Raw genomic sequence first — 56,878 nt, 5'->3', positions numbered from 1 at the left:
GTCGTCGCCTGCGAAAAGCGCGACCGAACAGGCTTCGGTCGCGCATTCGATCGCCAGGGTCCGCATGGCCGGCCGTCAGGCGATGGTGCAGAACGTCTCGAAATCGGGGCGCGGGCTGCGGTCGAAGATCGTCGACGCGTCGCCATAGCCGATTCCGCAGATGAAGTTGCTGCGAACGCGCGGGCCGAACTTGGGATCGTCGGCGAAGAAGGCCTTGTCCACCGCCGCGTTGTCGAACCCCGACATCGGCCCGCAATCGAGGCCCAGCGCCCGCGCGGCGAGCATCAGGTAGGCCCCCTGGAGCGAGGAATTGCGGAAGGCGTGGCTGCGCCGGCCGTCCTCGTCCCCTTCGAACCAGCTTTTCGCATCGGTATGCGGGAACAGCCAGGGCAGGTTCTCGTGGAAATCGATGTCGTAACCGACGATCGCGACGACCGGCGCGGTCTCGATCTTCTCGCGGTTGCCTTCCATCGCCAGCGCCGAAAGCTTCTCGCGCGCTTCGGCCGATCTGGCCCAGACGATCCGCGCGGGCTGCATGTTGGCCGAAGTCGGCCCCATCTTCATCAGCGCGTGGATCGCCTCGATCTGCTCGTCGGACACCGGCTTGTCGAGCCAGCCGTTGTAGCTGCGCGCTTCGCGAAAGAGCTGGTCCAGCGCCTCTTCGGACAGGGCGTGGCCGTGGAATTGCTTGGTCATCGTCATTCCCCGTGGTTGCGGTCAGGCCGCGCGAACCTCGGTCACTTCGGGCACGTAGTGCTTCAGCAGGCCCTCGATCCCGTGCTTGAGCGTCGCGGTCGAGCTGGGGCAGCCCGAACAGGCGCCCTGGAGCTGGAGATAGACGACCCCGTCGCGGAAGCCGCGATACTGGATGTCGCCCCCGTCGCCCGCGACCGCGGGGCGGACGCGGGTTTCGAGCAGCTCGTTGATCTGCGCGACGACGTCGGCGTCGGCCGGGTCTTCCTCCACCAGCATGTCCGCCTCGCCCGGCACGGCGATGCCGCTGGCGTCGCCGCCGGCGAACAGCGGCGCCTCGGACACGAAGTGGTCGAGCAGGATCGAGACGACCTGCGGCTTCAGCGTGCTCCATTCCACCCCGGGGGCGGCGGTCACGGCCACGAAGTCGCTGCCGAAGAAGACATTGGTCACTTCGCCGGTGTCGAAGATCGCCTGGGCCAGCGGGCTCGCCTCGGCCGCCTCGGGCGAGGCGAACTCGCGCGTGCCGGTGGGCATGACCTGCCGGCCGGGCATGAACTTCAGGCTGGCCGGGTTCGGCGTGGTTTCGGTCTCGATGAACATGGGGGCGATGTAGGGGCGGGGCCGGGCATGAACAAGGCCGCCGGGCCGCGCCGCGCGCATTCACTATCCCTTCAGGCCCCCGGCCCCTATAAGCCGGGCATGATTCATCTCCCGCGCGCCGTCCGGCCCCTCGCGCTCCTCCTCCCCCTGGCCCTGTTCGCGCCCGCTGCCTCGGCGCAGGCGCCGGTACCGGCATCGGTGCCGACAGGGGCCCCGCTGGAACGCGAGATCCCCGAATCGCTGCAGACCGGGGACGAGGTGCCGTGGATCTATCGCGGCAGCGACGTCCCGCGCGACGAGGAATGGCTGTTCGGCGAAATGGACAACGGCCTGCGCTACGCCGTGCGCCGCAACGGCGTGCCGCCGCGCCAGGTCTCGATCCGCATCCGCATCGACGCCGGATCGCTGCACGAGCGCGACGACGAGCGCGGCTTCGCCCACCTGATGGAGCACCTGAGCTTCCGCGAGAGCAAGTATCTCGGCCCGGCCATGGCGATCCCGACCTGGCAGCGGCTGGGCGCGACCTTCGGCAGCGACACCAATGCCGAGACGACGCCGACCCACACGGTCTACAAGCTCGACCTGCCCAACGCCACGCCGGAAGCGCTGGAGGAAAGCTTCAAGCTGCTTTCGGGCATGATGCGCGAGCCGGTGCTGACCGAGGCGAACCTCGCCGCCGAAGTGCCGATCGTCCTCGCCGAGAAGCGCGAGCGCGGCGGCGCGGCCGAGCGGGTGGTCGAGGGGACGCGCAAGACGCTGTTCGCCGGCCAGCCGCTGGCGGAACGGATGCCGATCGGGACCGAGGCGACGCTGACCGGCGCGACGGCCGAGGCGATGCAGGCCTTCCACGCGCGCTGGTACCGGCCCGAAAACACCGTGATCGTCGCCGCCGGCGACGTCGATCCGATCCGCCTGGCGCAGCTGGTGGAAGAATGGTTCGGCGACTGGCAGGGCGAGGGTCCGCACGTCGAGGCGCCGAGCTTCGGCGACCCGGTCCCGCCGCCCGGCGCGACGGGGAAGAACCCGGTCGGCGAAACCGCGGTCCTGGTCGAACCCGACATGCCGCGCACGCTGACCTACGCGATCATGCGCCCCTGGCGCCAGGTCGATGACACGATCGTCTACAACGAAGGGCTGCTGACCGACGCGCTGGCCCAGGCCCTGATCAACCGCCGGCTGGAGGCGCGGGCGCGCGCCGGCGGGTCCTATCTCTACGCCCAGGTCCAGCAGGACGACGTCAGCCGCTCGACCGACGCGACGTTCGTCACCGTCGCGCCGCTTTCGGGCGACTGGCAGGCGGCGGTGGCCGACGTTCGCGCGGTGATCGCCGACGCGCTCGCCACGCCGCCTTCGGAAGAGGAAATCGCGCGCGAAGTGGCCGAGTTCGACGTGGTCTTCGCCAGCATGGTGGAACAGCGCGCGGTCATGGCCGGTTCCAAGCTGGCCGACGACATCGTCAACGCGGTCGATATCCGCGAGACGGTGGCCGCGCCCGAAACCGTGCTGACCGTGTTTCGCGGGATGCGCGACAAGCTGACCCCGGCCGCGGTGCTCGAACACACCCGCGCGCTGTTCGACGGCGACGTCGTGCGCGCCGTCTATGTCACCCCGGCCCGGGGGGAAGCCGACGCCGCGGCCATCCGCGCCGCGCTGGCGCGCGATGTCGCGCCCGATTCCAGCGCGCGGCTCGACGCGACGCCGATCGCGTTCGAGGACATGCCCGCGATCGGCGATCCGGGGCAGGTTGCCAGCGTCGAGCCGCTCGGCCTGCTGGGGATCGAGCGGGTCGAGCTCGACAACGGCGTCACCGCGATCCTGTGGGCGAACGAGGCCGAACCGGGCCGCGTCGCCGTGCGCGTGCGCTTCGGCGCCGGGATGCGCGCCTTCGACGCAGGCGACGCGGTCTATCGCGAGCTGGGCGAGCGGGCGCTGGTCCAGTCGGGCCTCGCCGACCTGGGGCAGGAGGAGCTGGACCGCATTTCCACCGGGCGCAAGATGGCGTTCGATTTCGGGATCGAGGAATCGGTGTTCACCTTCGCCGCGCAGACGCGCAAGGCGGACCTCGACGACCAGCTCTATCTCTTCGCCGCCAAGCTGGCGATGCCGCGGTGGGACGAGAACCCGGTGATGCGGGCCAAGGCGGCCGCGCGGCTGGCCTATGAAAGCCTCGCCACCAGCCCGGGCTCCGTGCTCGGCCGCGACCTCGAGTATTACCTGCGCGACCGCGATCCGCGCTATGCCACGCCGGACCTCGCGACGCTCGAACAGGCGACGCCCGAAGGCTTCCGCGCGGTGTGGGAGCCGCTGCTGGCCCAGGGGCCGGTCGAAGTCGCGATCTTCGGCGAGTTCGACCGCGAGGCGACGCTGGAAGCGCTGCGGCGCACGTTCGGCGCGCTGCCGCCGCGCACCCCGATCCCGGCCGAGGTTGCCGCGCGCACGCCCGATTTCCCCGCCCCTTCGGCGGACACGGTCGTGCTGCACCATCGCGGCGATGCCAACCAGGCGGCGGCGGTGATCGCCTGGCCGACCGGCGGCGGGGTCGAGCGGCTGCCCGAATCGCGCCAGCTTGAAATCCTCGCCAACCTGTTCAGCAACCGCCTGATCGATGCGATGCGCGAACGCGCCGGGGCCAGCTATGCCCCGCAGGTGACCAATTCCTGGCCCACCGACCTTGCCGACGGCGGCCGCATCGCCGCGATCGCGCAGCTTCGGCCGGAAGACGTGCCCGCCTTCTTCGCCGCGGCGGACGAGATCGCGAGCGACCTCGTCGCCAACCCGCCGACCGCGGACGAGCTGGCCCGGGTGACCGAGCCGCTGCGCCAGCTGATCAACCGGGCATCGACCGGCAACACGTTCTGGATGTACCAGCTCGAAGGCGCGACCCGCGATCCGCGCCGGGTCGCGCTCGTGCGGTCGCTGCTCAACGATTACACGGTCACCACGCCCGAGGCGATGCAGGCGCTGGCGCGCAAGTATCTCGCCGTGCGGCCCGGTTTCCGCCTCGCGGTGATCCCCGAAGGGCAGGAACTGGTGCGCGGCCCGGCGGCCGCCCCGGCGCAGGCCCCGGCGGGCCGGTAGGGGCGCGCGCGGCGTAGCGCAGCCATCACCGCCCGAAAGTTATTTGCCCTTGCCGCGCGGCCCGCTGTCGCGTTCAATGGCGCTTTCCCTCGATTACGAAAGAGTACGATCACGTGGCGCGCAACTGGACACCCGACAGCTGGAAGTCGCACGAGGCCCGGCACCTGCCGGCCTATGACGACGGGCAGGCGCTCGAATCGGTCGAGGCCACGCTGCGCAGCTATCCCCCGCTCGTCTTCGCCGGGGAAGCGCGCGCGCTGAAGGCCGAGCTGGCCGAAGTTGCCCGGGGGCAGGGGTTCCTGATCCAGGGCGGCGACTGCGCGGAAAGCTTTGCCGAGTTCCACCCGAACAACATTCGCGACACCTTCCGCGTGCTGTTGCAGATGGCGGTCGTACTGACGTTCGCGGGCAAGCTGCCGGTGGTGAAAGTGGGCCGCATGGCGGGCCAGTTCGCCAAGCCGCGCAGCGCGCCGACCGAGACCAAGGACGGGCTGACCCTGCCGAGTTACTTCGGCGACAACGTCAACGGGATCGAGTTCACGCCCGAATCGCGGCGCAACGATCCGCAGCGCATGGTGCGCGCCTATTCGCAGGCGGCGGCGACGCTGAACCTGCTGCGCGCCTTCGCCGGCGGCGGCTATGCCAACTTGCGCCAGGTCCACCAGTGGACGCTCGATTTCATGGGCCGCAGCCCGTGGGCGGAAAAGTTCGCCGAAACCGCCGACCGGATCGGCGAGGCGCTCGATTTCATGGAAGCCTGCGGGGTCGATCCGGCCACCGTGCCGCAGCTGCAGGGCACCAGCTTCTACACCAGTCACGAGGCGCTGCTCCTGCCCTACGAGCAGGCGATGACGCGGCAGGATTCGCTGACCGGCGAATGGTACGACACCAGCGCGCACATGGTCTGGATCGGCGACCGGACGCGCTTCGAAGGCAGCGCCCACGTCGAGTTTGCGCGCGGGATCGGCAACCCGCTGGGCCTGAAATGCGGCCCCAGCCTCGAACCCGACGTGCTGCTGGGCCTGCTCGACACGCTCAACCCCGCGCGCGAGCCGGGGCGGATCACGCTGATCAGCCGCTTCGGACACGAGAAGGTCGAATCGGGCCTGCCGCGGCTGGTGCGCGCGGTGGCGCGCGAAGGGCACCCGGTGGTGTGGAGCTGCGACCCGATGCACGGCAACGTGATCAAGTCCGAAAGCGGGTTCAAGACGCGCCCGTTCGACCGGATTCTGAGCGAGGTGAGGGGCTTCTTCGCGGTCCACCGGGCCGAGGGCACCCATGCCGGCGGCATCCATATCGAGATGACCGGGCAGGACGTGACCGAGTGCACCGGCGGCGCGATCGCGATCACCGACGAGGCGCTGGGCGACCGCTACCACACCCATTGCGACCCGCGCCTCAACGCTGCGCAATCGCTCGAACTGGCCTTCCTCCTCGCCGACATGATCCGCATGGAAACCACCGACCGCCAGGCCGACGCCGCCTGAGAGCGATCGGTTCCACCTCCCCGGCAACGTGCGCTCCTGCGAAAAGCAGGAGCCCAGGCCGGCGGGCGCTGGGGCTGCCTCTGGGTTCCTGCTTTCGCAGGAACTCGGGAGGGTTGAGACATCGTCCCAGCAGGCAGGGGGGCGGCACCCTGTTCCCCTCTCCCCGCAACGCGAGCTCCTGCGAAAGCAGGAGCCCAGGATAGCGGGCGCTGTGGCTGGGGCTGGGTTCCTGCTTTCGCAGGAACTCGGGAGGGTTGAGCCATCGTCCCAGCGGGCAGGGAGCGGCATCCCGTTCCCCTCTCCCCGCAACGCGAGCTCCTGCGAAAGCAGGAGTCCAGGATGGCGGGCGCGGGGACTGTGTCTGGGTTCCTGCTTTCGCAGGAACTCGGGAGGGTCGAGCCATCGTCCTGGCAGGCAGGGGGCGGCACCCCGGCCCACTCTCCCCGCAACGCGAGCTCCTGCGAAAGCAGGAGCCCAGGACGGCGGGCGCGGGGGCTGGGGCTGGGTTCCTGCTTTCGCAGGAACTCACGGGTGGAGCATCGTCCCCTTTGGAGGTGCCCACGCCCGGTCATCCGCTGGCGCGTGCGGACGGTTACGCCGGGAGGGAAGGCAAGCGGACGGAACCGGCCGGTGCCGCCTGGGCATCACAGGATTGCCACCTGGGCGTCACAGGGTTGCCTTGGCAACATCCTTGCGAGTGGCGGGAGGGGTTGCCTTCAACCTCCCGCTCGGCCCTTCGAGGGGTGCGAGGCGCGGACAGGGCCAGGGCTCGCGCTTGCCCTGTCCGTTGGAACCAGCGTTCGTGTCGTTCGCGGCGTTGAGGGCCACCGCGAAGAGCGAACCTGGGTTCCCATGTCCTCGCATCCCGGCACAGGGGTGCTTTATCGAGCGGTCACTAGCCCCCCGAGGCACCGGCCGTATGGACGAAGCGGCCAGACGTGACGCGTACACGCTTTGCCCCCGTCGCTGTAGCCAGCCTGGACTGGCCCTCATCACATAACCAAAACGGTTATAAATGTCAAGGGGAATGTGCCGTATAGTTCCTGCGCGATGAACGGGCGCCCCGGCGCCGGCGGCGCGCGGCTTCGCGCCCGGGGGACGCAGGGGAATGGCGGGGCCGCCGGGCACGGGGGTCGGCGCGCCCCCTTTTCTTCGCAACCCAATTGCTCCATCATCGTTTCGGACTGGAAGCGAGAGGAGAGTCCCGTGCCCCAGCCCGAAGCCGTCCGCGCCCCGCAGGGGGCGGGCCTGGCCGACGAATATCGCCGCACGCGCCGGCTGACGGTCGCGCTGGCCGCGCCGCTTTCCGAAGCCGATGCGACGATCCAGTCGATGGAAGACGCCTCGCCCGCGAAGTGGCACCTCGCGCACACGACCTGGTTCTGGGAAACCTTCCTCCTGCGCGACCGGCTGCCCGGCTATCGCCTCCATCGCGAGGACTGGCCCTTCCTGTTCAATTCCTATTACGAGGCCGAGGGCGCGCGGATCGCGCGCGGCGACCGGGGGCTGCTGTCGCGCCCGACCGTGGCCGAGATCGGCCGCTGGCGCGACCATGTCGATGCCGCGATGGCCCCGCTGCTGGACGATCCGGACTGCGCCGCGCTGATCGCGCTGGGCATCGCGCACGAGCAGCAGCACCAGGAGCTGCTGCTGACCGACATCAAGCACGCGCTGTTCCAGAACCCGCTCGGCCCGGCGATGTGGGATCGTGCCGCGTCCAGGGGCGAGGGCCGGGGCGGGCGGCAGGACATGGATAGCGACGGCTGGCACAGCCACCCGGGCGGCATTGCCCTGATCGGGCACGACGGCCGGGGGTTCGCCTTCGACAACGAGGGGCCGCGCCACCGCGTCCTGCTCGAACCGTTCGCGCTCGCCCGCGCGCTGGTCACCAACGGGCAGTGGGACGCCTTCATCGCCGACGGCGGATACCGCGACGCGCGGCTTTGGCTTTCCGACGGGTGGGCCTGGGTGAACGAACACGGCATTCGCGCGCCGCTCTACTGGGGCGAGGGTGAAGCCGGGCGCGGGCGCGAGGGGCAGGCCTTCACCCATTGCGGGTGGCAGGAACGCGATCCGGCCGCGCCGGTCGCGCATATTTCCTATTACGAGGCCGATGCCTTCGCCACCTGGGCCGGCGCGCGCCTGCCGACCGAGTTCGAATGGGAAGCGGTCGCGCGCGGCCAGCATGTCGAGCGTGCGCCGGCGCACGATCCGGCAGGCGGCAACCAGCTCGATCATCCCGACGACTGGGAAGGGGGCGGCGATCGCGCAGGCCCGCCGATCCCGCGCGGGGGCGAGGGCCTGTTCGGCGATTGCTGGCAGTTCACGCGTTCGGCCTATCTCCCCTATCCCCGCTTCGCGCCGTGCGAAGGGGCCGTGGGCGAATACAACGGCAAGTTCATGTCGGGCCAGTTCGTGCTGAAAGGCGCGAGCTGCGCCACCGTGCGCGGCCATTCGCGCGCCAGTTACCGCAATTTCTTCTACCCGCACCAGCGCTGGCAGTTCACCGGCCTGCGGCTTGCAAAGGATATCTGATGGCTGCCGATCCGGGTTTGTCGCTGGTCGATTTCGATAGCGACGGGGTGGACCGCGCCTTTCGCGGCGACGTGCTCGACGGGCTGCGCCAGCCGCAGAAGGCGATCCCCGCGCGCTGGCTCTACGACGATGCCGGGTCCGAGCTGTTCGAGGACATTACCCGGCTGGACGAATACTACCCGACCCGCGCGGAGACCGAGATCCTGCGCCAGCGCGGGGCCGAGTTCGCGCAGGAGATCGGGCCGGGCCGCGCGGTGGTGGAATTCGGCAGCGGCAGCTCGGTCAAGACGCCCCTGCTGCTGGAGGCGATCGCGCCGGCGGCATACGTCCCGCTCGACATTGCCGGCGATTTCCTGCGCGCCGCGGCACGCGACCTGGCGGCCAAGTTTCCCGGCCTGCCGGTCCACCCGGTGGAGGCGGATTTCATGCGCAAGGTCGCGCTGCCCGACGCGGTGGAGGGGGACCCCAAGCTGGGCTTCTTCCCCGGTTCGACGATCGGCAACATGGTCCCGCGCACGGCGGTCAACCTGCTGCGCACGATGCGCGCGACGCTGGGGCCGGATTCGAAGCTGCTGATCGGGATGGACCTGATCAAGGACCCGGCCGTGCTCGAGGCGGCATACGACGATGCGGCGGGGGTCACCGCGCAGTTCAACCTCAACCTCGCTCGAAGAATAAATCGCGAGCTGGACGGCACGATTCCGGTCGACGGCCTGCGCCATGTCGCGCGCTGGAACGACGATTTCGCGCGGGTCGAAATGCACCTCGAGGCGCAGCGCGACCTGTCCTTCACCGTCGCTGGCGAGAGCTTCGCGCTCGCGCAGGGGGAGACGATCCATACCGAGAACAGCCACAAGTTCTCGCGCCGCAGCGCCAATGCCCTGCTGCTGGCGGGCGAATGGACGCCGGTGCGCCGCTGGAAGGATTCACAGGGGCGCTTCTCGCTGATCCTGGCCGAGGCGACGATCCCGCGCAGCGCGCCCTGACGCGCGGCCCATCCATGGAACCGGGCGCAGGCAATCCCTATATTGGCTGACGTGGACCTCCAATCCTTCCTCAACGGCGTTGCCGGCGTGATCGCGGACATCCCGCGTTCGGGCCTGCTGATGGCGACCGTCGCCGCGCTCCTGGCCGGCTGGGCCGGGTCGATCATGGCCCGGCGCAACCTCGCGCTCGGCGTCTTCGTGCGCCGCGTCAGCACGCTTGCGCTGATCGGCATTCTCGCGATGCTGGTGCTCCAGCTCTCGCGCTTCGACCCGCGGATAGAGCTGGCCGTTCCGCAGATGGGCCTGCCCCAACAGGTCGTCGAAGGGCAGGAAACGCGCATTCCCCTGGCGGCCGACGGGCATTTCTGGCTCCGCGCCGACGTCAACGGCCAGCCGGTCGCCTTCATGGTCGATACCGGCGCGACGCTGACCGCGGTATCGGCCACCGTGGCCGAGCGGATCGGGCTGGAGCCGCGGCCGGGCGGGATCCCGGTGCGGCTCAACACCGCCAACGGCACGATCTCGGCCCGGATCGCGACGATCGAGGAAATGCGTTTCGGCAATGTCGCGGCGCGCGGCCTCGATGCCGTGATCGCGCCCAACCTGGGCGAGACGAGCGTGGTCGGGATGAACCTGCTCTCGCGGCTCAAGTCGTGGCGGGTGGAGGACAACACGCTGATCCTCGTGCCCAACAACCCCCAGCCCGCGGTCGAGTTCGCTTCCTAGCGCGGCGACGCGCCGGTGCACGGCTGCGCGCCCTCAGGCGTGGCGGGCAAGCCGCCAGTTGAACGCGTGGCCGATCGCGAGCGCGATCGCGCCGGGCACGGTCAGCACGGTCTCCGCCGTCTCGCTCGGCGCGGCGAACGCGCCGAGCGCGAGCAGCGCGAGCCCGACGAGCGCCAGCCCGACCGGCCGCAGCCGGCGATGCCGGCGGTAGCCGCCGATGAGGGCGAAGGCGCTTGCCGGAACGGCGAAGGCGAGCGCGAGGACGTGGAAGCTCTCGGGAAAGGCCAGCCAGGCGCCCAGCGCCGGCAGGAGGACGATCAGCGCGGGGACGAGCAGGCAATGGACCAGGCACACGGCCGAAGCGCCGATGGCGAGCGAATCGAACAGGCGCTGGTGTCGGGGAATGGCGGGCATCCTTGATCGCTTTCGTTGGGGGGAAGGGGGACGGGAAATCATGATATACTGTATCATGTCGGATGTGCAAGATGTCCGGGCGTGCAAGGTGCCCGGCGCGCGCGATCCGCGGCGCGGATAGCTTTCGTCTATGGCCGGCGTAACGGTCACTCTTGGGCCTCGCTTCGCCCGCTCGCCTAGGGTCCGGGGCCCGGAAGCGAGTAGTGCCTTGATCGACCACGCCTTTACCCCCCGAACCCTCTGCGTCCTGCGCAAGACCGCCCTCGCGATGCTCTCGGCATCGGCGCTCGCCGCCTGTGCCGGCACCCCGCCGGCCGAACCCGCGACGGGCGCGGCGCCGGCGATAGCGCCCGCGCGCGAAGCGGTCGTGGTCGCCGCCCACCCGGAGGCAACGCGCGCCGGGATCGCGGTGATCGAGCGCGGCGGCAGCGCGATCGACGCCGCGGTCGCGGTCCAGGCGATGCTGGGGCTGGTCGAACCGCAAAGCTCGGGCATCGGCGGGGGCGCCTTCCTGCTCCATTACGATGCGAAGAGCGGCGACGTCACCGCCTACAACGGGCGCGAGAAAGCGCCTGCCGGCGCGCGGCCCGACATGCTGCTGGGCGAGGACGGCAAGCCCCTGCCGCGCCGCGAGGCGATGCTGGGCGGCCGCGCGAGCGGCGTTCCCGGCGTGCTGGCCATGCTCGAAATGGCCCATGCCGATCACGGCCGCCTGCCCTGGGCCGACGCCTTCCGCGAAACGATCGCCCTTGCGCGCGAAGGCTACCCGCTGACCGGGCGGACCGAGCGCTATGTCCACGGGGATTACCCGCAGTCCGCCGCGCCCGATGTGCGCGCGACGTTCAGCGATGCGCGCGGGCGCCTGCTGCGCGAAGGCGACCGCTTCGCCAACCCGGCCTATGCCGAGACGCTGGCGACGATCGCCGAGGGCGGGGCGGAGGCATTCTATCGCGGCGAGCGGACCGCGGGCGCGATCGTCGAGCGCACGCGCGAGGGTCCGCTGGCGGGCACGATGACCCGCGCCGACCTGGAAAGCTATCGCGCCGAGAAAGTCGAACCGGTCTGCCGGCCCTATCGCCTCTATCTCGTCTGCGTTCCGCCGCCGCCGTCGAGCGGGGTCGCGGTGCTGCAGATCCTCGGCCTGCTCGAAGGGACCGACATCGCCGCGCGCGGGCCGGACGATCCGCAGGCCTGGTTCCTCTTCGCCGAGGCCAGCCGGCTCGCCTATGCCGATCGCGACCGCTACGTCGGCGACCCGGCCTTCGTGCGCGTGCCGGTCGATGCCATGCTCGATCGCGAATACCTCGCCGCGCGCCGCACGCTGATCGGCGACAGGGCCATGCCCGCGCCGGAAGCGGGCACCCTGACGCAGCACGCCCGCGGGCGCGATTCCACCCGCGAGCCGGCGGGCACGTCCCACTTCGTGATTGCCGACGGCGATGGAAACATCGTGTCGATGACGACGACGGTCGAATCCTATTTCGGATCCGGCCGCGCGGTCGCCGGGTTCTTCCTCAACAACCAGTTGACCGACTTCTCCTTCGCACCGGTCGATGAAGAGGGGCGCCCGGCGGCCAACGCCGTCGCAGGGGGCAAGCGGCCGCGATCGTCGATGTCGCCGACGATCGTGCTCGACCGCGACGGGCGCGTCGTCGCCGCGCTCGGTTCGCCCGGGGGCAACGCGATCATCGCCTATGTCGCCAAGACGATCGTCGGCATGGTCGACTGGGGCCTGTCCCCGGCCGATGCGATCGCGCTGCCCAACCTCGTCGCGCGCGGCGATTCCTTCCGCGGGGAGGCGGACAAGTTCTCCCCCGCCGTGCGCGCCGCGCTGGCCGCGCGCGGGGTGACCGTGCGGCCCGGCAGCGGCGAGGAATCGGGGCTCCACGCGATCTTCGCCGATGGCGAGGGCGGCTTTGCCGGCGGGGCCGATCCGCGCCGCGACGGCACGGTCCGGCGGCTGGACGCGAAATCGCCGCGATGACGGTGCCACAATCCGCCATCGTGGTCGGCGCCGGCGTCGTCGGGGTTTCGACCGCCTATGCCCTGGCGCGCAGGGGCCTGGCCGTGACGCTGGTCGAGCGGCACGAGGAACCGGGGATGGAAACCTCGCACGCCAACGGCGCGCAGCTCAGCTATCTCTACACCGATGCGCTCGCCAGCCCGGCGTTGCTGAGCCAGATGCCCAAGCTGGCGCTGGGGCTGGTCCCCGCGTTCCGCATGCGCCGCCGGCTCGATCTCGACTACTTGCGCTGGATCGCCGCCTTCCTGCGCAACTGCACGCGCGAGAGGTTCCGCGCCAATACGCTGGCGACGCTGCACCTCGCGCTCGAATCGCGGGTCGCGATGGAGGAACTGGCCGGCGCCCACCCGCTCGACTTCGGCTATCGCACCGCGGGCAAGATGCACGTCTATCGTTCGCAGCGCGCGTTCGACGCGGCCCGCGCGGTGGCGGAGATGAAGGCCGGGCCGGGCGTGGTCCAGCATGCGCTGTCCCCGTCGGAGGCGTTCGTCATGGAACCGGCGCTGGAACGCGCCGCGCCGGGGATCAGGGGCGTGCTCCATTCGCCGGAGGAGGCGGTCGGCGACCCGCACCGTTTCGCCTGCGCGATGCGCGACCTGCTGGTCGATCGCTATGGCGCCGCGACCCGTTTCGCGCGCACCGTCACCCGCCTGCGGCTGGAAGACGACCGCGCGCTGGCCGTCTGCGCCGATGGAGAGGAGCTGTCGGCCGACATCGCGGTCGATTGCTCCGGCTCGGAAGGCGGGCGCCTGCTGCGCCCCTTCGGCATTCGCCTGCCGATCATGCCGATGAAAGGCTATTCCTTCACCGCCCCGGCGGCGCCGGCATCGCCCAGCATATCGATCACCGATGTCGAGGCGAAGATCGTCTTCACCCGGCTCGGCGGGCAGGTCCGCGTGGCCGGGCTGGCCGACCTTGGCAATTTCGACCGCGCGGTCGATCCGCGGCGCATGGCCGCGCTGGTCGACGGCGCGCGCCGATCCATGCCGCGCGCCGCCGCGTTCGACCGGGCCGGCGCGTTCTGGACCGGCCTGCGCCCGATGACGCCCGACGCGCAGCCGCGCATTGCCCGGCCGCACCCGCGGCTGGCCTACAACCTCGGCCACGGCGTGCTCGGCTGGACCCTGGCGATGGGTTCGGCCGAACGCCTGGCCCGCCTGGTCCTGCGCTGAACGGCAGGGCCGGTTTCGCTTCCAGCCACAGGAGATAGTTTCGATGAGCACCGACCAGCCCGCCCCTGCCGGCCCCCCGCTGAGCAAGACCCGCCGCGCAGGCCCCCTGCTGTTCGTTTCCGGCCAGCTGCCCCGCACCCCCGAAGGCGGAATGTGCCAAGGCACGATCGAGGAACAGACCGAGCAGGCGATCGCCAACCTGCGCGCCGTCCTGCAGGGCGAAGGGCTGGACCTGGCGGACGTGGTCAAGACGACGGTCTGGATCACCCGCGCCGAGCTTTCGGCCGGCATGAACGCGGCCTATGCCCGGCTTTTCCCGACGCCTTACCCGACGCGCTCGACCGTCGTCTCCGGCCTCGTCGCGCCGGCCGACGTGGAGATCGAGGCGATCGCCTTCGACCCGCGCTGACTTCCCGCCCGCACATCGAAAAGGCGCCGCCCGGCTGGACCGGACGGCGCCTTTTTCATGCCCGCTTGCCGGCCGGGGCCGCGGGCTGGCTCAGGCCAGGGCGGCTCAGGGCAGGGCGCCTCAGGGCAGCGCGGCCGGCCCTTCGCGGCTCTCGACAGCGAGGTTGCCGACGCCGGCCGCGCCCGAGCCCGGGCGGCGCGGGTCGGCCGCGCCGAGGACCTTGCCGCCTTCGAGCATGATGACCTGCGCGCTGCCGATCGTGTCGCGCACCTCGATCTCGTGGCCGAGCGACCGGAGCACGCGGACCGAATCGATGTTGAAGCCCGGCTCCAGCTCCAGTTCCGAGGGTTTCCAGTTCTGGTGCAGGCGCGGCGCGAACGTCGCCTCGGCCACGTTCATGTCGTGATCGGCGACGTTGAGGATGATCTGCAGCACGGTGTTGATGATCGTGCTGCCGCCGGGCGAGCCGACCACCAGGAACGGCTTGCCGTCGCGGAAGACGATCGTCGGCGTCATGCTCGACATCATGCGCTTGCCGGGCGCGATCTTGTTCATCTCGCTGTTGGAATAGGTCGCGCCGGGCACGTTCACGCGCAGCGAGAAGTTCTTGATCTGGTTGTCGAGCAGGAAGCCCGCGCCTTCCACCAGCGCGCCCGATCCGAACGAGGAGCCGAGCGTGTAGGTGTTGGAAACGACGTTGCCCTGCCGGTCGACGATCGAGAAATGGGTCGTGTCCGGGCTCTCGTAAGCGAGCGGATCGAACGGCGAGATCGCTTCGGGCGGGGTGCTGCCCTGGCGCGAGATCTGCTGCGCGCGGCGGGCCGCGTAGTCCTTCGAAATCAGCAGTTCGACCGGGTTGTCGACGAAATCGGGATCGCCCATCGACTTGCGCCGGTCGGCATAGGCGAGCTTCATCGTCTCGGCCAGGATATGGACGGTGGAGGCGCTGTTGTGCCCCATTTCCTTGAGGTTGAAGCGTTCCAGCATGTTCAGCATCTGGAGCAGGGCGACCCCGCCCGAGCTGGCCGGCGGCATCGTGACGACGTGGAGCCCGCGGTAATCGGTCGCGATCGGTTCGCGCAGCTTCGCCTCGTAGGCGGCGAGGTCGCTCATCGCGATCAGCCCGCCCTGCGCCTCCATGTCGGCGACGATCCGCCGCGCGATCTCGCCGCGGTAGAAATCGTCCGCGCCGACGGTGGCGATCCGTTCCAGCGTCCAGGCCAGTTCGGGCTGCTTCAGCGTCTCGCCGTACATGTAAGGGCTGCCGTCGGGCTTGAAGAACGTCGCGATCGCCGCGTCCGAGCTTGCCAGCCGCTTGCGGCCCCAGCGCAGCGCCTCCGACAGGTCGCGCGTGACGACGATCCCGTCGCGCGCCAGCTCCACCGCCGGGCGCACGACGTCTTCCCACGGCAGCGAACCCCAGCGCTCGTGCGCCAGCTTCATGCCCGCCACGGTGCCGGGAACGGCGGCGGCCATGTGGCCGTAGTCGGCGTTATCCTCGCGCCGGCCCTTGCGGTCGAGGAACAGCTTTGCCTCCGCCGCGGCGGGGGCGGCCGTGCGATAGTCGATCGCGACCGTGCGGTCCTCTTCCGCGAGGTAGACCAGCATGAAGCCGCCGCCGCCCAGGTTGCCCGCGCGCGGCAGGGTGACGGCGAGCGCGAAGGCGGTCGCGACCGCGGCATCGACGGCGTTGCCGCCCTGCGCGATGATCTGCGCGCCGATCCGGCTGGACAGCGCGTTCTGGCTGACCACCATGGCTTCGTCGTCGATCACCGGGTGGTGGATCGTGTCGTAGTCGAGCAGTTGCTGCGCGGCGAGCGGCGCCTGCACCACGGGCAGGCAGCAGACGGTGGCGGCCGCGAGCGCGGCGACGAAACGCTTCATCGGTTATCTCCCCCTCAGGTCGCGAAAAGGTGGTCCATGTCGCGAAAGGTCTTGAACTCCAGCGCGGTCCCGGCCGGATCGCGCACGAAGAAAGTGCCCTGTTCGCCCGGCTTGCCGGCGAAGCGGACGTAAGGCTCGATCACGAAGGGGACGCCGCGTTCGCGCAGCCGCTCGGCCAGCGCCTCCCACGCGTTCCAGTCCAGCACGACGCCGAAATGGAACGCGGGGACGGCGTGGCCGTCCACCGGGTTGGTCGGCGCGGCGCCTGCCGCATCGACCAGGTGGGCGGTGACCTGGTGCCCGAAGAGGTCGAAATCGACCCACCGTTCCGATTCGCGCCCCACTCGCGCGCCGATCGCATCGACCAGGAAGGCGCGGGTCGCGGCCAGGTCGGTGGTGGGGAAGGCGAGGTGGAACGGTTGCATCGGGTTCCTACTCCGTCGGCAGCGCGTTGTAGACGTCGCGGTCGATCTCGTCCTCCCACACGGCGACGACGGTCGCCACGGCCATGTCGCCGGTGATGTTGGCGACCGTGCGCATCATGTCGAGGATACGGTCGAACGGCAGGATGAAGCCGACGACGATGGCGGTCTGCGCCGCGCTCATCCCGATCACGTTCAGCACGGCGGCCATCAGGAACAGCGAGGCCGAGGGAACCGAGGCCGTGCCGACCGAGACAAGCGTGGTGGTGAGCCCGATCAGCAGGTAGTCGAACAGGTCGAGCGGGACGCCGAAGGCCTGCGCCGCGAAGATCGAGATCAGCGCGACGTAGAGCGCGGTGCCGTCCATGTTGATCGTCGCGCCCAGCGGCAGGACGGAGGACGCGACCGGCGGCTGGATGCCGAGGTTGTGCTCCGCCGCCGAGAGGCTGGCGGGCAGGGTGGCCGAGCTGGACGAGGTCGAATAGGCGACCAGCTGCGGTTCGCGCACCCCGCGGAAGAACGGCAGGACCGGCAGGCGGGCGAAGAACTTCACGATCGCCCCGTGCACGATCAGCATGTGCAGGAAACAGCCGAGATATACCGCCACCGCGAGCAGGAAGACGTTGAGGAACGTGCCCGGCCCCACGGTGCCCATGACCCAGGCGACCAGCGCGAAGACGCCGAAGGGGGCGAATTCCATCACGATGGCGGTCACCTTCAGCATCGTTTCCGATCCCGCCTCGAAGATCCGCGCCAGCGGCTGCCCGCGCTCGGCGGCCATGATCAGGCCGGCGCCGACCATGATCGCGAAGAAGATCACCGCCAGCACGTTGCCTTCGGCGAAGGCGGCGAAGGGGTTTTCGGGCACGATGCCCAGCAGGCGGTCGGCCAGCGATCCGGCCTCGTCCAGCGTCGTCGCCTCCGCGCCCGACAGGTCGATCCCGACGCCGGGGCGGAACAGCAGCGCCAGCCCGATCCCGATCACGATCGCCCCGAACGTGGTCATCAGGTAGAGCGCGATCGCCTTGCTCCCGATCGATCCGAGTCGCTTCGGGTCCTTCATCGCGATCACGCCCGAAACCAGCGTGACGAAGACGAGCGGCACGATCAGCATCCGGATCATGCGGATGAACAGGTCGCCGATCCAGCGGATCTGTTCGGCCGATTCGCCCAGCGCCAGCCCGGCGAGGGCGCCGAGGACGAGCGCGGCGAGAATGCGTTTCCACAGGACGATGGCAAACCATCGGCTGGCGAGCGAGCGTATCATTTAAAAGTCCTCCCGGGGGCGCTGCGCAATTGTGGTGCGACCGGCCAGCGCACCGGTCGCGGATGCGTTATCGAGCGCCGGAACCGCGTTGACAAACAGGAAGTTCGCTCCCTGTGGAAGAGCTTGCGGCGCAGCGGGTGCCCGAACCGCGATCGCGGCCGCCGCGCCCGGCGTCGCGCGGGCGGCCGCCCGGCCGCCGCGACCGGCCCCGCCGGGGCCGTTCCCGCGGGGAACGGCCGGTGGCGGGATCGCGGCCCGGCTGCCGGTGCGCGCCGCGCCGGCACGCGGTCAGAACCGCTTGCGGATCGAGCCGTACCAGTAACGGCCCCGGCTGGAGTGCAGCGAACCCAGGTAGCCGAAGCTGCTGTCGGCCAGCGGCGGGGCCTCGTTGGTGATGTTGCGCACGCCCAGCCGCAGGCGGGTGTTGTCGAGCGGCCCCTCGTCGAACGTGTACTGGACGTAGACGTTGGCATAGGCCCAGTCGTCGACGACGAACTGCGTCCCGTCGCTCAGCGTCGCGCCGGTGTCCTTCACCGAGCTGACATAGCGCCCGAACACGCCGGCACCGAAGTTGCCCATGCGCCAGGTGAGCGAGCTCGACAGGCGCCAGCGCGGGTTGCCGTCCTGCCGCAGCAGGCCTTCCGCGCCGTCCACGACGAAGCCCTGCGAGATCTCGCCCGCGGCCTGCGCGTCGATGATCTCCTGCGCCTCGGGCGAAGGCTCCTGGTCGAAGCGGAGCAGGTGCGCCGCGTTGACGTTGAGCGAGAAGTCGCCGATCGCCGTGTCGTCCAGCTCGTAGTGGACGGTGAAGTCGATCCCCTCGATCCGGCGCGGCAGCAGGTTCAGGTAGTTGTCGAGCACGCGCACGATCTCGCCCACCGGCTCCAGCCCGGTGCCGGCGAAGTTGTCGATGTCTTCCTGCGTCGGCGCGTCGCGCACCACCGCCGGGTTGGACGAACCGCGCACGCGCAGCAGGTAGTCGTAGGCGATCTGGTTGTCGTCGCCGAAGATGCCGACCACGTCGGTCTGGTTGATGCGCCAGTAATCGACCGTCGCGGTGATCTGGCCGAAGCGGCCGTTGGCGATGTTCGGCTGCAGGACGACGCCGAGTGAGTAGGAGTTGTTCTCCTCCGGCCCCAGCTCGCTGGAACCCTGGCGTTCGCTGACGACCGACTGCGAGCGGCCGCAATCGTCGATCGTGTCGATCCGCCCGGCGCGGATATCCGCCTCGCAGCGGACGTAGTCGAGCCGGCCGTTGCTGCGTTCGAGGCCGTTCTCGTTGATCTGCACGAGGTTGGGCGCGCGGAACCCTTCGGAGTAGGAGCCGCGGAACTTCAGCCAAGGGAAGACGGTCCAGGCCGCCGCCACCTTGGGCTTCAGGATCTCGCCAACGTCGGAATAGCTTTCGAAACGGGCCGCGGCCTGCACTTCGAACGCCTCGACCAGCGGCACGTCCATGAACGGGCTGATCACCGGGATCGCGAACTCGAGGTAGGCAGAGGCCACGTCGCGATCGCCCGAGGAATCGGGGGTCGCGCTCGATCCGAGCAGGTCGTTGGTGTGGAACTCGCCCGAAACCGGGTTGGTGAAGGTGATCGTGCCGTCGAGCCGGTCGTCGCGATCGTCCTTGAACGCCTCGTACCGGTACTCCGCGCCGAAGGCGACGCCGACGTCGCCGGCCGGCAGGGCCAGCAGGTCGGGGCGCGAGACGCGCAGGTCCCACATGCCCAGCTGGCTCTTGTTCGTGCGATAGGCATCGACCGTGATCGCATCGATGATCGCCTGGTCGTTGGGTGTGCCGTCGCCGTTCGGGAAATCGGCCAGGTTGCCGCCGTTGAAGACGTTGTAGGCCATCGGCGTTTCAAGCGCGAGCGACTGCTGCAGCAAGGTGTTGCTGATGCGGTTCGACTTGTCCTCGGTCGTCGCTTCGGACCAGACGAACGCCGATTCCCAGTTCCACCCCTCGACTTCGCCGCGAAGGCCGGCGAGCAGGCGGTAATTGGTGTTCTTGACCTCGATCACTTCCGGTCCGGCATCGACGAAGCGGTAATCGTTGAGGATCATCGCCACGCCTTCGTCCGGGATGTTGAGCCCCGGCAGGCGGTTCGGGTTCTCGCTGCCGTCGGAAAAGTGCGTCGGCCCGAACGGGTTCCAGTAATTGTTCGCCGGAACGATGATGTCGACCGCGTTGAGCGGGGCGTCGGCCTCGCGGTGGGTCTTGTAGTCGGACAGGTAGAGGCCGGCTTCGGCGAAGACTTCCAGCCCGCTGTCGAACTCGTGGTTGGCGAACAGGAAGCCGTTGAACCGCTGGGTATCGCCGACGATCCAGCGATCGTTGGCGGTGTTGTAGCGGTAGAGGCGGTCTTCCTCGCTGTTGGAGTTCTGGGTCGAGTTGTCGGCGCACAGGCCGTTGCCCAGGTCCGCGACGCAGCCGGCGATCGTGTCGGGCTGGATATGCCAGTAATCGCTGGGCGAGGTGATCGCGTTGCCGTTCTGGCGCACGGTCGCGGTATAGTCGTAGAGCTGGAATTCGCCGAAGGGCGAGTTGGTCGAACGGTTGTCGAAATCGGTGTCGCCTTCGAACGGCGTGCCCTCGACGAACCGGCGGATGTCGTAGCTGCGCGAATATTCGCGGTCGCTCGCCGGCATACCTTCGCGGTTCAGGAAGTTGGCGAACAGCGAGATATTGGTCCGCCCCTGGTTGAAGGTGCGGCCCATCGCCAGCTCGGCATCGAACTCGCGCAGCGAGGTGCCTTCGGAGCCGCCGTATTGCACTTCGGCGGTGACGCCGTCGAAATTGTCGCGCAGCACGGTGTTGACCACGCCGCCGACCGCGTCGGTGCCGTAGATCGCGGCCGCGCCGTCGCGCAGGACCTCCAGCCGGCGGACGCCGGCGACGGGGATCGCGTTGGCGTTGACCGAGGTGACCGGGACCAGGTTCTCGGTCTGGTAGCCCGGGTGCAGGACCATGCGCCGGCCGTTGAGCAGGACCAGCGTGTTGCCGGTGCCGAGCGAGCGCAGGTTGATCGAGGCCACGTCGCCGCGCGCATCGTTGATCCCGCCGGTCGTGCGCTGTTCGTTGAAGCCGACGTCGCCGGCCTGCGGGATCGCGCGGAACAGCTCGTCGCCCGAAGACGCGGCGATGGCGTCGATATTGTCGGTGTCGAGCACGGTCACCGGCAGGGTGTCGGTGATCTTCGAACCCTTGATCTGCGAGCCGACGACCACGATTTCGGCCGGCTCTTCGGGCGCGGCCTCCTGCGGTTCGCCCACGCCGATCGGCGCGGGCTGGGCGAGAGCGGGCGAGGCGAGACCGGCGGTGCCGGCCATGAAGAATGCGCGCAGCAACATGCGCCGAGAGCGTGTCATGAACTTCCCCCCTTGGAAGATGCGTGGGTGTATGGCCAATTCGGCCTATGTCACTTTTGTGGCACCGGCGGCTTTGCGAAGACAAGGACGCTGCGGGATTAACACTTCGCTGCGCTATAGCCTGCGGTTATGCGCGCGGATCGGGCTTTGCGCCCAGCGTTTCCTCCACCGTGTCGAGAAAACCGGTCAGCAGCTCGGCCGCCGGGTTGTCGCGCAGGAAGTAGGCCGAAACCGGCGAGACGACCGGCTTGCGGAACGGGTAGAAGCCGACGTCGGCGCCCGGCATGGAGCGGGCGGTGAACTCGTCCACCACGGTCAGGCCCACGCCCCGCTGCACGAGGGCGAGCGCGACGTAATAGGTGCGCGCGGTGACGACTTCGCGCGGGGTTATGCCCAGGCGGTCGATCTCGTCCAGCAGGACCGCGCCCGAAGGGCCGCTGTCGCGCAGGCCGATGAAGTCGCGCCCGTCGAGGTCCTCGAAATCGACCACCCCGCCCGCGGGGACGAAATCGGCCTTGCGCGCGGCGACGAGCAGCTCGATCTCGCCCACCTGGCGCACGGCCAGGCGCGACTTTGCCGCGCTGCCGTATCCGATCGCGAGGTCCAGCTCGCGCTCGTGCAGCGAGCTGGCGATGTCGCGCGAATGAAGCGTGTCGAGCTCGAAGCTGACGTCGGGGTGTTCGTCGCGCAGCCGCGCGATCGCCTCCGGGATGACGCCGAAGCCGAGCGAGGGCAGCAGGCCCAGGCGGATATGGCCCCCGCGGCGCGCGCCGATGTTCTTGGCCGTCTGGCGCAGCGAGCGGACCTGGCGATAGACCTCGTCCACTTCGCCGAACAGCTCGTGCGCCGCCTCGGTCGGCTCCAGCCGCCCCTTGTTCCGCCGGAAGAGGGGATAGCCGAGCTGGTCCTCCGCATGGCGCAGGACCTTGCTGACCGAAGGCTGGGACACGTTCAGTTCCTGCGCCGCGCCGGTGACCGACCCGGTCCGGTAAACGGCATAGAACACTTCGATATGGCGCAATCGCATCGCGCCCCTCTATCGGGCAATCGGGCGCGCAGCAATGCGGGGGCGCGGGCGGGGCCGGGGCGATCAGGGCGATGCGCCACTGGTTCTTCGCCGCGCCTCGGCCAGGTCGCCCGGGCGATTGATGTTCACCGGCGCCGTCTCGCATGGGATGCGGACCGCCCCGGTCGCGTCGATCCAGGAACGGAACGAGCGCCCGCCCCCGGCCAGGTGATCGACCAGCGGATCGGCCAGGCCGGCCGGCCAGAACCCCGCCGCGTGCTGGCCGTCGAGGACCGCGGGCGCGTGGTGGCCGAGCCGCCGGGCGAGGTCGTCGGGCAGGGGGTGGAGGTCCACCGGCACGCACAGCACGCCGTCAAACCCCTCATGGCGCGCACATGACAGCGCCGCGGCGAGGCCGCCCAGTGGGCCCAGGCCCGGGCGCGGGACATCGGCCAGCGCGCGCAGGGCAGGGTGGGCGCGGCCGCAGACGACGACCGCGCCCACCTGCCGGGCCAGCGAGCTTGCGGCATGGTCCAGCAGGTTGCGCCCCCCGATCGTCGCCGCCGCCTTGTCGCTGCCGAAACGCCGCGATCGCCCGCCGGCCAGGATCGCACCGAGAACCGCCGTCACCGGGTCAGATCCGAAGCGCCTCGACCGTCGTGCCGGCCGGCGCCGGAAGGGCGCCGGGCGCGCGGCGCACGAGGTGGGTGGCGAGCGCGATCGCGCGCTGGCCCGATGCGTCCTGCCGCTGCGCGAGCGAAACGTGGCCGTTTGCGAACGTCGCGAGCAGGAAGGCTTCTCGCGGGCCGTTGGCGGGAATGGCGCGTGCCAGGGGCAGGGCGGTCCATGCCTCTTCCCGGGCGGCGTCGCGTCCCGAAAGGCGCCCGATCAACGGTTGCAGGAACAGCCGCGCGACCGTCAGCGCCGCGGTGGGATTGCCCGGCAGCCCCACGATCGGGCGGCCGTCCAGCTGCGCGCACCATACCGGCTTGCCCGGCTTCATGGCGACCCCCGCGAAGATTGTCTGCGCCCCCGCTTCGGCCGCGCCCTGGCGTGCGAAATCGCGATCCCCGCGCGATGCGCCGCCCGTGATGACGACGGCGTCGGCCCGCTGCGTTTCGCCGCGCGGGCCGAGGTGGGCGGCCAGGGCGCGTTCGATCGCGCCCCGTTCGTCGGGCAGGTGGCAGATTGCCGCGGGGGCCGCGCCGGCCGCGGCGATCATGGCGGCGAGCGCGGGCGTCACGCTGTCGGGAATGCCGTTCGCGCCGGACAGCGCCGACCCCGTGCCCGGCAATTCGTCCCCCGTGGCCAGGATCGCCACCCGCGGCCGGCGGCGGACGACGACCGCGTCGGCGGCAGAGGCCACTGCGGTTACGAGGGCCGCCGGCGTCAGTTGCATCCCGGCTGCCAGCACGGCCTCGCCGGCCGCGAAATCCGACGCTCGCCGCCTGACGTGGGGCTTGTCGCCGGGGGCGACGGCGAGGGCGACCGTGGACCCCGAGCGCACGGCCCGTTCGTCGATCACCACTTGCGCGGCGTTGGCGGGCAGCGGCGCCCCGGTCGTCACCCGGCAGGCGCCGCCGGGGGGTAGCGGCGGCGGGGGCGGCCCGCCCGGCAGCGAGCGCCCCTCTACCCGGAAGATCCGCCGGGGGCCCGGCGTGGCGGCCGCGATCGCGAACCCGTCCATGGCCGCCAGATCGCGGACGGGCGTGTCGCGGGCGGCCAGGACCGACTCGGCAAGGACCCGGCCCGCTGCTTGTTCCGGACGGATCCGTTCCATCCCGTCGACCGGCCCGAAGGTGTCGAGCAGCGCGCGCGCTGCCGCGAAGGACAGGGCGGGCGGGGCGCAGCCGGAAGGGGCGCGCCGGTCGGTGCAGAGAGGGGCGGGTACCGTCACGCGGCACCCGCCGTCAGCGCGCGCGCGCTCCCACGATCGGGAGCTGCCGCCGGCTCGCGGGCGTAGTCGAGTGCCGGCCCCACCAGGATCACGGCCGGGCCTTCGCCCAGCACGGACCGGGCGGCGATCGGCAGCAGGTCGAGCCGGCTGTCGAACCGCCGCTCGTCAGGGAGGCTGGCATTTTCCACCAGGGCAACGGGGGTCGCCGGGTCCAGGCCGGCGGCGATCAGGCGGCGCGCAATGCGACCGGCCATTGCCTTGCCCATGTAGATCGCCAGCGTGGCCCCGGGGTCGGCCAGCGCCTGCCAGTCGACGTCCGCCGCATCGCCGGCGCAGGCATGGGCGGTCACGAAAGTCAGCGCCCGGGCCTGCCCCCGCAGCGTCAGCGGGGTGCCGAGGCTCGCCGCGGCGGACGAGGCCGCGGTGATGCCCGGGCATATGCGGACGGGGACACCGGCGGCGCGGCAGGCGGCGAGCTCTTCCGCCGTGCGCGCGAAGACCGCGGGGTCGCCGCCCTTGAGCCGCACGACGCGTTGCCCGGCCCGCGCGGCGGCCACGATCATCCGGTCGATCCGCGCCTGGCTCTGCGAATGGCGGCCGGCGCGCTTGCCCACCGGAACCAGCCGCGCACCCGGGCGGGCGAGGGCGAGGACGCCGGGTCCGACGAGCGCGTCGTGGAAGACCACGTCGGCGCCGGAGAGCAGCCGCTCCGCCTTGCGTGTCAGCAGCTCCGGATCGCCGGGGCCTGCGCCGACCAGCCATACGGTGCGCGGTTCGAAGTCGGTCATTCGGCAGGCTCCATTGTCGGGCGGGATTCCAGCATCCGGGCGATCACCGGGCGGCAGCTGCCGCAATTCGTCCCCGCCTTGGTCGCGGCACCGACGGCGGCGGTGTCGCACGCGCCGGCGGCGATCGCGGCGGCGACCTGCCGCTCGCCGACGTCGTGGCACAGGCAGACCAGCGGCCCCTTGTCCGGCGCGGGAGCGGCCGATCGCCCGGCGAGCCATTCGGCGCCCGATCCGGGCATGCCGAGTTGCTCCGCGATCCATTCGCGCGCGGGCAGGGTGCCGCTGCGGGTGACGAACAGCGCCGCGGCCAGGCCCCCTCCCTCGTCCGGCACGGCAATTCGCCGCATCCCGCGCTCACGGTCGGCCACTTCGATCCGCGGGCCGGCCGGTAGCAGGGCGTCGCAATCGACGGCGCCGAACCCGGCCAACTCGGTCAGCCATCCACGGGCGACCCGCGAGCGGACCCAGTAGGGGGCCTGCGGGGTCACGGTCCGGCGCGAGACGAGGAAGGCGCGCCAGTCCGGCTCGACCCGTGCGAGGCGGGCGGGCGTGTTCTTGAACCCGGGCTGGCCGGAATGGGGATCGGTCGCAGGCTGGGCCAGCTTCCCGGTCCGTCCGCCCCCGGCCAGCATGTCGGTCCAGTGCATCGGGACGAAGATCTCCCCCGGCCGCTGGCCCTCGCTGGTCGCGACGCGGAACAGCTGGGCGCCGAACGGCGTCTCGACCCGGGCGAGCCCGCCGTCGAGGAGCCGGCGGCGGCGGGCATCGGCCGGATGGACCTCGACGACCGGTTCGCGCCGGTGATGCGCGAGCCGGGGGCTGAGGCCGGTGCGGGTCATAGTGTGCCACTGATCGCGGTAGCGGCCGGTGTTGAGCCGGAGCGGGAAATCGGGATCGGGCGACCGGGCCGCAGGGGGGCTGACGGCGACGATCCGCGCCTTGCCGTCGGCCGTCGGAAACCGGCGCGCGAGCGGGTGCGGCCCGCCCCACTGGAACGGCTGCATCCGTTCGTATTCGCAATCGCTGCACCCGGCCCATTCGGCCAGGTCCAGGTGCTTTCCGTGCTCGCGTGCGAGCCGGGTCATCGCCGCATATTCCCGGAACACCTCGGCCGGCGACGACCATGCGAAGGATTCGCCCCAGCCCATGCGCGCGGCGACATCGGCGACGATCCGCCAGTCGGCCCGGGCTTCGCCGGGCGCGGGAAAGAGCCGGCGCTGGCGGCTGACGCGCCGTTCCGAATTGGTGACCGTGCCGTCCTTCTCCCCCCAGGCCAGCGCCGGCAGGCGGACATGGGCCAGGCGCGCCGTGTCGGTCTGCGCGATCACGTCCGACACGACGACGTGGGGACAGCGTGCCAGCGCTTCGCGCACGAAACCGGCATCGGGCATCGAGACGGCGGGATTGGTCGCCATGATCCACACGAACCTGACCTTGCCCGAATGGACCGCACGAAACAGGTCCACCGCCTTCAGGCCCGGCTCGCGGCAGAGCCGGTCGGTGCCCCAGAACCGCGCGACCGAGGCGCGTTCTTCGGCGGAGAAGCCCAGGTGGCAGGCAAGCGTGCTGGCCAGCCCGCCGACCTCGCGGCCGCCCATGGCGTTCGGCTGCCCGGTGATCGAGAAAGGCCCCGCGCCGGGGCGGTTGATGCGGCCGGTGGCGAGGTGGAGGTTGATGATCGCATTGCCCTTGTCGGTGCCGCCGACCGACTGGTTTGCGCCCTGGCTGAACATCGTGATCGCGCGCGGGCTCGCGGCGAACAGGTCGGCGAGCCGTGCGAAAAGGGCGCGATCGATCGCCGGATCGTGATTGAGATCGTCCCAGAAGCCCGGCGGCACCGAACAGGCATCGCGCAGGAAGGCGTCGTCGAGCGCGCCCCGGCGGGCCATCTCGGCAAGCAGCGCGGTGAACAGCGCCGTGTCGCCGTCGGGCGCGAGCGGGATGTGGAGGTCTGCCCGCTCGGCGGTTTCCGTCCGTCGCGGGTCGATCACCACCAGTTTCGTGCCGCGTCGTTCGCGCGCCGCCTCCATCGCTTGCCACACGACCGGATGGCACCAGGCGGTGTTCGACCCGACCAGCAGGATCAGGTCGGCCGCGGCGATATCGTCGTAGGAGCAGGGGACGACGTCTTCACCCCAGGCGCGGTTGTGGGCGGCGACCGCGCTGGCCATGCACAGGCGCGAATTGGTGTCGATGTTGGCGCTGCCGACAAAGCCCTTCATCAGCTTGTTGGTGACGTAGTAGTCTTCGGTCAGCAACTGGCCGGAAACATAGAAGGCCACGCTGTCCGGCCCGTGACGTTCGATGCAGGCGCGCATGCGCGAGGCCACCTGGCCAAGCGCCTCGTTCCACGAGACGCGCGCCTCCCCGACCATCGGGTGCAGCAGGCGCCCGTCGAGCCCGACGGTCTCGCCCAGGTGCGTGCCTTTCGAACACAGCCGGCCGCGATTGGCCGGATGATCGGGGTCGCCGGCGATCGCGACCGAACGGGTGCCGTCCACTTCCGCGCGGATCCCGCAGCCGACGCCGCAATAGGCACAGGTCGTGCGGATCGCGCCCATCGGCGATCAGGCCGCCCGCGGCCCGGCCGCCCCGCGCGGGGCCACCACGGCTTCGCGCAGGAGGAACAGGCGGCCGCCGTCGATCTTGAGCGGGATGGTCGGGGTGCAACCGCTGTCGTCCCCCAACGCCGCCCCCGTGCTCAGCGAGATGCGCCAGTTGTGCAGCGGGCAGGTCACGCTGTCGCCGTGGACGATTCCCTGGCTAAGCGGCCCCTGCCGGTGGGGGCAGCTGTTGACCAGCGCGTAGAAGCGCCCGTTCACGGTGTGGAAGACCGCAATCTCCTCCCCGCCTTCGACCGGCAGGGTGGCGGCCATTCCCGGTTCGATCTGCGTAGTCGGACCGATATCGAGCCACTTGCCGGGCATCATGCGTACTCCGTTTCCATCGGCCGGACCGTGGCCAGGTGCCGGTGCAGGTCGGCCCGCTCGCCCGCGGCGCGCCTGGCCCAGGGATCGTCCTGCATGAACTGTTGCGAATAGCGGAAGCGGCGGGCCAGGCGCCCGACCCGTTCGGGATCGTCGAACATCTGCGCCTTGATCCAGTCCAGCCCCTTGCGCTCGAGCCAGGGGGCCGTCCGTTCGAGATAATGCGCATCCTCGCGGTAGAGCTGGATGAAGGCGGCGCAGTGCTCCATCGCCTCCTCCTCGGTCTCGACCTTGCACAGCAGGTCCGTGGCGCGGACCTTGATCCCGCCATTGCCGCCCACATGCAGCTCGTATCCGCTGTCGACGCAGACCACGCCGAAATCCTTGATCGTCGCCTCGGCGCAATTGCGCGGGCAACCGCTGACGGCGATCTTGAACTTGTGCGGCATCCAGCTGCCCCAGGTCATCTGCTCGATCTTGATGCCGAGGCCGGTCGAATCCTGCGTGCCGAAGCGGCACCATTCGCTGCCGACGCAGGTTTTCACCGTGCGCAGCGACTTGCCATAGGCGTGGCCGGACACCATGCCCGCGGCATTGAGGTCGGCCCAGACCGCGGGCAGGTCTTCCTTGCGAATGCCGAAGATGTCGAGGCGCTGGCCGCCGGTGACCTTGACCATGCGGGCATCGTATTTCTCGACCACGTCGGCAATCGCGCGCAGTTCCTTCGGACTGGTCACACCGCCCCACATGCGCGGAACGACGGAATAGGTGCCGTCCTTCTGGATATTGGCGTGGAGGCGCTCATTGACGAAGCGGCTCTTCTGGTCGTCCTCATACTCGCCGGGCCAGGCGCAGAGCAGGTAGTAGTTCAGCGCAGGGCGGCAGGAGGAGCAGCCATCCGGCGTGGTCCAGTGCAGCTCCTGCATGACCTGCGGCATTTCCTTGAGCTGCTTCTCCACGATCAGGCGGCGCACGTCGTCATGCGTGAAGCTGGTGCACTTGCACATGCTGGCGGGGCCGCTCTCGACTTCGCCGCCCAGCGTCAGCGACAGCAGGCTTTCGACGAGACCGGTGCACGAACCGCAGCTCGCGCTGGCCTTGCACTGCGAGCGCACCGCATCGAGGCTGTGCGCGCCATCATTGATGCACTGGACGACCTTGCTCTTTGATACGCCGTTGCAGCCGCAGATTTCTGCGTCGTCCGAAAGGGCGGCAACGGCGGCATTAGGGTCCGCAAGGGCACCCCCGCTGGCAAAGGCCTGGCCGAAGATCAGCCCTTCGCGGATATCGGAGACATCCTCTTCCTTCTTCAGGAGATCGAAGTACCAGTTGCCGTCGGCCGTATCGCCATAAAGCACGGCACCGATCAGCCTGTTTTCCTTGAGAACCACGCGCTTGTAGACGCCGCGCGCAGCATCGCGCATCACGATGTCCTCGCAATCGTCGCCTCCGGAGAAATCGCCGGCAGAGAACAGGTCGATCCCCGATACTTTCAGCTTGGTCGAGGTGACCGAACCGGCATAGCCGGTGGGTGCGTCGGTCAGGTGATCGGCCAGCGAGCGGCACATTTCCCAAAGCGGCGCGACGAGACCGTAGCAGGCACCGCGATGCTGCACGCATTCGCCCACGGCCAGGATGTCCGGGTCCGAGGTGACCATGTGATCGTCCACCACGATGCCGCGCTCGCATTCGAGACCGGCGGACTTGGCAAGGCCGGTGGACGGCTTGATGCCTGCCGCCATGACCACGATGTCCGCCTTCACGCGGGTCCCGTCTTCCAGCTCGATCCCGGCGACATGGCCCTCGATGCCGTGAATAACCTTGGTGTTGGCACCGGTCAGGATCGTCTGGCCACGCTTTTCCAGTTCCTGCCGCAGCAAATAGCCTGCCGCTTCGTCGAGCTGGCGTTCCATCAGCGTGGGCATGAGGTGAACGACGGTGACCTTCATGCCGCGCAGCGAGAGGCCATGCGCAGCCTCCAGACCCAGCAGGCCACCGCCGATCACCACGGCATCGCCGCCCTTCTCCGCCGCAGCGAGCATCTTGTCGACATCGTCGAGATCGCGGAAGGTGATGACGCCCGCAAGGTCGTTGCCCGGAATGGGAATGATGAACGGGTCCGAACCGGTTGCGATCAGCAGCTTGTCATAGGGTTCGACCCGTCCAGACTGGCTGAGTACCGTCTTGGCCGCGCGGTCGATATGGCTGACAGGGTCCCCGCTCACCAGTTCGATATCGTTCTCGGCATACCATTCGGCGCTGTTGATCACGATCTCGTCGAAGGTCTTCTCGCCCGCGAGCACCGGGGAGAGCATGATGCGGTTGTAGTTCACCCGCGGCTCGGCTCCGAAGATGGTAATGTCGTAGCGATCGCCGTCGCGTTCGAGAATTTCCTCGACCGCCCGGCAGCCCGCCATGCCGTTGCCGATGACGACCAGCTTCTCGCGGGCCGAGACCATGTCTTCCATCCGGGTCTGTGCGTTCATCTCTGCCTCCGCGGGGCCGGACCCCGATCACGCACGCAAAAAAGCCGCCAAGCCCGGCCCGAAGGCGAGACTGGCGGCGTCATTGCCACGTTTTGCGTCTTTTCGTTCGAAAGCGGCCGTGGTCGTCCGGCGTTGGACGGGCCCGCTTGTCGGCGTGGAGCCGAGGGTAACCGATTGCCGGCGCCCCTCGCAAGGCCTTTTCGCATGGCGGTGCGGGGGCTGTCAGAACGCATATTCGGCCTGCAACCAGAACTTGCGCGTGTCCGCGCCGAAATCGCGTGCGTCGTAGTGGGCATATTTCGCCAGCAGGGCCACCGGCCCGAGGCGGGTGCCCAGCGACAGGTTCCATTCCTGTCCGTAGGCGATATCCGCGTAATCGCTGTCGAACCGGTGATAGGCGATCTGTGCGTCGATCGCGGTCTCTCCGTCCGCCCCGCCGAACCGCGCGGACAGCCGGACGTGGCGGTCGCGCAGGCCGGCCGGCGGCGTGGCCAGGAACATGTCCGCCCAGCCGTTGAAGGCATGAAGCGTGGCGAGCGGTGTCTGGAACGCGGCGACCCCCTCGTCGCTGCCGAGCTTCTCGTAACCGGCGGCGAGCGTGAACGGCCCGCTCGCCGCGGCCACTTCGGCGTCGACGTAGTCAGCGCGATAGGCGACCGGGCCGGACCCGTGATCCGACTGCACGGCGTAGCCGGCGCGGTATCGCAGCTCCAGCGGGCCCAGCGCGGTCGCGCCGCTGGCAATGGCGCCGTACGTCTGGCTGGAGAAGGCCGGACGCAGGTCGTAGTCGACGAGATAGGCGAAGGCCCGGCCTTCGAACGGCCCCCGGCGGACAGTGCCGCTGGCGAGCCAGAAATCGCCGTCGTGGCTCTCGCCGGGGCTGTAGGCGCCGAAGATCGTGCGCTGGGCGGCTGCATAGGCGAAGTCGATCGCGACCGGGCCGATTGCGGCCTCGCCCCGCACGGCGTCGAACGTCTGTTCATTCTGCCGCCATCCGACGTTGCCGACGAACCGGGCATTGCCGTGCACGATCCGCTGCCGGCCGACGGTGACCGTCGCCGGGCCGCCCCGCCACGATAGTTGCGCCCGGTTCAGTTCCAGCGTCTCGGGGTCGGCGATCACGGGGAAAGGCTCGGCGCCGTTGCCGGGCAGCGTGTCGTTGTATCCGTCGGCGAGCGCGGCCGTGCCTTCGCCCTCTACCAGCAGCGACAGGCCGCCGCGGCGCGCCTCCAGCCCGAACCGGGCGCGCAGGGTCACGGCTTCCGCGTGGCGGTCCGCCCCTTCCGACGCGACCCCTTCGTAGCGCAGGCGAGCCGTGAACAGGGGCGCGAGGCGCCAGGCATCCGGGGTGTGGACGGCAGGGGCGGGTGTTCCGCCCGCCTGCCGCGGCGCCCTGTCGGCCCCGGACGCCGCGACGTGCGCCGCGGCGTCCGGGGCGGCGTCCGGCGCGGCATCTTGTGCCGCGTCCCGCGCCGCGAGAGGCGCGGGGGCGATAGCGGAGGACGCCGTGGCGGCAGCGAACAGGATCGGGCGGTGGTGGAATCTCATCGTGGTTCTCCCCATGCGGGCCCGCCGGCATCCTCTCCCGCCGGGGCGGGCCGCTCGCGGGCCCGTCCCCGGTCCTGCCCGGGCGTCAGATGCGAACGCCCTGGACGGCGGCGCCCCACGTCGTGCGCCAGCGGCCCTTGACCGCCGTCAGCCCGACCAGCGCGACCAGCGCGATCGCGGCGAAGACGAGGAACCCCAGCTGGGGGCTCCCGGCATGCTGCTTGGCCAGGCCGAGCGAGCTGGCCAGAAAGAAGCCGCCGATCCCGCCGCCACAGCCCACCAGCCCGGTCATGACGCCGATTTCCTTGCGGAAGCGCTGGGGGACGAGCTGGAAGACCGCGCCGTTGCCGGTCCCGAACGAGAGCATGGCGATCACGAAGAGACCGAGGGCGAGTGCCAGCGAACCCGGCCCGGTGCTGATCGCCACCAGCGCGCCGCCGGCGATGACATAGACCGCGGTGAGCGTCCGGATTCCCCCGAAGCGATCGGCCAGCCCGCCGCCCAGGGGCCGCACCAGCGATCCGGCGAAGACGCACCCGGCGGTGCAGTATCCGGCCTGCACGGCGGTAAGGCCGAACTGGTCGACGAAATAGATCGAGAGCGAGGCGGCGAGCCCCACGAAGCCGCCGAACGTCACGCCGTAGAACAGCATGAACCACCACGCGTCGCGGTCGCCGAGCGGCTCGAGATAGGCCGAGAGCCGCATGGGGGCCGGCTGTTCGGGCGAATCCTTCGCCATTGCGAGATAGAGCGCAAGGACGATTGCGAGCGGGATGCAGGCCAGGCCGAGAACGCCGGTCCAGCCGGCGAGCAGGGCCAGCCCGGGGGCGAAGAGCGAGGCGATGACAGTGCCCGAATTGCCCATGCCCGCGACACCCATGGCCTTGCCCTGGTGTTCGGGCGGATACCAGCGGCTGGCCAACGGCAGCGCGACGGCGAAGCTCGCCCCGGCAAAGCCGAGTACCAGGCCCAGCGCGATCGTGGCGGCGAACGATCCGACGCCCAGCAGCCATGCCGCCAGCAGGCCGGCGATGACGATCACCTGCCCGATCGCGCCGGTCTTCTTGGGTCCGATCCGGTCGCCGAGGAAACCCATCGGGATGCGCAGCAGCGCCCCGGCCAGCGTCGGCACGGCGACCATGAACCCCTTCTGCGCCGCGTTCAGGCCCAGGTCTTCCGCGACCAGTGGCGCCAGCGGGCCGAGTATGACCCAGACCATGAAGGCGAGGTCGAAATAGAGGAAGGCGGCGACGAGCGTGGGCCAGTGGCCCGATTGCCAGAAACCTGCCTTGCCCGTTCGCGGGGAAGGGCTGTCCGGAGGAGCGAAACTTGCCATCATGCTGTCCTTTCGATGCTTGACGTCGGGCCCCGGCGGGGGAAGCTCGTGCGGGCGGGTGCAGCGTGCACGCGCACGCGGAGGGCGGGGGGAAGCCAGCAATGCAGAATTGGAACGAACTGGTCCTCGCCGTGGGATTCGCCAGCGACGCCGGCCCGCGCGAGCGGAACGAGGATTTCGGCGCGGCCTATCTCGGTACGGCCCTGGAACGCGCACGCCACGGCGCAGTGGCGGCCGTGGCCGACGGGGTGAGCGAGGGGCGGGGCGGCCGTCAGGCGGCCGAACTGGCGGTCAGGGCCCTGATCGACGGGTTCTATGCCGTGCCCGAAACGCTCGGTGCCGGGCGGGCGATGCAGGTGCCACTGGCAGCCTACAACCGCTGGCTGCATTCGCAGGGCCGCGGCGAGGCCATGCGCGGTGGGGCCACGACTTTCACCGCGATGGCCCTCCGCGGCCGGCGGGCGGACATCGTCCACGTCGGCGACAGCCGCGCCTGGCGCTTCGCCGGCGACCGGCTGGTGCAACTGACGAGCGACCACGTCCGGCCGGAACCGGACCTCAACCATGTCCTGATCCGGGCGATCGGCCTCGAGCCGGAACTGCGCCTCGACCACCTGCCGATCGAGCTGGCGGAACACGATCGCCTGGTCCTGACGACCGACGGCATCCACGCCCCGCTGGGGGAGCGGCGCATTGCCGCGGTCCTGGCCGCGAACGGTTCGGCCGAAGCGGCGGCGCAGGCGCTGGTCCGCGAGGCCTTGCGCGCCGGCGGGCGCGACAATGCCACGGCGATCGTGGTCGACGTCGTGCGGCTCCCTCCGCCGGACTACGATTTCGTGCTCGCCGGGATCGAGGACCTGCCGGCGGTCGCCGTTCCCCGCCCGGGCGCCACGATCGACGGCTTCCGGATCGACAGGGTGATCAGCGAGGGGCGCTATGCCGTGCTCCTGGCCGGGTGGGACGGCGAGGCCGGGGAATCGGTGGCGCTGAAGTTTCCCCGACCCGGCGCGCTGGCCGACCGTGCCATTCGCATGGCCTTTGCCCGCGAGATGCTGATCGCGCGGCGGGTGGACAGCCCGTTCCTCGCCGCCTCGCACCCGGTGCGGCCGGGGCGCCAGACCGCGCTCTACGGGGTCCAGCCCCTGCTGGAAGGGGATACGCTGGAAACGCGCCTCGCGCAGGGGACACTGCCGCTCGCCGGCGCGCTCGACCACGCGATCCAGCTGACCCGGGCGGTGGCGGCGCTGCACCGGCTGGAGATCGTCCATCGCGACATCAAGCCGGACAACTGCATCCTCACCGCGCAAGGCCTGAAGCTGATCGATCTCGGCGTGGCGCGCCTCCCGCGGGTGGAGGACTTTCGCGGCGACGAGATACCGGGCACGCCCGGATACATGGCGCCCGAACAGTTTGCCGGGCACGGCGGCGACGCCCAGACGGATATCTTCGCGCTCGGCGTGACGCTCTACCGCCTGTTCGCGGGCACCTGGCCGTTCGGCGAGCAGGAGGCTTTCCAGCGCCCGCGGTTCGCCCGCCCGCTCCCGCCCTCGCGCCACCGCCCGGATATCCCAGCTGGCTCGACGACGCGATCCTGACGGCCATCGCACCCCGGCGGGAGGACCGTTTCGACGATGCCGTGGGGCTCCTGCGCCGGCTCGAAGGCGGCGGTGCCGTCCCGCGCGGCGTCCCGCGCCACGTGCCCCTGGCCCAGCGCGACCCCGTCCGGTTCTGGCAGGCCGTCAGCGCCGTCCTCGCGGCTGCGCTGGTCCTGGCCCTGGTACTGCGCTGAACGCACCGGTCGTTCCCCCGTCTGCCGTGGGCGCACGCAAAAAAGCCGCCTCGGACCCGGTCTGGCGACCGGATACGGGCGGCGACGTTGCCACGCGCTGTCTGCAATAGGACTGGCCGGCCGCATGACCATCCGCCAATGGATGGCAAGCCGGCAATCGCCCGCATGGTAAGCGCACCCGGGGGCGCTTGCCAAGCCTCTTTTCGCAATTGCAGCATCGGGGCTTGCCGGCGCTAGCGCGGCAAGGCGGCGAAATAGCTTTCCATATCGTCGGGATCGAACGTGCGCCCGTCGAAAAAGCGGTTCGATTTCAGGACCATGGCGCCCTGTTGCGCGGTTACAGCCGTCGGCCGGTCGAGGCTCCCCTCGACTTTCGAACTAGCGCCCGGCAGGGCATCTTCGCTGCCGATCAGCGCGTGCCGGTAGATGTCGGGGCGAAAGACCCGGCCGGCAATTCGCGCCTCCTGCGCGTCGAAGGGCGTGTCGTCGCCGAGCGCCATCTGGGTGTAGAGCCACTGTGCCTGGCTGACCCAGGGGAAGTTGGCCGCTTCGGCATACTGGAACATGAAATCGGGGAAGTGGGTCGGGGCCGCCCCGCGCGCGAGCACGAGCCGGTCCGAAATCGCCCGCAGCACCAGCTCGCTATCGGCATCGAGATAGGCGGGGGCCGCCAGGATTCGCGCGTTTTCCTGCCAGTTGGCAGGGTCCACGAAATGGCGCCCGGCCGCCCGCATCGCGCGGATCAGCGCCTCCGCTGCGTCGCGCCGACGGTCGAGCACGGTTTCGCGCAGGGCAAGGACCTTTTCCACCCCGCGGCGCCAGATCTGGGCCGTCGCGAGGACGATTTCGCCCACCCCGCGGGTCACGGCCACGCTGTTCCACGGCTCCCCGACGCAGGCCCCGTCGATTTCGCCAGCCGCGATCGCATCGGACACGAACGGTGGAGGAACGGTCACGATTTCCACCTCGCGATCGGGCCGGATGCCGCAGGCCGCCAGCCAGTAACGCAGCATGTAGTTGTGGCTGGAATAGCGATGGACCACGCCGAACCGCAGCGGCTTTCCGGCGGTGCGGCGTTCCCCCGCGAGGTCCGCCAGGCGCGCGCCCACCTGCACGGGGTCGCCCAGGGCCCCGTTCCCGGCCGCCACGCGCGGCGCGAGCGCGCTGGAAAGCGTGATCGCGTTGCCGTTGAGGCCGAGGACGAAAGGCGCGGCAAGCGGGGTTGCCGGGCGTCCGCGGCCCAGCGTCGTCGCGATCGCCAGCGGCGCCAGGAGATGGGCGGCATCGGTATGGCCGTAGAGGAGGCGGTCAAGCACGGTCGCCCACGACACGTCGCGCACGAAGGCCAGTTCCAGCCCTTCCTGTGCGGCGAAGCCATGTTCGTGCGCGAGGATCGGCAGGCAGGCATCGACAAGGGGCATGAAGCCGATCGTCATGCGTTCGCTCATGCAGGGCCTCCCATCAGTTCGTGTGCGGTGACGACGGCCTCGGCGATCTCGACGATGCGCTTGTTCGAATCCATCGCCTTGCGCCGCAGCTCGGCATAAGCCTGCGGCTCGCTCAGCCCGCGGCCGTCCATCAGGAGGCGCTTCGCGCGGTCGATCGTTTCCCGCTCGGCCAGCTTGCCCTGGGCTTCGGCCAGTTCGTCCTGCAGCCGGGCGAAGGCGTTGAAGCGGCGCACGGCGAGATCCAGCAGGGGACGAATGCGGCTGGCGGCCAGCCCGTCGACGACATAGGCGGAAACGCCGGCGTCGATCGACGCGGCAATCGCGTCGTCGTCGCTTTCATCGACGAACATCGCGATCGGGCGGGCGAGGGCGCGGCTGACGGCGAAGTATTCCTCCAGCACGTCGCGCGACGGGTTGCCGAGATCCATCAGGACGATATCGGGATCGAACTCCGCGATCCGGGCGAGCAGCCCGGCCCGCTCGGTCAGGCGCACGACGCGAGCGCCGGGGACGCCGGCCAGACCCTCCTCGATGATCGAGGCGCGCGCCGCGCTTTCGTCGATGACCGCGATCCGCATGGGCCGTTTGTGCATTGCAACACGCGCAGGCACAAGAACCTATCCGCGTCCGTGCGTGCTGCCGGCGGCCCGCAGGGGTGCAAGGGGGAAGGGCTGGCTGGGGTGGCAGGATTCGAACCTGCGCATGGCGGTACCAAAAACCGCTGCCTTACCACTTGGCTACACCCCATCAGGCGCGGGTCCGCCGTGGCGGAACCCGCGCCCCTATAGCGAAGGGCGCGCCAATGTGAAGGGGGCGATCGGCGGGCCCGGCGCGGTTACAGCGTCTTGCCGTCGAAATCGGCGGCGGAGTGGCGTTCGCGCAGCTGTTCACCCTCTTCGCCCCAGGTCCGGTTGACGATCCGGCCGCGGCGGACCGCCGGGCGCCCGGCGATCCGGTTCACCCACCGTTCGACGTGCTCGTACTCGTGGATCGAGAGGAACTTGCGCGCCTCGCCGTAGATCGTGCCCTGCACGAAGGGGGCGAACCACGGGAAAGTCGCGATGTCGGCGACGGTGTAGTCGTCGCCGCCCAGGTATTCGCTTTCGCCAAGGCGCCGGTTGGCGACGTCGAACAGCCGCTTCGTCTCCATCGCGTAGCGGTTGATCGGATATTCGTACTTTTCCGGCGCATAGGCATAGAAATGGCCGAAGCCGCCGCCGATGAAAGGCGCGCTGCCGACTTGCCAGAACAGCCAGCTCAGCACTTCGGCGCGGTTCGCGCCGGTCGGCAGGAAGGCGCCGAACTTCTCTGCCAGGTGGACCAGGATCGCGCCGCTTTCGAACACGCGCACCGGCTCCGGCCCGCTGCGGTCGAGCAGGGCGGGGATCTTCGAATTGGGATTGAGCCCGACGAAGCCGCTGGTGAACTGGTCGCCTTCGGAAATGTCGACGTGCCAGGCATCGTATTCGGCCGCGTGCCCGGCCTCGAGCAGCTCCTCCAGCATGATCGACGCCTTCACCCCGTTGGGCGTGGCGAGCGAATAGAGCTGGAAGGGATGGTCGCCGGCCGGCAGGTCGCGCTCTTCGCGCGCGCCGGCGGTCGGCCGGTTGATATTGGCGAACTTGCCGCCGCTTTCGGTGTTGGTCCAGACTTCGGGCGGGGTATAGGTCGGATCGGCCAAGGCGGGTCTCCTGATATCTAGCTGCGGCCCAAGGTGGTGGCGGTTCTTTTTCGCACAAGCGGAACCGCCTGCAAGGCCGGGCAGTTTCGCCTTCGCATGACGAAGCTGATCTATGTCGACGACGACCTCCCCGGCATCTCGCGCAGGCGGGCGGGGCGCGGCTGGGCCTATTACGACCCGCAGGGAAAGCTGATCCGCGACCCGGAGGAACGCCGCCGGCTGAACGCGATCGCCCTTCCGCCGGCCTATCGCGATGCCTGGTTCTGCCCCGCGCCCAACGGCCATATCCTCGCCACCGGGATCGATGCGCGCGGGCGCAAGCAATACCGCTATCACCCGGAATTTCGCGCCGCGCGCGAAAGCGAGAAGTTCGACGGGTGCCTGGCCTTCGGCGGCCTGCTGCCGCTGGTCCGCAAGCGGGTGGAAAGCGATCTTTCCGGCCGCAGGCTGACGCGCGAGCGCGCGATCGCCAGCGTTGTGCGCCTGCTGGATCTCGGTGCGGTGCGGATCGGCAACGAGGGGTATGCGCGCGACAACCGCAGTTACGGCGCGACCACGCTGCGCCAACGCCACGCCGAGGTGACCGGGCGGACCCTGCGCCTGCGCTACAAGGCCAAGGGCGGCAAGCTGCGCGAGGTCGCGCTGACCGACGGCAGCCTGGCGCGGGTCGTGCGCCGGATGCAGGACCTGCCGGGCCAGAACGTGTTCAAGTACGTCGACGACGAGGGCGACCTGCACACCGTGTGCTCGCACGACGTGAACGAATACCTGTGCGACACGATGGGGGAGCGGTTCACGGCCAAGAACTTCCGCACCTGGCATGCCAGCGTCCTCGCGTTCCAGATCCTGGCCGGGGCGGAGGAGACGCTGACGATCAAGGCCGTGCTCGACGTCGTCGCCCGGCGGCTGGGCAATACGCCGGCGGTGACCCGCAGGTCTTACGTCCACCCGGCGGTGATCGACCTGGTCGAGCGGCAGGAGACGTGGCGCGAGGCGCTGCGCCTGCCGCGCGAGACCCGCTGGCTGACGCGCGAGGAGCGCGGGCTGATCGCCCTGCTGGAAGCGGCGCCCTGCGCGCAGGAGCTGCTCGCGGCATGAGCGGGACCGAGACGCTCGACCCGATCCTGCCGCCCGACCTCGCGCGGCGCGCGCGCGCCGTGCTCGACCTCGCCTGCGAGCGCGAGATGCCGCTGATCACCGCGGAAAGCTGCACCGGCGGGCTGCTCGCCGCGCTGCTGACCGACGTGCCCGGCTGCAGCCATATCTTCGAACGCGGCTTCGTCGTCTATTCGGACGACGCCAAGTGCGACCTGCTGGCGGTCGACCGGGCGCAGATCGACCGGTGCGGCGCGGTCAGCCGCGAAGTCGCCGTGGCCATGGTGCGCGGCGCGCTGGAACGGTCGGGCAAGGGGGTCGGGGTCGCGATCACCGGCTTCGCCGGCCCGGGGGGCGAGGACGACGAGGAAGGCCTGGTCCACTTCGCCTGCGGCCGCCGCGACGGGCCGATCGCCCACCGCGAAGAGCATTTCGGCGCGATCGGCCGCGACGGGGTGCGCATCGCGGCGCTTGCAGTCGCGCTGGACATGATGGACAACGCCCTTCGCGCATGACCGACACCACCGATCACCCCTTCTTCGACCGACGCACGCACGGCTTCGTGCGCGTCGCCACCGCCACTCCGCGCGTCCGCACGGCCGACGTTGCGGGCAATGTCGCGGGCATTCTCGACGAATGGCGCAAGGCAGGCCGGGCGGGGGCCGACCTGGTGCTCTATCCCGAGCTGTGCATCTCGTCCTACGCGCTCGACGACCTGCACCTGCAGGCGGCGCTGCTGGAAGCGGTCGAGCGCGGGATCGCCGACCTGGTCGAGGCGAGCCGCGATCTCGCCCCGGTGGCGGTGGTCGGCGCGCCGCTGCGGCGCAACGGGCGGGTTTACAACTGCGCCCTGGCGATTGCCGGCGGCCGCGTGCTGGGCGCCGTGCCCAAGAGCTTCCTGCCCAATTACCGCGAGTTCTACGAGAAACGCTGGTTTTCCCACGGGCGCGGCTGCATCGGCCTGGCGATCGGGCTGAACGGCGAAAGCGTGCCCTTCGGCACCGACCTGCTGTTCGAGGCGCCCGAACGGCCGGGTTTCACGTTTGCGATGGAAGTGTGCGAGGACGTCTGGGCCCCCGATCCCCCTTCGACCCGGGCCGCGCTGGCCGGGGCGACGATCGTGCTCAACCTCTCCGCCTCCAACATCACGATCGGCAAGTCCGACGAACGGCACATGCTTTGCCGGATGCAGTCGAGCCGCGCGGTCTGCGCCTATGCCTATTCGGCCGCCGGCCACGGCGAAAGCACGACCGACCTCGCGTGGGACGGGCAGGGCATGATCTACGAGCTCGGCGACCTGCTGGTCGAAAGTTCGCGCTTCGACCTGGAGCCCGAGCTGTGCCTGGCCGATGTCGATACCCGCCGCATCCTGGGCGACCGGATGCGGATGCAGACGTTCGGCGACGCGGCAGAGGCGGCCGGCCGGCCGGAGGACACGTTCCGCCGCGTGCGTTTCGATGCCCCGTCGGCGCCGGCGCCCGACGATCGCCTGCTGCGCCCGATCCGCCGGTTCCCCTTCGTCCCCAACCGCGCGCACAAGCTGGACGAGGATTGTTACGAGGCGTTCAACATCCAGGTCGATGCCCTGCTGCGCCGGTTCCAGGCGACCCGGGGCAAGCACATGATCCTGGGCGTTTCGGGCGGGCTCGATTCGACCCATGCCCTGCTGGTCGCGGCCAAGGTCTGCGACCGGCTGGGCCTGCCGCGTACGACCATTCGCGGCTATACGATGCCCGGGTTCGGCACGTCCGAAGGGACGAAGTCCAACGCCTGGAAGCTGATGGAAGCGACCGGGATCGCGGCCGAGGAAATCGACATCAGGCCCGCCGCGCGCCGGATGCTGGAGGATATCGGCCACCCCTTCGCCGATGGCGAGCCGGTCTACGATACCACGTTCGAGAACGTGCAGGCCGGGCTGCGCACCGATTACCTGTTCCGCCTGGCCGGGCAGCATTCGGGTTTCGTCCTGGGCACGGGCGACCTGTCCGAACTGGCGCTGGGCTGGTGCACCTACGGCGTGGGCGACCAGATGAGCCACTACGCGGTCAACGCCGGCGTGCCCAAGACCCTGATCCAGTACCTGATCCGCTGGGCCACGCGGACCGACCAGTTCGACCGCGCGACCGACGCGGTGCTGGAGGCGATCGTCGATACCGAGATCAGCCCCGAACTGGTCCCCGTGGGCGAGGATGGCGAGATCCAGAGCACCGAGAACGCGATCGGCCCTTACGAGCTGAACGATTTCTTCCTCCACCACACGATCCGCTGGGGCCAGTCGCCCAGCCACGTCGCCTTCCTGGCCTGGCATGCCTGGCGCGACGCGGGGGAAGGCCTGTGGCCCGCCGGTTTTCCCGAAGCGGCGAAGAACGAATACGACCTGCCGACGATCGCCCACTGGCTGGAACGGTTCCTGCAGCGGTTCTTCGCCTTCAGCCAGTTCAAGCGCAGCGCGCTGCCCAATGGGCCGAAAGTCAGCGCCGGCGGGGCGTTGAGCCCGCGGGGGGACTGGCGCGCGCCGAGCGATGCCGTGGCCGGGCCGTGGCTGGAGGAACTGCGGCGCGCCCTGCCGCCGGCCGCCTGACCGATGCCGGCCCGCGCGGTCGCCATACTCGTCCTGTGCAACGTGGTCTGGGCGCTGAACGTCGTGGTCAGCAAGATCGCGGTGGACCAGCTCGGCGCCCCGCCGCTGGCCTATGCCTTCGCCCGCTCGGCGCTGGTCATGGTGGTCCTGCTGCCGCTGCTGCGCCCGCTGCCGGCGAACCTGCTGCGCGTCATGCTGGTCGGGCTGGCGATCAGCGGCGGCTCCTTCGCGCTGCTGTTCATGGGGCTGGAGACCGCGAGCCCCTCTTCCGCCGGCGTCGTCAGCCTCTCGGGCGCGCCGATGACGGTGCTGTTCGCGATCCTCTTCCTCGGCGAACGGGTGCGCTGGCGGCGCGGTCTGGGCATCGCCCTGGCGTTCGGCGGGGTCCTGATCTCGGTCATGTCCGACAGCGCGCTGGAGGCGGGGCCGGGTCTGGTCCTCGTCTTCGCATCGGCCGCGGTCGGGGCGCTCGGCTCGGTCTTCGTCAAGCGGATCGAGCTGTCCTCGATCCGGCTACAGGCCTGGGCGGCGGTGGCCTCCAGCTTCGTCCTGCTGCCGCTGTCGCTGACGATCGAAAGCGGGCAGGTGGCGGCTTTCGCCGACCAACCGCTGCTGCTGGCCGGGTGCGTCGTCTTTGCCGGGCTGGTCGTCTCGGTGGGCGCGCACACCGCCTATTTCCGCATCCTGCAGGCGAACGATGCCAACGCGGTCGTGCCGATGACGCTGCTGACGCCGCTGTTCACGATCGCCCTGGGGGCATGGCTGACCGGCGACCCGGTCGGCTATCGCCTGCTGCTGGGCGGGGCGATCGCGATCGCCGGGGTGGCGATCATCCTCGTCCGCCCGAGCGAGACCTTCACCAAGCGGTTCCTGGTCCGCAACCGGCTCTAGCCGCAGGTGCGCTTCAGGTCAGGCGCGCGATCCAGTCGTAGGTGTCGTCCACCCGGCCGCGCTGGATGCCGACCAGCTTGTCGCGCAGCTTGCTGGTCAGCTGGCCCGGCCCCCCGCTGCCGATGGTGAATTCGCCGTCGTGCCCGGCGACCGTGCCGACCGGCGTGACGACCGCGGCCGTGCCGCAGGCCATCGTTTCCACCAGGCGGCCGCTGGCCGCGTCCGCGCGCCACTGGTCGATCGAATAGGCCTCCTCGCGCACGGTCAGCCCTTCCTCGCGCAAGAGCCGGATCAGGCTGTCGCGGGTGATGCCGGGCAGGATCGTGCCGGTCAGCGGGGGCGTGACGACGGTGCCGTCGTCGAACACGAAGAACAGGTTCATCCCGCCCAGTTCCTCGATCCATTTCTTCTCGACCGCGTCGAGGAACACGACCTGGTCGCAGCCTTTCTCGATCGCTTCGGCCTGGGGCACCAGGCTGGCGGCATAGTTGCCGCCGGTCTTGGCCGCGCCGGTCCCGCCCGGGGCGGCGCGGACATAGTCGCTGCTGACCCAGATCTTCACCGCCGGCGCGCCGGACTTGAAATAGCTGCCCGCCGGGCTGGCGATGACGAGGAACTTGTATTCGCGCGCCGGCCGGACGCCGAGGAAGGCCTCGCTCGCGAACATGAAGGGGCGCAGGTAGAGCGAACCGCCCTCGATCGTCGGGATCCAGTCCCGGTCGACCGAGATCAGGCGGCGGATCGACTCGATGAACAGTTCTTCCGGCAGTTGCGGCATCGCCATGCGCTCGGCGCTGGCGTTGAAGCGGCGGGCGTTCGCCTCGGGCCGGAACAGGGCGACGCCGCCGTCTTCCTGGCGATAGGCCTTCATCCCTTCGAAGATTTCCTGCGCGTAGTGCAGGACGGCCGCCGCCGGGTCGAGCGCGATCGGCTCGCGCGGGCATACCCGCGCCGAATGCCACCCGCCCTTGTCGGCGTGGTAATCGATCACGACCATGTGATCGGTGAACAGCGTGCCGAAACCGGGGTTGGCGAGCGCCTCGTCGCGCGTGGCGGACGGGACGGGGGCGGCATGGGGGATGTGCTCGAAATCCATGCGCGCCGGGTAATGGGGCGAAGCGGGCAGGGCAAGTCCCCGCCGATGCCCGCGATGCCGGTGGGGCGGGCGGGCCCGGGCGGGCGGCCGAGTGCGGGACAGCGGCAATCGAAGAAGCCGCCGTAAGATAAGCCCCCGAAGAAATGAACCCCGCAAAAATGAGAAGGGCAGCTCCGCCCGTCGGGGAACTGCCCTTCGCATGGTCAGCGGCCGATAGCGCCGCTCACGTAGCCTCTATCGCTGTCTGCTCAGCGATAGTGCTCCGTGCGGAAACGTACCGACCTCCCTGCTGAACCATGAGACATCGGATCACCTCCTTTCGCGCTATTTAGCCGAACCCCGCGTTTCACCCCGGGGTGAGTGCCGCGCTCGCCGCTGGCCTCGGGCACCAATTTGAGTCAGCGATTCGGTTAATACAAGCCTTGAAAAAAACTTATCCCACGTCAGAATTGGTCGCTGTGGCTCGCGAGGTTTCGCGGGCCTTTTTCATGCTATCCCCTTTACACCGTCCGCGAAGGGCCCTCACAGGCAATCCTCGATCACCCGCGTCACTTCGGGCCAGGCGGGGATGTAGAGCGTCGGCAGGCCCGGCGTCTCCACGGCGAAGCGCCCCTTGGAAAAGGCCATGGCCGCCAGCAGCGGGTCGTTCGCCGGCAGGGTGGCGGCGAGCGTCTGCGAGGTGCCGGCGGCCGCGGGCACGGTGCGGTCGCGCGTCTCGGTGCGGATATGCATCGCCGGCTCCGCCCCCGGGGCGCCCGCGCGCGTCAGCGTGACGGTGCGCTGCGCGCGGTTGCAGGTCAGTGCGAAGGCCGCGGCGCCGCTGGTCGGGCCGAAGACCGCCTGCGACCGGCCCTCGGCCATGCGGAAATGCCAGTCGCCCGGGGTCGCCGGGGCATCCATCCAGTTGTCGTAAGTCGGCTGCACGACCGGCGGCGGCGCCGGTTCGGGCGTCGGCGTCGGTGTCGGGGGCGCGGGGGTCGGCTCGGGCGCGGGCTGGACGCAGCCGGCCAGCGCGAGGCAGGCGGCAAAGGCAAGGGTGCGGGAGCGGGCGCGGATCGGGGTCAAGCGAATCTCCAAGGTTTCTCAACCGGACAATGATCGCTAACCGCGTTCGGGTCCATGCCTGCCAAGCAACGCCTCGACCAGCTTCTCGTCAGCCGCGGCCTTGCCGAGAGCCGCACCCGCGCGCAGGCGCTGGTCATGGCGGGCCTCGTGTTCTCGGGCGAGACGAAGCTGGCCAAGCCCGGTCAGCAATTGCGCGCGGACGCGCCGCTCGAAGTGCGCGGGCGCGATCACCCGTGGGTTTCGCGCGGCGGGATCAAGCTGGCCCACGCGATCGGGCATTTCGCGCTCGACCCGGCCGGCGCGGTGGCGATGGACGTCGGCAGCTCGACCGGCGGGTTCACCGATGTCCTGCTGGCCGGGGGGGCGGAGCATGTCTTCGCGATCGACAGCGGGACCAACCAGCTGGCGTGGAAACTGCGGCAGGACCCGCGCGTCACCGTGCTGGAGAAGACCAGCGCGCGCATCCTCACCCGCGAGCAGATCGATCGCCCCTGCGACTGGATCGTCTGCGACGCCTCCTTCATTTCGCTCGCCAAGGTCCTGGAAAGGCCGATGGAACTGGCCGCGCCGCGGTGTCGTCTGGTGGCCCTGATCAAGCCGCAGTTCGAGGTCGGGCGCGAGGAAGTGGGCAAGGGCGGGGTCGTGCGCGACCCCGCGCTGCACGCGAGGGTCTGCGACGAAGTGCGCGACTGGCTGACGGGCGCGGGCTGGCGGGTAGAGGGGATCGTGGAAAGCCCGATCACCGGGCCCGAGGGCAACGTGGAATTCCTCGTTTCCGCGCTGCGCGGCTGAATCGCGCCCTCACATCGCATCTCTGGATCGCACCGCAATCGCGCGGCCATCCCGGCGCGGCACAGGTTGCGCGGGTGCGCTTGCGCGCGGCCCGGGGCCCCGTCACTATTCCCCGCGGTCGAATCGACCGGGTCACGCATTTTCGGGGGATATAGATGACCACTCTCGCCTCGCGCGGACAGTTGCGCGCCAGCTTCATTCGCTGGGCGCTTTTCACCGTGCCGGTGTGCCTCCTGCTCGGCGTCCTGCCGGGCCGGATCTGGACCGCCGACAGCGAGTGGTTCCGCGCGCTGGCCAAGCCCGCGATCTTCCCCGAGCCGATGTGGTTCGGCATCGTCTGGACCGCGCTGTTCATCCTCATGGGCCTCGCCCTCGCGCTCGTCTGCAGCGCCTGGGGCGCGCGCGGACGGACCGCGGCGATCGCGCTGTTCGCGGTGCAGTTCGCGCTCAACCTGACATGGACGCCGGCTTTCTTCGGCGCGCACGAGATGACGCTGGCGCTGGGCATTCTCGTCGTGCTGGACCTGCTCGTCATCGCCACGGTCGCGCTGTTCTGGCGCGTGCGGCGGCTGGCCGGGATACTCCTGCTGCCCTACCTGGCGTGGATCCTCTTCGCGACCGTGCTCAATTACGAGTTCCTGCGCATGAACCCGGGCGCCGACGGGGCCGCGGGCGGCAACGGCGCGGTGGAACGGATCGCGCTCTGAAGCCGGGGGCGCTTGGGACTGGACAATAAATCCCCGCAGGCCCATCTGGTGCCCATGCAGAGCCAGAACCCGATGATCGCCGATTTCGTCAAGCTGCTCAACGGCGCGGCCGGCACGTTCGCCGGCATGACCCGCGAGGCGCGCGAGAGTGCGCGCGAGCGGGTCAAGGAAGCTATGGGCGGGATGGACTTCGTCAGCCGCGAGGAATTCGACGCGGTCAAGGCGATGGCCGCCCGCGCGCGCGAAGAGAACGAGGCGCTGGCCGATCGCGTCGCCGCGCTGGAGGCGCGCATCGGCGGCGGCTGACGCAGGGCGCCTTCGACGCGGGGAAACGCGTTGCAACTGACAGCACCGGCCATTGTCGTCGCCGCGCGCCCGCATGGGGAAACGGCGGTGATCGTGCGCGCGATGACCGAGGGGCACGGCCTCGTCGCCGGCTATGTCGCGGGCGGGCGCGGGCGCGCGCTGCGGCCGGTGGTGATCCCGGGCAATGTAGTCGAAATCGACTTGCGCGCGCGCTCCGAAAGCCAGCTGCCTTTCGCGCGCCTCGAACTGGTCGAAAGCCGGGGGCCGTGGCTGGGCGAGCCGCTGCCCGCGGCGGCGATCGGGTGGGTCACCGCGCTGACCGCGACCGCCCTGCCGGAACGCAACGCCTACCCCAATATCTACCGCGCGCTGGCGGCCGTGCTCGACGCGATCTGCCATGCGCCCTCGGCGCGCGGCTGGCTCCAGGGCCTGGTCGCCTACGAGGCGCTGCTGCTGCGCGAACTGGGCTATGGCGGCGCGCCGCCCCCGGCCGAAGCAGGGCTTGAGCCGCTGCTGGAAATCTTTGCCGCCCACGGCCCCCTGCTCGAACGCTACCTGCTTGCCGACCGGCGGGGCGATGTTATGGCCGCGCGCACCATGCTGCACGAGCGACTGGGGCGGATGAGATCATGAAGATTGCGGTATTTCCCGGCGACGGGATCGGCCCCGAGGTGACGCGGCAGGCGCTGCGCGTGCTCGAGGCGCTCGACCTGCCGGGGCTGACCCTGTTCGAAGGCGACGTGGGCGGGATCGCCTATCGCCGCCATGGGCACCCGCTGCCCGCCGAAACGCTGGAGATGGCGCGCGCGGCCGACGCCGTGCTGTTCGGCGCGGTCGGCGACCCGGCCTGCGACGGGCTGGAGCGCCACTTGCGCCCCGAACAGGCGATCCTGGGCCTGCGCGCGCAGCTCGGCCTGTTCGCCAACTTGCGCCCGGCGACGACCTTCGCCGGGCTGGAGACGATGTCTGCTCTGAGGCCCGAGGTCGCCGCGGCGATCGACCTGCTGATCGTGCGCGAGCTGAACGGCGACGTCTATTTCGGCGACAAGGGCACGCGCACGCTCGACGACGGGCAGCGGCAGGGCTGGGACATGATGGCCTATGCCGAGGGCGAGGTGCGCCGGATCGCGCATATCGCCTTCCGCGCGGCGCAGGGGCGCAGGGGCCGGCTGGTCAGCGTGGACAAGGCCAACGTGCTCGAAACCAGCCAGCTCTGGCGCGACGTGGTGAACGCGGTCGCCGCCGACTATCCCGACGTCACGCTCGAACACATGTACGTCGACAATGCGGCGATGCAGCTCGTGCGCGAACCGGGTCGGTTCGACGTGATCGTGACCGGCAACCTCTTCGGCGACATCCTGTCCGACCAGGCGAGCATGTGCGTGGGGTCGATCGGGCTCCTGGCCAGCGCCTCGCTCGGCGAGCGCGCGACCGATTTCGGCACGTTCGGCCTCTACGAGCCGATCCATGGCAGCGCGCCCGACATTGCCGGGCAGGGGCGGGCCAACCCGATGGCCACGATCCTGTCCGCGGCCATGATGCTGCGCCATTCCTTCGGCCGCGAAGCCGATGCCGCGCGGATCGAGAGCGCGGTGGCGCGCGCGCTGGCCGACGGCGTGCGCGGGGGCGACCTGGGCGGCGAGGCCGGGACGGCCGCAATCGGCGACGCGGTGCTGGAGCGCCTTTGACGCTGCGGCTCGCCATCGTCCTGCCCACGCTCGACGAACGCGAGAACGTCGCGCCGCTGCTGGCGCGGATCGAACAGGCGCTGGGCCCGCGCGGCTGGGAAGCGATCGTGGTCGACGACGCGAGCGCCGACGGCACGGCGGACGAGGCGCGCCGCATCGCCCGCGCCGATCCGCGCCTGCGAGTGATCGAACGGATCGGCCGCCGCGGCCTCTCCTCCGCCGCGATCGAGGGGATCTGCGCGACCGCCGCGCCTTTCGTGGCAGTGATGGATGCCGACCACCAGCACGATCCCGCCCTTCTGCCCGCCATGCTGGCCGCGCTCGAGGATGGCGAATGCGATGTCGCGGTTGCCAGCCGCTATATCCCCGGGGCGAGCGCCGCAGGGCTGGCCGGGGCGGGGCGCGAGCGCGGCTCGCGCCTGGCCGGGCGGCTCGCGCGGCGGCTGGCACGGGTGGACCTCAGCGATCCGCTGAGCGGATATTTCGCGCTGCCGACCGCGCGCGCGCGGGCGATCGCCCCGCGCATGTCGCAGATCGGCTTCAAGGTTCTGCTCGATCTCCTCGCCAGCGCGCCCGAACCGCTGCGGGTGCGCGAGTTTCCGCTGCATTTCGCCCCCCGACGCAGCGGAGCGAGCAAGCTCGACCGGGCGGTCGCGTTCGATTTCCTCGTCGGGCTCTACGACAAGACCTTCGGCCGCATCGTGCCGACCCGCTTCGCGCTGTTCGGCACGGTCGGCGGGCTGGGCGTGCTGGTCCATCTCGCCGTGCTGGCCCTGCTGTTCCGCGCCGGCGACGCGGCTTTCGTCCCGGCGCAGGCCGCGGCGACCTTCGCCGCGATGACGTTCAATTTCTGGCTCAACAACTGGCTGACCTATCGCGACCGGCGGCTGCGGGGGGCAGTTGCCCTCCTGCGCGGCTGGGCGGGGTTCTGCGCGGCCTGCGCGGTCGGCGCGCTGGCCAATGTCGCGGTGGCCGGGCTGCTCGAGGGGCACGGCGTTCACTGGCTCGCCGCCGCGGGGGCGGGCATCGTGGTCGGGGCCGTGTGGAACTACGCCCTGTCGAGCCGCTTCGTCTGGAAGCGTCGCTGAAGCCCTAGCGCCAGCCCGGCAGCCAGGTCCAGGCGACGAAGGCGTGCCTGTCCGCCAGCGGCGCGGCGCTGAGGATCGGGTAGAACCAGGCGAACAGCGCCAGGCTGGCGGCCAGCGTCCCCGCCGCGAGGCCGCGCCGGCCGCGCTGCCACAGCGCGTCGAGCGCGAGGGCCAGCGCACCGAGCAGGAAGCAACTCGGCAGGAAATAGTGGTAATAGAACTGGACCGGCTTGTTCACGACTATCCAGAAACCGAGGCTGACCGCGTAGAGCACGACAATGGCCAGCGCCGCGCGGTCTCCGGCCAGCGCGCGCCACGCGGCCCAGCCAAGCGCGGGGAGGCCGAGCAGCATCGTCAGCGGATTGCCCAGCAGCACGATCCCGCGGTGCGCGCCCTCGATCGGCTCGTAGAGATACCAGATGGCGCGCAGGTTCAGCACCCATTCGGCCCAGCGCGACTGGTAGGGGTGCGGTTCGACCACGCTTTGCTGCAGAGCGACGATCTCGCGGTGCAGGGCGATGAAGCCGTTGGCCGGCAGGGCTCCGGTGGACAGGAAATAGGCCGGCAGGAACGTCAGCCAGTAGACCGCCAGCGGCACGAGGCCGAGCCAGATCGCCGCCTCGGCCAGCGAAAGGCCGGGAACGGGAATGCCGCGCCGGCTGGTCAGCAGGCGCCGCCGGCCCGCCGCCAGCCGCGCGGCGAAGAAAGCGAGACCCGGCACGACTGCCAGCGGCACCGCGTTCCACTTCGCCGCCATCGACAGGCCCAGCGCGACCCCGGCGACCACCAGCCGCCGGCGGCCCGTTTCCGGCTCGCGCACCGCAGCCGCGCATTGCCACAGCGCCAGCGCGAAGAAAGCGACGGAGAACACGTCGAGCATGGCGATCCGGCTGTGAACGAAGAGCGCGAATCCGCTGGCGAGCAGGATGGCGTAGGCGATCGCGGCGAAGCGCGATGCGGTCGCGAACCAGGCCGCGCGGGAGAAAGCGAACAGCGCGCCTGCACCGGCGAGCGCGGGCATCGTCCGCCAGCCCCAGGCGTTGTCGCCGAACAGCGCGATGCCCAGCGCGATCAGTTCCTTGCCCAGCAGCGGATGCTCGCGGTTGAGGTACGCCCCCCCTCCCAGCAGCTCGCGTGCCGCGGGAAGATAGTGGATCTCGTCGAAATAGGGATCGCCGGGGACCGAGATGCGCACGAGGCACAGGCCGAGGAAAGCGATTGCGATTGCGGCGCAGGCTCCGATCGGGTCGCGCTGGTGATCGTGCGCCGGGCTCATCGCGCGGACGGATAGTGTCCGTCCCGCGATGGGGCAAGTCCGGGCACCCGGGGATTTATACTTAACAGGCGGTGCACGCCCGGTGTATGCAGCCGCCAAAGAGAACAGCCCGCCGCTGCGCGCGATTCGCGCAACGAGCGGGACAACTTTTCCGAAGGCACTTGGTCGGGGCGCTCCACAACGGAGGGATTCGATGGCTCGTCACTGGGCATGTACGCTATTCGGTCACAAGGTTCGGCGAAAACGCGTTCGCCGCGAAGGCACGACATACGTCGGCAGGTGCCGCTGGTGCCGCACTCTCATGGTCCGCACGCCGGACGGATGGACACCGGGCACGCCCGAGTCGCCCGACCTTCCCGGCAGCTCCCACCTCAGCCCGTCCTGATCCACGAGGCGTTGTATCTATACGACGGGCCGAGTTCATGTATTTTCACAAAAGGGCTTGGAGTTACGGGAACGATCTGCTTAGGTCCTTCATTGTCCTCGGTGATGTAACATCCATGGAACGGAAGGGTCAGTTTGTATGAAGCTTCGTAATTTCTTTTTCGCGACCGCCGCGGCATCGCTCGCGGCTGCTCCGGTGGCGGCGCAGGCCCAGGCGGCCGATCGCGCCGCGCAGCCGGTTGCCGGTGAGTCGGAACTGGCCGGTTCGGGGATCAGCGCCGGCCTGATCATCGCCGCGCTGGCGGCTATCGGCATGGTCATCCTGATCGTCTCCGAAGACGATGACGAGGATCCGGTCAGCGTCTGACGCGCCGATCGCTTGGAATAGGGAAAGGGCGGCGCCGCGGCGCCGCCCTTTTTCGTTGCGCTGCCCGCCCGCGCGCCGTTAGAGCGCCGGCGATGAAGAAGACGATCGGCATGGATCGCGCGGTGACCCGCAAATGGCGCCCGGCCACCCGGGCCGTGCGCGGCGGCACCTGGCGCAGCGAGCACGGGGAAACGAGCGAGGCGCTGTTCCTCACCTCCGGCTATACCTACGACGACGCGGCCACCGTCGCCGCCCGTTTCGCGGGGGAGGAGGAGGGGATGACCTATTCCCGCCTGCAGAACCCGACGGTCGCCATGCTGGAGGAACGCATCGCCCTGATGGAAGGGGCGGAGGCCTGCCGCGCCCAGGCCAGCGGCATGGCGGCGATGACCGCGGCGCTGCTGTGCCAGCTTTCGGCCGGCGATCACGTCGTGGCCGCCCGTGCCGCCTTCGGCTCTTGCCGTTGGCTGGTCGATCACCTGTGCCCCCGCTTCGGGATCGAGACGACCGTGATCGACAGCGCGGACAATGCCGCGTGGGAAGCGGCGATCCGCCCGAACACCAAAGTCTTCTTCTTCGAGACCCCGGCCAACCCGACGCTCGACGTCGTCGATCTCGCCCATGTCTGCGGCCTCGCGCGGGCGAAGGGGATCACCACGGTGGTGGACAATGCCTTCGCCACCGCCGCGCTGCAGCGCCCGCTCGAATTCGGGGCCGACATCGTCGCCTACAGCGCGACCAAGCTGATGGACGGCCAGGGGCGCGTGCTGGCCGGCGCGGTCTGCGGCAGCCGCGAGTTCATCGATGAAACGCTGCTGCCGTTCCAGCGCAACACCGGGCCCAGCCTTTCGCCGTTCAATGCCTGGGTCGTGCACAAGGGGCTGGAAACGCTGGACCTGCGCGCCCACCGGCAGAGCGAGAACGCGCTGGAACTCGGCCGATTCGTCGAAGAACGCGGCCCCCGGGTGCTGCACCCGGGGCTCGAAAGCCATCCCGGCCATGCCCTCGCGGCGCGGCAGATGGATGCCTTCGGCCCGATCTTCGCGCTCGACCTCGGCAGCCGGGAGAAAGCCTTCGCCCTGCTCGACGCGCTCGAGCTGATCGACATCTCCAACAACATCGGCGATGCCCGCAGCCTCATGTGCCACCCGGCCAGCACGACCCACGCGGGCATGAGCGAGGACGCACGCGCCGAGATGGGCGTGACCGAGGGGCTCCTGCGGATCAACGTCGGCCTCGAAGACCCGGAAGACCTGCGCGAAGACCTCGACCGCGCCCTGTCCGCAGCGGGCTTTTAATCGGGCGGACCCGGCGCTAGCTTTTCCCGGGAGCGAAAAGGGGGGAAGCAATGCGATCGTGGTCCGTCGGCCTGTTCACCGCGCTGCTGTCGCTGGCCGGTTCGGACGCGGCCACGGCGTCCGGGGTGACGGTGCCCGAAGCCGGAGCGGAAACCGCCCCGCCCACGATCCCGGTCGAGGCCTTCACTGCGCCTGCCGGGCTTGCCGACGCCGAGCTTTCGGCCACGGGGGCCGCATTCGCCTATTTGCGGGTCGAGGACGGGAAGGCGATCCTCAAAGTCCATTCTTCCGACGACTTGCGGGCGCTTTCGGCGGTCGACTGGGCAGTGCGGACGACGTCAACTGGTTCCGCTGGGCAGGGGACGACACCCTGCTCGTCTCGGTCATGCTGGAGCAGGAGAACAACCGCTATCACGCGCGCTTTTCGCGCCTCATGGCCTTCGATGTCCCGCGGCAGACGCTTCGCTACGTCGGGCTGAAGCAAGGGATCGTCGGCGATGACGTGATCCACGTCGATCGCGCGGGACGTTACTTCCTGCTCTCGGTACGGCGGGACCAGACGGCCAGCCCGGAAGTCTGGCGCGTGTCGCTGGACCAGGGCGAGGGCGCCGAACCCGAACGCGTGCAGGAAAAGACCCGGGGCGTGGACCGCTGGTGGGCCGACAATGCCGGGGTGGTGCGGCTGGGGATGCGGTTCAGCGAATACGGTTCGGCCCGGATATGGTATCGTTCGGGGCCCGGCGAGCCGTTCCGCAGGATCACGCGCGTTTCGGCCGGCAGCGATGCATGGTCGTACTGGCGTGAACCGAGCTTTAGGGCAGGCAGCGATCTCGGCTACGTCATGGCATCCGGCGACGGCGGACGCCGCGTCCTGCGAGAGATCGACTATCGCACGGGGGAACTGGGCCGCGTGGTCTACGAACATGCGGAATGGGATCTCGACCGTGCGGTCTACGACGCGTCCGGTCGGCTCCTGGGCGTCGTCTATACGGATGACGAGCCGCGCACCCACTGGTTCGACGGGGAATTGCGCGCGCTCCAGCAGCGGTTGCAACAGGTTCTGCCGGGTAGCAACGTGAGGATGATCGACCTCGCCGGCACAGACCGGATGCTCGTGCGGCAGTCGGGGCCGGCCGATCCCGGCGGTCTCTATGTCTTCACGCCGGGCGAGGGCCGGCTCGACCTGGTCGGCAATATCAGGCCGCAGATCGACATCCGTCACCTGGCTCCATCGAGCGCGCATAGCTTCACTGCCCGCGACGGGACCGAGATTCGCGCCTACCTGACCCTGCCGCGCGGGAGCGGGCGCGAGCGACTGCCGTTGATCGTCATGCCTCACGGCGGACCCTTCGGCGTGCGCGACGCACTGGTCTACAGCGACTGGGTGCAGCTTCTCGCCAATCGTGGCTATGCCGTTCTCCAGCCAAATTTCCGCGGTTCCTCCGGCAGGGGCGAAGCGTTCGAGGCGCTGGGTGCCGGGCAGATCGGAGGCGCGATGCAGGACGACCTCGACGACGCGATGGACTGGGCGGTGGAAGCCGGATTCGCCGATCCCGCGCGCGTGTGCCTGGTGGGCGCCAGCTACGGCGGCTACGCGGCCCTCTGGGGTGTCATTCGCAACCCGGAGCGTTATCGCTGCGCGGCCAGTTACTCGGGCGTTACCGACTGGGAGGACATGCTGCGCCACGACCGGCGTTTCCTCCATCGTTCGACCTATTCGCAATGGCGCGAGCGCGTTCGGGGCGAGGAAGACTTCGACGAAGATGCGATATCCCCGGCGCGCCAGGTTCGCCGGCTGTCCCGGCCGGTGTTCCTTGCCCAGGGGCGCCATGACAAGGTGGTGCCGCTGCGCCAGTTCACCCTGATGGTCGATGCCGCGAAGGACGCCGGCGTGGCCCTTGAAACTCTGGTGCTGGACGACACGCACCACCTCGAAGACCCCGAGAACGAGGCCGAGTTCCTGTCGGCCCTGCTCGATTTTCTTCATCGGCATAACCCGGCGGATTGAGATTTGCCGCCCGGCGCGCAATCCGGCCTTTACCGTCCGCCACCGGTGCCTCTATCCTTGGTGTCGCGATGAAACAGCTGTTCCAACACGCCGCGATCACTGAGGGGATCACCGTTCGGGTGGCGGTGAATTTCCTGCCCGAGCAGTCGCAGCCCGAGGCGGGGAAGTGGTTCTGGGTCTATCATATCCGGATCGAGAACGGATCGACCGAGCGGGTCCAGCTGATGACCCGGCACTGGCGAATCACCGATGCGCGCGGGGCGGTGAACCTCGTCGATGGCGAGGGCGTGGTGGGTGAAATGCCGGTCCTGGCCCCGGGCGAAAGCCACGATTACGTGTCGGGCTGCCCGCTGCCGACTCCGCACGGGTCGATGGAAGGGTTCTATACCTTCCATCGCGCCGACGGCACGCCGCTGGAAGTGCGAATTCCCTATTTTCCGCTCGCCGCCCCCGCCACCGCGGACTAGCGCGCCCGGTATCGCGCCGGCGGGCCCGCGAAAGGCGCCCTCCGCGCGGCTAGGCCGTAATCTGCAACTCGGGCGCGAGGTCCATCCAGTCCGACAGCCCGGCGAGGTCGCGCATGACCCCTTCGCCGGCCAGCGCGGCGCGGCTTTCGTCGAGCCGCAGGACCAGTTTCTTCTTCGTGCGGGCCAGCGCGCTGGTCATCAGCGATACGCGCGAGGTCGCGCCGAGCCGCCGGGCGAGGCGCATGGCGAGGCCCCAGGCCATGGCCTCGCGCAAGTCCTCCTCGCTCGCCAGGGCGCCGACGCGCGTGGGCCAGGCGGTCTTGTTGCAACTACCCAGAAGCATGGCCGCGATCATGGCCCGCCCGCGCGCGTCGAGGCCGACCCAGCGCTTGTCCAGCGCCCATTCGAGTGCCTGGCTGGTGCGGAAATTGGGCTCCACCCGGTGCAGCGCCAGCGACAGGAGCGCCCCGGCGAGGCGCAGGCGTTCGCTCTGCGGTCCGCCGCCGTCCGCGATATCGACGACCCAGGCGCTCATCAGCGCGGCATCGGTGATCGCGCTCTTCATCGGGGCGGCGAAGTCGGCCACGGCGACGATCAGCGGATCCTTGTCGCGTTCCAGCGGTTCGAGCCGCTGGTAGAGCAGCCCTTCGCGCAGGCCCCAGCTGGAAAAGACCAGCCCTTCGGGCTTCAGTTCGCGCAGCATGACCTGCAGCATGGCCGCGGCATCGGGCAGGGCCCCGGCGCGCGCGGAGCCGATCCCGTCGATCTCCGCCAGCTGCGCCGGATCGCTCCCGGCCACCTTGCCGGCGACTTTCGCCGCCTGCCCGCGCGTGAGGCGGAAGCCGTGCGGATCGGTAAGGGGGTAGTCGTCGGAGCGCATGGCATAGGCCGCGAGCGCGCGCCAGGTGCCGCCGACCATGTAGAGCGGCCCCGGCTGCGCGGCGGCCCAACCGGCTTTCTTCAGCGTCTTTTCCACCGCCCGTTCGAACGCGCCCGCCTTGCCGGCGCGCAGGGCCGGCAGCCGCAGCGTGCCGAGCGGGAGGCTGTCCCCGTCGCGGCACTGGCCGTCCTCTATCCCGACCAGCTCGAGGCTGCCGCCGCCGAGGTCGGCGACGACCCCGCGCGCCCCGGCAAATGCGCCGATGACGCCGTAGGCCGAGGCGATCGCCTCTTCCTCCCCCGTCAGCAGGCGCGGCTCCAGCCCCAGGGCCCGGACGCTTTCGAGGAACTCGGGGCCGTTTTCCGCCTCGCGCGCGGCGGCCGTGGCCACGGTCTGGACGTCGTGGACGTCGAGTTCGCGCGTCAGCAGGGCGAAGCGGGCCAGCGCGGCCAGCGCCTGTTCGCGGGCCTCGCCCGGAATGCGCCCGGTCGCCGCCAGGTCGCGCCCGAGGCGGGCGACGACTTTCTCGTTCCACATCGTGCGCGGGCTGCGCGGCGGGCCGTCGTAGACCACCAGCCGCACGGTGTTGGAGCCGATGTCGATCACCGCGCGGCGATCGTCGTGGCCGGGGCGCAGCGCGCGCAGGGACAGGGGGCGATAGGCGGTCATGCGGGATCGTCCTCCAGCCGCAGCTTGGGCACGGCCCCGGCCTTCAGCGCGGCGCCGCGGCCGGAAAGCGACGGATTGCTCATGAAATAGTCGTGGCAGTTGAAGCCTTCGGCCTCGCCCCCTTCGGCGCCGGGCGGCACGCGCATCCGTTCATACTGCCCGTCGGGCCGCAGGAGCCAGCTCTGTTCGGTGTCGAGGATATTGGCCAGCATGACCTGGTCCAGCACCTGGTCGTGCACGGTCCGG

Annotated in this window: 49 protein-coding genes and 1 tRNA gene (2 of these 50 cut by a window edge); 24 read left to right on the top strand and 26 right to left on the bottom strand. The window is 70.0% G+C overall.

The window, feature by feature from the left end; all coding sequences use genetic code 11:
• The 3 genes in view from tsaB to T8T98_RS10155 are tightly spaced (at most 21 nt apart) and all read right to left on the bottom strand, a layout consistent with a single transcriptional unit that may run on beyond the window.
• Positions 1-66 carry the 5' end (the start) of a tRNA (adenosine(37)-N6)-threonylcarbamoyltransferase complex dimerization subunit type 1 TsaB gene (tsaB, locus tag T8T98_RS10165; RefSeq protein WP_251105265.1) on the bottom strand. 594 nt of this gene lie to the left of the window's left edge, so 66 of the gene's 660 nt are visible here — the first part of the coding sequence; it begins with the start codon at positions 64-66; the stop codon falls past the left edge of the window.
• Positions 67-75: 9 nt separating this feature from the next.
• Positions 76-696 (bottom strand): malonic semialdehyde reductase, encoded by a 621-nt coding sequence (locus T8T98_RS10160; protein ID WP_251105266.1) that lies wholly within the window; start codon positions 694-696, stop codon positions 76-78.
• A 21-nt stretch (positions 697-717) separates the two neighbouring features.
• Entirely contained in the window at positions 718-1,296 is a 579-nt protein-coding gene (locus T8T98_RS10155) for a NifU family protein (protein WP_251105267.1), read from the bottom strand.
• A 99-nt stretch (positions 1,297-1,395) separates the two neighbouring features.
• On the opposite strand from T8T98_RS10155, the gene T8T98_RS10150 reads away from it, so the two are divergent.
• From T8T98_RS10150 to T8T98_RS10130, 5 genes are all read left to right on the top strand, one after another.
• Positions 1,396-4,374: a M16 family metallopeptidase gene (locus T8T98_RS10150; protein WP_251105268.1), complete on the top strand. Its 2,979-nt coding sequence runs from the start codon at positions 1,396-1,398 to the stop codon at positions 4,372-4,374.
• A 113-nt stretch (positions 4,375-4,487) separates the two neighbouring features.
• The gene (locus T8T98_RS10145; RefSeq protein WP_251105269.1) at positions 4,488-5,861 is read left to right on the top strand and encodes a class II 3-deoxy-7-phosphoheptulonate synthase; all 1,374 of its coding nucleotides are present in this window, start codon (positions 4,488-4,490) and stop codon (positions 5,859-5,861) included.
• 1,206 nt (positions 5,862-7,067) lie between these two features.
• Complete coding sequence (egtB, locus tag T8T98_RS10140; RefSeq protein ID WP_407675025.1) at positions 7,068-8,396, top strand: ergothioneine biosynthesis protein EgtB; 1,329 nt, start codon at positions 7,068-7,070, stop codon at positions 8,394-8,396.
• Positions 8,396-9,382: an L-histidine N(alpha)-methyltransferase gene (gene egtD / locus T8T98_RS10135; RefSeq protein WP_160733200.1), complete on the top strand. Its 987-nt coding sequence runs from the start codon at positions 8,396-8,398 to the stop codon at positions 9,380-9,382. The genes egtB and egtD overlap by 1 nt, the downstream gene beginning before the upstream one ends.
• A gap of 51 nt (positions 9,383-9,433) precedes the next feature.
• Positions 9,434-10,108, top strand: coding sequence for a retropepsin-like aspartic protease family protein (locus T8T98_RS10130; RefSeq protein ID WP_251105270.1), 675 nt, complete (start codon positions 9,434-9,436; stop codon positions 10,106-10,108).
• Positions 10,109-10,141: 33 nt separating this feature from the next.
• Here T8T98_RS10130 and T8T98_RS10125 read toward each other — a convergent pair whose 3' ends face one another.
• Positions 10,142-10,522 carry a MerC domain-containing protein gene (locus T8T98_RS10125; RefSeq protein ID WP_251105271.1) on the bottom strand — a complete coding sequence of 127 codons (381 nt, stop codon included), beginning with the start codon at positions 10,520-10,522 and terminating at the stop codon, positions 10,142-10,144.
• 208 nt (positions 10,523-10,730) lie between these two features.
• Between T8T98_RS10125 and ggt (T8T98_RS10120) the strand changes: the two genes are divergently transcribed.
• Genes ggt (T8T98_RS10120) through T8T98_RS10110 form a run of 3 tightly spaced genes read left to right on the top strand, consistent with a single transcriptional unit; the run spans position 10,731 to position 14,126 of the window.
• On the top strand, positions 10,731-12,506 hold the full coding sequence (ggt, locus tag T8T98_RS10120; protein WP_251105272.1) for a gamma-glutamyltransferase: 1,776 nt from the start codon (positions 10,731-10,733) through the stop codon (positions 12,504-12,506).
• Entirely contained in the window at positions 12,503-13,717 is a 1,215-nt protein-coding gene (locus T8T98_RS10115; RefSeq protein WP_251105273.1) for an FAD-dependent oxidoreductase, read from the top strand. Before ggt (T8T98_RS10120) ends, T8T98_RS10115 begins: the two co-directional genes overlap by 4 nt.
• A gap of 43 nt (positions 13,718-13,760) precedes the next feature.
• On the top strand, positions 13,761-14,126 hold the full coding sequence (locus T8T98_RS10110) for a RidA family protein (RefSeq protein WP_251105274.1): 366 nt from the start codon (positions 13,761-13,763) through the stop codon (positions 14,124-14,126).
• A gap of 120 nt (positions 14,127-14,246) precedes the next feature.
• Here the strand turns inward: T8T98_RS10110 and ggt (T8T98_RS10105) are convergent, their stop codons facing one another.
• The 13 genes from ggt (T8T98_RS10105) to T8T98_RS10045 form a co-directional block, all read right to left on the bottom strand.
• Entirely contained in the window at positions 14,247-16,010 is a 1,764-nt protein-coding gene (ggt, locus tag T8T98_RS10105) for a gamma-glutamyltransferase (protein WP_251105275.1), read from the bottom strand.
• A gap of 14 nt (positions 16,011-16,024) precedes the next feature.
• Complete coding sequence (locus T8T98_RS10100; RefSeq protein ID WP_251105276.1) at positions 16,025-16,435, bottom strand: VOC family protein; 411 nt, start codon at positions 16,433-16,435, stop codon at positions 16,025-16,027.
• 7 nt (positions 16,436-16,442) lie between these two features.
• Positions 16,443-17,699: a dicarboxylate/amino acid:cation symporter gene (locus T8T98_RS10095; protein WP_251105277.1), complete on the bottom strand. Its 1,257-nt coding sequence runs from the start codon at positions 17,697-17,699 to the stop codon at positions 16,443-16,445.
• Positions 17,700-17,987: 288 nt separating this feature from the next.
• Positions 17,988-21,068, bottom strand: a complete 3,081-nt coding sequence (locus T8T98_RS10090) for a TonB-dependent receptor domain-containing protein (RefSeq protein WP_251105278.1) — start codon at positions 21,066-21,068, stop codon at positions 17,988-17,990.
• A 127-nt stretch (positions 21,069-21,195) separates the two neighbouring features.
• Complete coding sequence (locus T8T98_RS10085) at positions 21,196-22,095, bottom strand: LysR family transcriptional regulator (RefSeq protein WP_160733191.1); 900 nt, start codon at positions 22,093-22,095, stop codon at positions 21,196-21,198.
• A 63-nt stretch (positions 22,096-22,158) separates the two neighbouring features.
• Positions 22,159-22,704 (bottom strand): molybdenum cofactor guanylyltransferase, encoded by a 546-nt coding sequence (gene mobA / locus T8T98_RS10080; RefSeq protein ID WP_251105279.1) that lies wholly within the window; start codon positions 22,702-22,704, stop codon positions 22,159-22,161.
• A 4-nt stretch (positions 22,705-22,708) separates the two neighbouring features.
• Positions 22,709-23,971 (bottom strand): molybdopterin molybdotransferase MoeA, encoded by a 1,263-nt coding sequence (locus tag T8T98_RS10075; protein ID WP_251105280.1) that lies wholly within the window; start codon positions 23,969-23,971, stop codon positions 22,709-22,711.
• The gene (cobA, locus tag T8T98_RS10070) at positions 23,968-24,759 is read right to left on the bottom strand and encodes a uroporphyrinogen-III C-methyltransferase (RefSeq protein WP_251105281.1); all 792 of its coding nucleotides are present in this window, start codon (positions 24,757-24,759) and stop codon (positions 23,968-23,970) included. The genes T8T98_RS10075 and cobA overlap by 4 nt, the downstream gene beginning before the upstream one ends.
• Positions 24,756-27,320 (bottom strand): nitrate reductase, encoded by a 2,565-nt coding sequence (locus T8T98_RS10065; protein WP_251105282.1) that lies wholly within the window; start codon positions 27,318-27,320, stop codon positions 24,756-24,758. Before T8T98_RS10065 ends, cobA begins: the two co-directional genes overlap by 4 nt.
• 6 nt (positions 27,321-27,326) lie before the next feature.
• Positions 27,327-27,686, bottom strand: coding sequence for a nitrite reductase small subunit NirD (gene nirD, locus T8T98_RS10060; RefSeq protein ID WP_160733252.1), 360 nt, complete (start codon positions 27,684-27,686; stop codon positions 27,327-27,329).
• A complete protein-coding gene (gene nirB / locus T8T98_RS10055) occupies positions 27,686-30,172 on the bottom strand; it encodes a nitrite reductase large subunit NirB (protein WP_251105283.1) in 2,487 nt (828 codons plus the stop codon). The genes nirD and nirB overlap by 1 nt, the downstream gene beginning before the upstream one ends.
• A gap of 222 nt (positions 30,173-30,394) precedes the next feature.
• A complete protein-coding gene (locus tag T8T98_RS10050; RefSeq protein WP_251105284.1) occupies positions 30,395-31,720 on the bottom strand; it encodes an alginate export family protein in 1,326 nt (441 codons plus the stop codon).
• Positions 31,721-31,805: 85 nt separating this feature from the next.
• A complete protein-coding gene (locus T8T98_RS10045; RefSeq protein ID WP_251105285.1) occupies positions 31,806-33,059 on the bottom strand; it encodes a nitrate/nitrite transporter in 1,254 nt (417 codons plus the stop codon).
• Positions 33,060-33,157: 98 nt separating this feature from the next.
• Between T8T98_RS10045 and T8T98_RS10040 the strand changes: the two genes are divergently transcribed.
• A complete protein-coding gene (locus tag T8T98_RS10040; protein WP_322295662.1) occupies positions 33,158-34,651 on the top strand; it encodes a bifunctional protein-serine/threonine kinase/phosphatase in 1,494 nt (497 codons plus the stop codon).
• 41 nt (positions 34,652-34,692) lie between these two features.
• Positions 34,693-34,845: a hypothetical protein gene (locus T8T98_RS10035; protein WP_322295661.1), complete on the top strand. Its 153-nt coding sequence runs from the start codon at positions 34,693-34,695 to the stop codon at positions 34,843-34,845.
• A 233-nt stretch (positions 34,846-35,078) separates the two neighbouring features.
• On the opposite strand, the gene T8T98_RS10030 is transcribed toward T8T98_RS10035, so the two are convergent.
• The 4 genes from T8T98_RS10030 to yghU all read right to left on the bottom strand — a co-directional run bounded on the left by T8T98_RS10030 (position 35,079) and on the right by yghU (position 37,974).
• Positions 35,079-36,293, bottom strand: a complete 1,215-nt coding sequence (locus T8T98_RS10030) for an ABC transporter substrate-binding protein (RefSeq protein WP_160733182.1) — start codon at positions 36,291-36,293, stop codon at positions 35,079-35,081.
• Positions 36,290-36,871: an ANTAR domain-containing response regulator gene (locus T8T98_RS10025; RefSeq protein WP_160733181.1), complete on the bottom strand. Its 582-nt coding sequence runs from the start codon at positions 36,869-36,871 to the stop codon at positions 36,290-36,292. Before T8T98_RS10025 ends, T8T98_RS10030 begins: the two co-directional genes overlap by 4 nt.
• A gap of 94 nt (positions 36,872-36,965) precedes the next feature.
• Positions 36,966-37,040: transfer RNA gene (locus T8T98_RS10020), tRNA-Gln, on the bottom strand.
• Positions 37,041-37,128: 88 nt separating this feature from the next.
• The gene (gene yghU / locus T8T98_RS10015; protein WP_160733180.1) at positions 37,129-37,974 is read right to left on the bottom strand and encodes a glutathione-dependent disulfide-bond oxidoreductase; all 846 of its coding nucleotides are present in this window, start codon (positions 37,972-37,974) and stop codon (positions 37,129-37,131) included.
• A 96-nt stretch (positions 37,975-38,070) separates the two neighbouring features.
• Between yghU and T8T98_RS10010 the strand changes: the two genes are divergently transcribed.
• The 4 genes from T8T98_RS10010 to T8T98_RS09995 are packed head-to-tail and all read left to right on the top strand — an operon-like array spanning position 38,071 to position 42,541.
• Positions 38,071-39,072: a DNA topoisomerase IB gene (locus T8T98_RS10010; RefSeq protein WP_251105287.1), complete on the top strand. Its 1,002-nt coding sequence runs from the start codon at positions 38,071-38,073 to the stop codon at positions 39,070-39,072.
• On the top strand, positions 39,069-39,584 hold the full coding sequence (locus tag T8T98_RS10005) for a CinA family protein (RefSeq protein WP_251105288.1): 516 nt from the start codon (positions 39,069-39,071) through the stop codon (positions 39,582-39,584). Before T8T98_RS10010 ends, T8T98_RS10005 begins: the two co-directional genes overlap by 4 nt.
• Positions 39,581-41,650 carry an NAD(+) synthase gene (locus tag T8T98_RS10000; protein WP_251105289.1) on the top strand — a complete coding sequence of 690 codons (2,070 nt, stop codon included), beginning with the start codon at positions 39,581-39,583 and terminating at the stop codon, positions 41,648-41,650. Before T8T98_RS10005 ends, T8T98_RS10000 begins: the two co-directional genes overlap by 4 nt.
• A 3-nt stretch (positions 41,651-41,653) precedes the next feature.
• Positions 41,654-42,541, top strand: coding sequence for a DMT family transporter (locus T8T98_RS09995; RefSeq protein ID WP_251105290.1), 888 nt, complete (start codon positions 41,654-41,656; stop codon positions 42,539-42,541).
• A gap of 13 nt (positions 42,542-42,554) precedes the next feature.
• Here the strand turns inward: T8T98_RS09995 and T8T98_RS09990 are convergent, their stop codons facing one another.
• Together T8T98_RS09990 and T8T98_RS09985 are read right to left on the bottom strand one after the other, a co-directional pair.
• Positions 42,555-43,637, bottom strand: coding sequence for a branched-chain amino acid aminotransferase (locus T8T98_RS09990; protein WP_160733175.1), 1,083 nt, complete (start codon positions 43,635-43,637; stop codon positions 42,555-42,557).
• Between the two features lie 522 nt (positions 43,638-44,159).
• Positions 44,160-44,702, bottom strand: coding sequence for a hypothetical protein (locus tag T8T98_RS09985; RefSeq protein WP_202388956.1), 543 nt, complete (start codon positions 44,700-44,702; stop codon positions 44,160-44,162).
• A gap of 54 nt (positions 44,703-44,756) precedes the next feature.
• Between T8T98_RS09985 and T8T98_RS09980 the strand changes: the two genes are divergently transcribed.
• The 6 genes from T8T98_RS09980 (at position 44,757) to T8T98_RS09955 (ending at position 49,283) form a co-directional block, all read left to right on the top strand.
• On the top strand, positions 44,757-45,494 hold the full coding sequence (locus tag T8T98_RS09980; RefSeq protein WP_251105291.1) for a TlyA family RNA methyltransferase: 738 nt from the start codon (positions 44,757-44,759) through the stop codon (positions 45,492-45,494).
• Between the two features lie 155 nt (positions 45,495-45,649).
• Entirely contained in the window at positions 45,650-46,201 is a 552-nt protein-coding gene (locus T8T98_RS09975; RefSeq protein WP_160733173.1) for a TspO/MBR family protein, read from the top strand.
• A 54-nt stretch (positions 46,202-46,255) separates the two neighbouring features.
• Complete coding sequence (locus T8T98_RS09970; protein WP_160733172.1) at positions 46,256-46,507, top strand: accessory factor UbiK family protein; 252 nt, start codon at positions 46,256-46,258, stop codon at positions 46,505-46,507.
• Positions 46,508-46,537: 30 nt separating this feature from the next.
• Positions 46,538-47,140 carry a DNA repair protein RecO gene (recO, locus tag T8T98_RS09965; RefSeq protein ID WP_160733171.1) on the top strand — a complete coding sequence of 201 codons (603 nt, stop codon included), beginning with the start codon at positions 46,538-46,540 and terminating at the stop codon, positions 47,138-47,140.
• Entirely contained in the window at positions 47,137-48,195 is a 1,059-nt protein-coding gene (gene leuB, locus T8T98_RS09960) for a 3-isopropylmalate dehydrogenase (RefSeq protein ID WP_251105292.1), read from the top strand. The genes recO and leuB overlap by 4 nt, the downstream gene beginning before the upstream one ends.
• Complete coding sequence (locus T8T98_RS09955; protein ID WP_251105293.1) at positions 48,192-49,283, top strand: glycosyltransferase; 1,092 nt, start codon at positions 48,192-48,194, stop codon at positions 49,281-49,283. The genes leuB and T8T98_RS09955 overlap by 4 nt, the downstream gene beginning before the upstream one ends.
• A gap of 4 nt (positions 49,284-49,287) precedes the next feature.
• On the opposite strand, the gene T8T98_RS09950 is transcribed toward T8T98_RS09955, so the two are convergent.
• Positions 49,288-50,559, bottom strand: a complete 1,272-nt coding sequence (locus tag T8T98_RS09950) for a phospholipid carrier-dependent glycosyltransferase (RefSeq protein ID WP_251105294.1) — start codon at positions 50,557-50,559, stop codon at positions 49,288-49,290.
• A 523-nt stretch (positions 50,560-51,082) separates the two neighbouring features.
• On the opposite strand from T8T98_RS09950, the gene T8T98_RS09945 reads away from it, so the two are divergent.
• The 4 genes from T8T98_RS09945 to apaG all read left to right on the top strand — a co-directional run bounded on the left by T8T98_RS09945 (position 51,083) and on the right by apaG (position 55,083).
• Positions 51,083-51,310: a hypothetical protein gene (locus tag T8T98_RS09945; protein ID WP_160733167.1), complete on the top strand. Its 228-nt coding sequence runs from the start codon at positions 51,083-51,085 to the stop codon at positions 51,308-51,310.
• A gap of 92 nt (positions 51,311-51,402) precedes the next feature.
• Positions 51,403-52,608, top strand: coding sequence for a trans-sulfuration enzyme family protein (locus tag T8T98_RS09940; protein WP_251105295.1), 1,206 nt, complete (start codon positions 51,403-51,405; stop codon positions 52,606-52,608).
• A 385-nt stretch (positions 52,609-52,993) separates the two neighbouring features.
• Positions 52,994-54,616, top strand: coding sequence for an alpha/beta hydrolase family protein (locus T8T98_RS09935; protein ID WP_251105296.1), 1,623 nt, complete (start codon positions 52,994-52,996; stop codon positions 54,614-54,616).
• A 68-nt stretch (positions 54,617-54,684) separates the two neighbouring features.
• Positions 54,685-55,083 (top strand): Co2+/Mg2+ efflux protein ApaG, encoded by a 399-nt coding sequence (apaG, locus tag T8T98_RS09930; protein ID WP_251105297.1) that lies wholly within the window; start codon positions 54,685-54,687, stop codon positions 55,081-55,083.
• 49 nt (positions 55,084-55,132) lie between these two features.
• On the opposite strand, the gene T8T98_RS09925 is transcribed toward apaG, so the two are convergent.
• Both T8T98_RS09925 and T8T98_RS09920 read right to left on the bottom strand, forming a co-directional pair.
• On the bottom strand, positions 55,133-56,632 hold the full coding sequence (locus T8T98_RS09925; protein ID WP_251105298.1) for a Ppx/GppA family phosphatase: 1,500 nt from the start codon (positions 56,630-56,632) through the stop codon (positions 55,133-55,135).
• A protein-coding gene (locus tag T8T98_RS09920; RefSeq protein ID WP_322295660.1) for an RNA degradosome polyphosphate kinase crosses the window boundary here: on the bottom strand, positions 56,629-56,878 show its 3' portion. 1,934 nt of this gene lie beyond the right edge of the window; the window shows 250 of its 2,184 coding nt (coding positions 1,935-2,184); its start codon lies beyond the right edge, outside the window; its stop codon occupies positions 56,629-56,631. The genes T8T98_RS09925 and T8T98_RS09920 overlap by 4 nt, the downstream gene beginning before the upstream one ends.

The sequence above is a fragment of the Pelagerythrobacter marinus genome (genome assembly GCF_034375205.1).
GTDB classification, from domain to species: domain Bacteria; phylum Pseudomonadota; class Alphaproteobacteria; order Sphingomonadales; family Sphingomonadaceae; genus Pelagerythrobacter; species Pelagerythrobacter marinus.
Note: the sequence above shows the minus strand (reverse complement) of the source record. Positions and strands in the feature narration are given on the sequence as shown.

Excerpts from the sequence above, each read along its gene's own strand:
- T8T98_RS10100 (WP_251105276.1), bottom strand. The coding sequence starts at position 16,435 with ATGCAACCGTTCCACCTCGCCTTCCCCACCACCGACCTGGCCGCGACC.
- T8T98_RS09935 (WP_251105296.1), top strand. The coding sequence starts at position 52,994 with ATGCTGGAGCAGGAGAACAACCGCTATCACGCGCGCTTTTCGCGCCTC.
- T8T98_RS09990 (WP_160733175.1), bottom strand. The coding sequence starts at position 43,637 with ATGGATTTCGAGCACATCCCCCATGCCGCCCCCGTCCCGTCCGCCACG.
- T8T98_RS10025 (WP_160733181.1), bottom strand. The coding sequence starts at position 36,871 with ATGCGGATCGCGGTCATCGACGAAAGCGCGGCGCGCGCCTCGATCATC.
- leuB (WP_251105292.1), top strand. The coding sequence starts at position 47,137 with ATGAAGATTGCGGTATTTCCCGGCGACGGGATCGGCCCCGAGGTGACG.
- T8T98_RS10000 (WP_251105289.1), top strand. The coding sequence starts at position 39,581 with ATGACCGACACCACCGATCACCCCTTCTTCGACCGACGCACGCACGGC.
- ggt (WP_251105275.1), bottom strand. The coding sequence starts at position 16,010 with ATGAAGCGTTTCGTCGCCGCGCTCGCGGCCGCCACCGTCTGCTGCCTG.
- T8T98_RS09945 (WP_160733167.1), top strand. The coding sequence starts at position 51,083 with ATGAAGCTTCGTAATTTCTTTTTCGCGACCGCCGCGGCATCGCTCGCG.
- T8T98_RS09980 (WP_251105291.1), top strand. The coding sequence starts at position 44,757 with ATGCCTGCCAAGCAACGCCTCGACCAGCTTCTCGTCAGCCGCGGCCTT.
- nirD (WP_160733252.1), bottom strand. The coding sequence starts at position 27,686 with ATGCCCGGCAAGTGGCTCGATATCGGTCCGACTACGCAGATCGAACCG.
- egtD (WP_160733200.1), top strand. The coding sequence starts at position 8,396 with ATGGCTGCCGATCCGGGTTTGTCGCTGGTCGATTTCGATAGCGACGGG.
- T8T98_RS09995 (WP_251105290.1), top strand. The coding sequence starts at position 41,654 with ATGCCGGCCCGCGCGGTCGCCATACTCGTCCTGTGCAACGTGGTCTGG.
- T8T98_RS09925 (WP_251105298.1), bottom strand. The coding sequence starts at position 56,632 with ATGACCGCCTATCGCCCCCTGTCCCTGCGCGCGCTGCGCCCCGGCCAC.
- T8T98_RS09940 (WP_251105295.1), top strand. The coding sequence starts at position 51,403 with ATGAAGAAGACGATCGGCATGGATCGCGCGGTGACCCGCAAATGGCGC.
- T8T98_RS10095 (WP_251105277.1), bottom strand. The coding sequence starts at position 17,699 with ATGATACGCTCGCTCGCCAGCCGATGGTTTGCCATCGTCCTGTGGAAA.
- T8T98_RS10155 (WP_251105267.1), bottom strand. The coding sequence starts at position 1,296 with ATGTTCATCGAGACCGAAACCACGCCGAACCCGGCCAGCCTGAAGTTC.
- T8T98_RS10040 (WP_322295662.1), top strand. The coding sequence starts at position 33,158 with ATGCAGAATTGGAACGAACTGGTCCTCGCCGTGGGATTCGCCAGCGAC.
- T8T98_RS10110 (WP_251105274.1), top strand. The coding sequence starts at position 13,761 with ATGAGCACCGACCAGCCCGCCCCTGCCGGCCCCCCGCTGAGCAAGACC.
- T8T98_RS10115 (WP_251105273.1), top strand. The coding sequence starts at position 12,503 with ATGACGGTGCCACAATCCGCCATCGTGGTCGGCGCCGGCGTCGTCGGG.
- T8T98_RS10050 (WP_251105284.1), bottom strand. The coding sequence starts at position 31,720 with ATGAGATTCCACCACCGCCCGATCCTGTTCGCTGCCGCCACGGCGTCC.
- T8T98_RS10125 (WP_251105271.1), bottom strand. The coding sequence starts at position 10,522 with ATGCCCGCCATTCCCCGACACCAGCGCCTGTTCGATTCGCTCGCCATC.
- T8T98_RS10005 (WP_251105288.1), top strand. The coding sequence starts at position 39,069 with ATGAGCGGGACCGAGACGCTCGACCCGATCCTGCCGCCCGACCTCGCG.
- T8T98_RS10065 (WP_251105282.1), bottom strand. The coding sequence starts at position 27,320 with ATGGGCGCGATCCGCACGACCTGTGCCTATTGCGGCGTCGGCTGCGGG.
- T8T98_RS10085 (WP_160733191.1), bottom strand. The coding sequence starts at position 22,095 with ATGCGATTGCGCCATATCGAAGTGTTCTATGCCGTTTACCGGACCGGG.
- T8T98_RS10030 (WP_160733182.1), bottom strand. The coding sequence starts at position 36,293 with ATGAGCGAACGCATGACGATCGGCTTCATGCCCCTTGTCGATGCCTGC.
- T8T98_RS10090 (WP_251105278.1), bottom strand. The coding sequence starts at position 21,068 with ATGACACGCTCTCGGCGCATGTTGCTGCGCGCATTCTTCATGGCCGGC.
- T8T98_RS10160 (WP_251105266.1), bottom strand. The coding sequence starts at position 696 with ATGACCAAGCAATTCCACGGCCACGCCCTGTCCGAAGAGGCGCTGGAC.
- T8T98_RS09950 (WP_251105294.1), bottom strand. The coding sequence starts at position 50,559 with ATGAGCCCGGCGCACGATCACCAGCGCGACCCGATCGGAGCCTGCGCC.
- T8T98_RS10010 (WP_251105287.1), top strand. The coding sequence starts at position 38,071 with ATGACGAAGCTGATCTATGTCGACGACGACCTCCCCGGCATCTCGCGC.
- cobA (WP_251105281.1), bottom strand. The coding sequence starts at position 24,759 with ATGACCGACTTCGAACCGCGCACCGTATGGCTGGTCGGCGCAGGCCCC.
- T8T98_RS09970 (WP_160733172.1), top strand. The coding sequence starts at position 46,256 with ATGCAGAGCCAGAACCCGATGATCGCCGATTTCGTCAAGCTGCTCAAC.
- T8T98_RS10045 (WP_251105285.1), bottom strand. The coding sequence starts at position 33,059 with ATGATGGCAAGTTTCGCTCCTCCGGACAGCCCTTCCCCGCGAACGGGC.
- apaG (WP_251105297.1), top strand. The coding sequence starts at position 54,685 with ATGAAACAGCTGTTCCAACACGCCGCGATCACTGAGGGGATCACCGTT.
- T8T98_RS10150 (WP_251105268.1), top strand. The coding sequence starts at position 1,396 with ATGATTCATCTCCCGCGCGCCGTCCGGCCCCTCGCGCTCCTCCTCCCC.
- nirB (WP_251105283.1), bottom strand. The coding sequence starts at position 30,172 with ATGAACGCACAGACCCGGATGGAAGACATGGTCTCGGCCCGCGAGAAG.
- T8T98_RS09975 (WP_160733173.1), top strand. The coding sequence starts at position 45,650 with ATGACCACTCTCGCCTCGCGCGGACAGTTGCGCGCCAGCTTCATTCGC.